The 57,671-nt window shown below is 44.7% G+C and carries 48 protein-coding genes (1 of these 48 running past the window's edge); 33 read left to right on the top strand and 15 right to left on the bottom strand.

The window, feature by feature from the left end; translation table 11 throughout:
- Positions 1 to 298 carry the 3' portion of a hypothetical protein gene (locus tag A4R26_RS04335; RefSeq protein WP_081161023.1) on the top strand. 575 nt of this gene lie to the left of the window's left edge, so 298 of the gene's 873 nt are visible here — the last part of the coding sequence; the start codon falls outside the window, past its left edge; it ends in the stop codon at positions 296 to 298.
- Positions 299 to 363: 65 nt separating this feature from the next.
- On the opposite strand, the gene A4R26_RS04330 is transcribed toward A4R26_RS04335, so the two are convergent.
- A complete protein-coding gene (locus A4R26_RS04330) occupies positions 364 to 2,205 on the bottom strand; it encodes an outer membrane protein assembly factor BamB family protein (protein WP_081161020.1) in 1,842 nt (613 codons plus the stop codon).
- Between the two features lie 431 nt (positions 2,206 to 2,636).
- Here A4R26_RS04330 and A4R26_RS04320 point away from each other — a divergent pair, with 431 nt between their 5' ends.
- The 14 genes from A4R26_RS04320 (at position 2,637) to A4R26_RS04255 (ending at position 16,796) form a co-directional block, all read left to right on the top strand.
- Entirely contained in the window at positions 2,637 to 3,245 is a 609-nt protein-coding gene (locus tag A4R26_RS04320; RefSeq protein WP_081161012.1) for a hypothetical protein, read from the top strand.
- 33 nt (positions 3,246 to 3,278) lie between these two features.
- Positions 3,279 to 4,874: a flotillin family protein gene (locus A4R26_RS04315; RefSeq protein WP_081161008.1), complete on the top strand. Its 1,596-nt coding sequence runs from the start codon at positions 3,279 to 3,281 to the stop codon at positions 4,872 to 4,874.
- 75 nt (positions 4,875 to 4,949) lie between these two features.
- Positions 4,950 to 5,813 (top strand): UbiA family prenyltransferase, encoded by an 864-nt coding sequence (locus A4R26_RS04310; RefSeq protein WP_081161304.1) that lies wholly within the window; start codon positions 4,950 to 4,952, stop codon positions 5,811 to 5,813.
- Positions 5,806 to 6,906 carry a type III polyketide synthase gene (locus A4R26_RS04305; protein ID WP_081161004.1) on the top strand — a complete coding sequence of 367 codons (1,101 nt, stop codon included), beginning with the start codon at positions 5,806 to 5,808 and terminating at the stop codon, positions 6,904 to 6,906. The genes A4R26_RS04310 and A4R26_RS04305 overlap by 8 nt, the downstream gene beginning before the upstream one ends.
- Positions 6,907 to 7,022: 116 nt before the next feature.
- Entirely contained in the window at positions 7,023 to 7,796 is a 774-nt protein-coding gene (locus A4R26_RS04300) for a methyltransferase domain-containing protein (protein WP_081161293.1), read from the top strand.
- A 55-nt stretch (positions 7,797 to 7,851) separates the two neighbouring features.
- Positions 7,852 to 9,015, top strand: coding sequence for an NAD(P)/FAD-dependent oxidoreductase (locus A4R26_RS04295; protein WP_242674819.1), 1,164 nt, complete (start codon positions 7,852 to 7,854; stop codon positions 9,013 to 9,015).
- Entirely contained in the window at positions 8,999 to 10,516 is a 1,518-nt protein-coding gene (locus A4R26_RS04290; RefSeq protein ID WP_081161001.1) for a hypothetical protein, read from the top strand. The genes A4R26_RS04295 and A4R26_RS04290 overlap by 17 nt, the downstream gene beginning before the upstream one ends.
- A 195-nt stretch (positions 10,517 to 10,711) precedes the next feature.
- On the top strand, positions 10,712 to 11,218 hold the full coding sequence (locus A4R26_RS04285) for a GbsR/MarR family transcriptional regulator (protein WP_081161285.1): 507 nt from the start codon (positions 10,712 to 10,714) through the stop codon (positions 11,216 to 11,218).
- Between the two features lie 234 nt (positions 11,219 to 11,452).
- On the top strand, positions 11,453 to 12,295 hold the full coding sequence (locus tag A4R26_RS04280) for a thiol-disulfide oxidoreductase DCC family protein (RefSeq protein WP_081160997.1): 843 nt from the start codon (positions 11,453 to 11,455) through the stop codon (positions 12,293 to 12,295).
- 33 nt (positions 12,296 to 12,328) lie between these two features.
- Positions 12,329 to 13,453 (top strand): epimerase, encoded by a 1,125-nt coding sequence (locus A4R26_RS04275; protein WP_081160992.1) that lies wholly within the window; start codon positions 12,329 to 12,331, stop codon positions 13,451 to 13,453.
- Positions 13,454 to 13,521: 68 nt separating this feature from the next.
- Entirely contained in the window at positions 13,522 to 13,935 is a 414-nt protein-coding gene (locus tag A4R26_RS04270) for a CoA-binding protein (protein ID WP_242674818.1), read from the top strand.
- Positions 13,936 to 14,124: 189 nt separating this feature from the next.
- The gene (locus tag A4R26_RS04265; RefSeq protein ID WP_081160989.1) at positions 14,125 to 14,583 is read left to right on the top strand and encodes a hypothetical protein; all 459 of its coding nucleotides are present in this window, start codon (positions 14,125 to 14,127) and stop codon (positions 14,581 to 14,583) included.
- 81 nt (positions 14,584 to 14,664) lie between these two features.
- Positions 14,665 to 16,260 carry a T9SS type A sorting domain-containing protein gene (locus A4R26_RS04260; RefSeq protein WP_081160986.1) on the top strand — a complete coding sequence of 532 codons (1,596 nt, stop codon included), beginning with the start codon at positions 14,665 to 14,667 and terminating at the stop codon, positions 16,258 to 16,260.
- 62 nt (positions 16,261 to 16,322) lie between these two features.
- Positions 16,323 to 16,796 carry a ribonuclease H-like YkuK family protein gene (locus A4R26_RS04255; protein WP_081161277.1) on the top strand — a complete coding sequence of 158 codons (474 nt, stop codon included), beginning with the start codon at positions 16,323 to 16,325 and terminating at the stop codon, positions 16,794 to 16,796.
- Positions 16,797 to 16,985: 189 nt separating this feature from the next.
- Here A4R26_RS04255 and yihA read toward each other — a convergent pair whose 3' ends face one another.
- On the bottom strand, positions 16,986 to 17,636 hold the full coding sequence (gene yihA / locus A4R26_RS04250) for a ribosome biogenesis GTP-binding protein YihA/YsxC (protein ID WP_081160982.1): 651 nt from the start codon (positions 17,634 to 17,636) through the stop codon (positions 16,986 to 16,988).
- A 215-nt stretch (positions 17,637 to 17,851) separates the two neighbouring features.
- Between yihA and ubiE the strand changes: the two genes are divergently transcribed.
- From ubiE to A4R26_RS34760, 4 genes are all read left to right on the top strand, one after another.
- Complete coding sequence (gene ubiE, locus A4R26_RS04245) at positions 17,852 to 18,604, top strand: bifunctional demethylmenaquinone methyltransferase/2-methoxy-6-polyprenyl-1,4-benzoquinol methylase UbiE (protein ID WP_081160979.1); 753 nt, start codon at positions 17,852 to 17,854, stop codon at positions 18,602 to 18,604.
- Positions 18,568 to 19,317 (top strand): type IX secretion/gliding motility protein PorT/SprT, encoded by a 750-nt coding sequence (porT, locus tag A4R26_RS04240; RefSeq protein ID WP_081160975.1) that lies wholly within the window; start codon positions 18,568 to 18,570, stop codon positions 19,315 to 19,317. Before ubiE ends, porT begins: the two co-directional genes overlap by 37 nt.
- A gap of 111 nt (positions 19,318 to 19,428) precedes the next feature.
- Complete coding sequence (locus A4R26_RS04235) at positions 19,429 to 20,658, top strand: c-type cytochrome (protein ID WP_081160972.1); 1,230 nt, start codon at positions 19,429 to 19,431, stop codon at positions 20,656 to 20,658.
- 134 nt (positions 20,659 to 20,792) lie between these two features.
- Positions 20,793 to 20,963, top strand: a complete 171-nt coding sequence (locus A4R26_RS34760; RefSeq protein ID WP_165760142.1) for a hypothetical protein — start codon at positions 20,793 to 20,795, stop codon at positions 20,961 to 20,963.
- Between the two features lie 93 nt (positions 20,964 to 21,056).
- Here A4R26_RS34760 and A4R26_RS04230 read toward each other — a convergent pair whose 3' ends face one another.
- Complete coding sequence (locus A4R26_RS04230; RefSeq protein ID WP_081160968.1) at positions 21,057 to 24,173, bottom strand: T9SS type A sorting domain-containing protein; 3,117 nt, start codon at positions 24,171 to 24,173, stop codon at positions 21,057 to 21,059.
- A gap of 348 nt (positions 24,174 to 24,521) precedes the next feature.
- On the opposite strand from A4R26_RS04230, the gene A4R26_RS04225 reads away from it, so the two are divergent.
- Together A4R26_RS04225 and A4R26_RS04220 are read left to right on the top strand one after the other, a co-directional pair.
- A complete protein-coding gene (locus tag A4R26_RS04225) occupies positions 24,522 to 26,324 on the top strand; it encodes a sensor histidine kinase (RefSeq protein ID WP_133054537.1) in 1,803 nt (600 codons plus the stop codon).
- A gap of 5 nt (positions 26,325 to 26,329) precedes the next feature.
- Positions 26,330 to 27,118 carry a LytTR family transcriptional regulator DNA-binding domain-containing protein gene (locus A4R26_RS04220; RefSeq protein WP_081160960.1) on the top strand — a complete coding sequence of 263 codons (789 nt, stop codon included), beginning with the start codon at positions 26,330 to 26,332 and terminating at the stop codon, positions 27,116 to 27,118.
- 324 nt (positions 27,119 to 27,442) lie between these two features.
- On the opposite strand, the gene A4R26_RS04215 is transcribed toward A4R26_RS04220, so the two are convergent.
- On the bottom strand, positions 27,443 to 29,143 hold the full coding sequence (locus A4R26_RS04215) for a hypothetical protein (protein WP_081160956.1): 1,701 nt from the start codon (positions 29,141 to 29,143) through the stop codon (positions 27,443 to 27,445).
- Between the two features lie 33 nt (positions 29,144 to 29,176).
- On the opposite strand from A4R26_RS04215, the gene A4R26_RS04210 reads away from it, so the two are divergent.
- Entirely contained in the window at positions 29,177 to 30,565 is a 1,389-nt protein-coding gene (locus tag A4R26_RS04210; RefSeq protein ID WP_081161272.1) for a dihydroorotase, read from the top strand.
- Between the two features lie 26 nt (positions 30,566 to 30,591).
- Positions 30,592 to 31,905, top strand: coding sequence for a MutS-related protein (locus tag A4R26_RS04205; protein WP_081160951.1), 1,314 nt, complete (start codon positions 30,592 to 30,594; stop codon positions 31,903 to 31,905).
- 89 nt (positions 31,906 to 31,994) lie between these two features.
- On the opposite strand, the gene A4R26_RS04200 is transcribed toward A4R26_RS04205, so the two are convergent.
- Entirely contained in the window at positions 31,995 to 32,936 is a 942-nt protein-coding gene (locus A4R26_RS04200) for a glycosyltransferase family 2 protein (protein ID WP_081160948.1), read from the bottom strand.
- A 210-nt stretch (positions 32,937 to 33,146) separates the two neighbouring features.
- Here A4R26_RS04200 and A4R26_RS04195 point away from each other — a divergent pair, with 210 nt between their 5' ends.
- Positions 33,147 to 34,730: a M1 family metallopeptidase gene (locus A4R26_RS04195; RefSeq protein ID WP_081160943.1), complete on the top strand. Its 1,584-nt coding sequence runs from the start codon at positions 33,147 to 33,149 to the stop codon at positions 34,728 to 34,730.
- 128 nt (positions 34,731 to 34,858) lie between these two features.
- Positions 34,859 to 35,989: a YifB family Mg chelatase-like AAA ATPase gene (locus tag A4R26_RS04190; protein WP_242674817.1), complete on the top strand. Its 1,131-nt coding sequence runs from the start codon at positions 34,859 to 34,861 to the stop codon at positions 35,987 to 35,989.
- Here the strand turns inward: A4R26_RS04190 and A4R26_RS04185 are convergent.
- Entirely contained in the window at positions 35,907 to 37,409 is a 1,503-nt protein-coding gene (locus A4R26_RS04185) for a recombinase family protein (RefSeq protein WP_081160939.1), read from the bottom strand. The genes A4R26_RS04190 and A4R26_RS04185 overlap by 83 nt on opposite strands.
- A gap of 397 nt (positions 37,410 to 37,806) precedes the next feature.
- On the opposite strand from A4R26_RS04185, the gene A4R26_RS04180 reads away from it, so the two are divergent.
- From A4R26_RS04180 to A4R26_RS04165, 3 genes are all read left to right on the top strand, one after another.
- Entirely contained in the window at positions 37,807 to 38,055 is a 249-nt protein-coding gene (locus A4R26_RS04180; RefSeq protein WP_081160935.1) for a hypothetical protein, read from the top strand.
- Between the two features lie 2 nt (positions 38,056 to 38,057).
- Complete coding sequence (locus tag A4R26_RS04175; protein WP_081160930.1) at positions 38,058 to 38,429, top strand: hypothetical protein; 372 nt, start codon at positions 38,058 to 38,060, stop codon at positions 38,427 to 38,429.
- Between the two features lie 424 nt (positions 38,430 to 38,853).
- Positions 38,854 to 39,552, top strand: a complete 699-nt coding sequence (locus tag A4R26_RS04165; protein WP_133054536.1) for a hypothetical protein — start codon at positions 38,854 to 38,856, stop codon at positions 39,550 to 39,552.
- A gap of 496 nt (positions 39,553 to 40,048) precedes the next feature.
- Here A4R26_RS04165 and A4R26_RS04160 read toward each other — a convergent pair whose 3' ends face one another.
- The 5 genes from A4R26_RS04160 to A4R26_RS04130 form a co-directional block, all read right to left on the bottom strand.
- Positions 40,049 to 43,165 (bottom strand): type IV secretory system conjugative DNA transfer family protein, encoded by a 3,117-nt coding sequence (locus tag A4R26_RS04160; RefSeq protein WP_081160916.1) that lies wholly within the window; start codon positions 43,163 to 43,165, stop codon positions 40,049 to 40,051.
- 4 nt (positions 43,166 to 43,169) lie between these two features.
- Positions 43,170 to 43,787, bottom strand: a complete 618-nt coding sequence (locus A4R26_RS04155; RefSeq protein ID WP_081160911.1) for a hypothetical protein — start codon at positions 43,785 to 43,787, stop codon at positions 43,170 to 43,172.
- Between the two features lie 354 nt (positions 43,788 to 44,141).
- Positions 44,142 to 44,708: a hypothetical protein gene (locus tag A4R26_RS04150; protein WP_133054535.1), complete on the bottom strand. Its 567-nt coding sequence runs from the start codon at positions 44,706 to 44,708 to the stop codon at positions 44,142 to 44,144.
- Positions 44,709 to 44,766: 58 nt separating this feature from the next.
- A complete protein-coding gene (locus A4R26_RS04145; RefSeq protein WP_081160902.1) occupies positions 44,767 to 45,420 on the bottom strand; it encodes a hypothetical protein in 654 nt (217 codons plus the stop codon).
- A gap of 1,599 nt (positions 45,421 to 47,019) precedes the next feature.
- Positions 47,020 to 47,484 (bottom strand): DUF3560 domain-containing protein, encoded by a 465-nt coding sequence (locus tag A4R26_RS04130; protein ID WP_081160889.1) that lies wholly within the window; start codon positions 47,482 to 47,484, stop codon positions 47,020 to 47,022.
- 697 nt (positions 47,485 to 48,181) lie between these two features.
- Between A4R26_RS04130 and A4R26_RS04125 the strand changes: the two genes are divergently transcribed.
- The 4 genes from A4R26_RS04125 (at position 48,182) to A4R26_RS04110 (ending at position 54,578) form a co-directional block, all read left to right on the top strand.
- Positions 48,182 to 48,454, top strand: coding sequence for a response regulator (locus tag A4R26_RS04125; RefSeq protein WP_242674816.1), 273 nt, complete (start codon positions 48,182 to 48,184; stop codon positions 48,452 to 48,454).
- Positions 48,455 to 49,457: 1,003 nt separating this feature from the next.
- Positions 49,458 to 50,015, top strand: a complete 558-nt coding sequence (locus A4R26_RS04120; RefSeq protein ID WP_081160885.1) for an RNA polymerase sigma factor — start codon at positions 49,458 to 49,460, stop codon at positions 50,013 to 50,015.
- Positions 50,016 to 50,085: 70 nt separating this feature from the next.
- Positions 50,086 to 51,327 (top strand): FecR family protein, encoded by a 1,242-nt coding sequence (locus A4R26_RS04115; protein WP_081160883.1) that lies wholly within the window; start codon positions 50,086 to 50,088, stop codon positions 51,325 to 51,327.
- Entirely contained in the window at positions 51,324 to 54,578 is a 3,255-nt protein-coding gene (locus tag A4R26_RS04110) for a SusC/RagA family TonB-linked outer membrane protein (RefSeq protein WP_081160877.1), read from the top strand. The genes A4R26_RS04115 and A4R26_RS04110 overlap by 4 nt, the downstream gene beginning before the upstream one ends.
- A gap of 19 nt (positions 54,579 to 54,597) precedes the next feature.
- Here the strand turns inward: A4R26_RS04110 and A4R26_RS04105 are convergent, their stop codons facing one another.
- Both A4R26_RS04105 and A4R26_RS04100 read right to left on the bottom strand, forming a co-directional pair.
- Entirely contained in the window at positions 54,598 to 54,921 is a 324-nt protein-coding gene (locus A4R26_RS04105) for a hypothetical protein (RefSeq protein WP_081160874.1), read from the bottom strand.
- A gap of 387 nt (positions 54,922 to 55,308) precedes the next feature.
- Positions 55,309 to 55,779, bottom strand: a complete 471-nt coding sequence (locus A4R26_RS04100) for a hypothetical protein (protein ID WP_081160872.1) — start codon at positions 55,777 to 55,779, stop codon at positions 55,309 to 55,311.
- A gap of 250 nt (positions 55,780 to 56,029) precedes the next feature.
- On the opposite strand from A4R26_RS04100, the gene A4R26_RS04095 reads away from it, so the two are divergent.
- A complete protein-coding gene (locus A4R26_RS04095; protein ID WP_081161268.1) occupies positions 56,030 to 56,668 on the top strand; it encodes a recombinase family protein in 639 nt (212 codons plus the stop codon).
- Here A4R26_RS04095 and A4R26_RS04090 read toward each other — a convergent pair.
- Both A4R26_RS04090 and A4R26_RS34755 read right to left on the bottom strand, forming a co-directional pair.
- Positions 56,665 to 57,351: a queuosine precursor transporter gene (locus A4R26_RS04090; protein ID WP_081160869.1), complete on the bottom strand. Its 687-nt coding sequence runs from the start codon at positions 57,349 to 57,351 to the stop codon at positions 56,665 to 56,667. The genes A4R26_RS04095 and A4R26_RS04090 overlap by 4 nt on opposite strands.
- On the bottom strand, positions 57,341 to 57,671 hold a 331-nt coding region (locus A4R26_RS34755; protein WP_165760141.1), incomplete at its 5' end, for a hypothetical protein. The genes A4R26_RS34755 and A4R26_RS04090, both read right to left, overlap by 11 nt.

The raw sequence follows: 57,671 nt of genomic DNA, 5'->3' as shown, positions 1-57,671 counted from the left end.
GAAAGAATCAATCTATTACTACGCCGGTTATTTTGCCAATGTGAAAGGCAATAAGATACCGGTATTCAATCCTGAAAAAATGCTCTGCCCTATTAAATTCTATAAGGGCGGTATAGGCAGAAAACGCTTTAAGGAGAACGATAACTGGACGGCAGTCTTCTTCGATAATAAAGATGCTAAAAAAGCACATGATATGCTTGGCCATGCGTTTGACAATATCAAAGGCTATCCCGATAAAGGAGGCGACTATGTAGCAGAATATATAATTGCGATGAAGATGGTGGCCGATGAGCTGTAAATAAATGTGCCACACCCTGGCGGTGTGGCACATTTGCCAATTGCTTATTGTCTATTGCCCATTGTTTACTTCACTTCCAGCAACGCCACCTTGCCATCCATGGTTGACGCCACCACATGTTTTTTATCCAGCACCCGAACGGTGTTCACCATGGAATTATCGAGCTTATATTCCCAATTGATCTTTTGCGTAGCCGGATCGATGGCATACACCACGCCATTGCGCGTTCCGAAAAATACCTGTCCGCTCTTTTCTATCAGCATGGAAGGCACATGTTCATAACCAAAACCGGCATGCATAACCCAAGCCGGGCGCTGTGCCGAACGGCTGGCAGCATACGCCACAACGGTGTCCTGCATTGTTTTTCCATATACATATTTCCCATCTTCCGAAATGCCTATCGATTCGCGCACCCGCGTTTCACTGTTCTGCCATAAAGTAGCGCCGGTTAGTGCATCGATGGCATACAGGGTGCGGTTAGGGCAAACCACATACACCACGCCGTCATGCGCAACCGGAATACAGGAAGCGGGCGAGAAATTGATGACCGAAAAACCGGGATTCCATTGCCAGGCCAGTTGCCCGTTGTTTCTGTTTACCGCATACAAATGTTTATCCCATGCGCCGAAGATCACCATATTGCCATAGATCAGCGGGGTGCTTACCACGGGTCCCTCCAAACCGGCGAACTTCCAGTAAGCATTCCCGTTCTTCAGGTTCAATGCCATAAAATTATGATCGCTTCCGCCGATGAAAACGGTATCGCCCACAATTGCGGGCGAACCCAGTACCGAGGCATCTGTTTTTGCTTTCCATGCCGGTTTTCCGGTCAATACATTAAGGCAATATACATGGCCATCGCCCGAGCCAAACACCACTTTACCGGCCTTTACAGCGGGGGAAGAAAAGACAGCGCCGCTGGTTTTATAGGTCCATTTCTTTTTTCCATCGAGCTGCGATACGGCGGTAACCAGGCCATTCTGATTGCCAAAGATCACCAGGTTATTTACAACCGCCGGGGTGGAGATCACATTGGCATCGGAAGAGAATACCCATTTCGGTTTTACCTGCGGGTATTGCTTATTGATATCATAAGAAGGGCGCTTAACTTTTTTAGGAAAATCGCGCTTATTCAACTCAATTTTTGCCCAGGAAGGAAGCGGTTCACCGCCCGGCCGGCGTTCGGTATAAACGATGGAATCGTTATATACATCAACGAGATTGTAACCGCCGAGCGGGGCTTTTGCCCGCAGGTTCGAACGGCCCATTATTCCGGGAATAGTTTCAAAGTTGAGCGCCTTATTGGCATGGCCATGGCCACAGATGATCAGTTTTGTATTGTACTTCACTAACCGGTCGGTGATCTCGTACCAGTTATCGACACCATCATCGATGGGATAATGATTACAAAATATTACAGGCTGGTCGCGCGGCGTTTTAGCCAGTAAACTATCGAGCCATACGATGGCGCTGCGCGGGATATGGCCATCGCTCATGCGCACATATGGCCCTGAAGCGCAACCGATAAAGCGGATGCCATTATAGTCGAATGAAAACTTATCGTAACCAAATGTACTGGTATAATGATCGCCGCCGCTTTCGCTCCATCCGGTATCGTGGTTACCGGGAATGATATAGTATTTTACTTTCAGGCTGTCGAGGATCTCTTTGGCCTTTGCCAGTTGGGCGTCGGTGCCCAGTTCGGTAATATCGCCGGTAATGATCACAAAGGCCACGTCGTTCAGCGTATTTATATCGTGCACCGTGCGGCGCAGGTCTTCCTCGGCCGAACCATTGGGCGAACCTATATGCGTATCACTGATATGTATAAACCGGAAAGACTTAATCTGAGCATGTAGCACGCTCGTTGCCAGCAGCAACATTGAAATGAGAAAAATCCGTTTCATGGCCGCCAAATTAATATATCTTTAAAAAGGAATTACCAGCAGAAAACAGCAGGAACATTAAATTACAGTTGCTTATTTTAATACCTGTAGATAAAAGCCCGCTAAATAATTATAAACCCCATGAAAATTTAGCCCCGCTCCTGTAATGTTTGCTTTCACTTTCCTACCAATTATAAAAGAACGCTTAATGCTTAACGCCGAATGCTTAACGCCAGCCTCCGAAATACATTCTGCCCGAATAATTTCGAAAAGCCCGGCATTCGGAATGAAGCGTTTTGCGTTACAACGCTCAGGCTTAACGCCTTCTTCCGGAATATGGTGTACCCAAATAATTTCGAAAAACCCGAAATACGGATTTGCCTTCTGCGTTTAGCATTCAGCGTTTTTTACATATCATTTAAAAAGTTTACACAAAAACCCAAAGAACCCTTATGCTACTAAGCATTACAACCTGGTGGGAGCATCTTGCTTCCTTTGAAAAGATCCTGTGGGGCATTGCAATTATCTTTTCCACCATTTACCTGGTTCAAAGCACGCTATCGCTCTCAGGCGGCGATGTTGACCATGCGGACGGCGATGCAGATGCCGCCATCGATCATGACGATGGAATGGACTACCAGTTCTTCACCATCAAGAACATGATCGCCTTTTTCACCATGTTCGGCTGGGCGGGCCTTGCCGCCCATTATGGCGGATTGGGTAATATGGCCACTGTACTGGTGGCCTTTGTAGCCGGTACTGCCATAGTGGTAATGACGGTGCTGGTATTGAATTATATGAGCCGCCTGCGGCACAGTGGCACTATGCAGTTGACCAATGCCATCAATTTAACAGGCACCACCTACCTCTTTATTCCCGCCAAACGCGGCGGCACCGGTAAAGTGCATATAAAAGTGCAGGGCAGCCTGCGCGAGTTACCGGCCATGACCGATGATGAGGAGGAAATTGCTACGGGGAAACTCATCAGGGTAAAAAAAATAATCAACGACAGTATTTTACTGGTAACGCTTGCCGAGAACAATTTCTCATACAAAATATAAACACCAATTTCAAACCCTTAAATTAATGACGCTATGGATATGATCCTGATTGTGGTCGCCGGGGCCGTGTTGTTCTTTTTCATTCTCATTCTCTCCATGTTCCGCAGGTACAAGCGGTGCCCCAGCGACCGCGTACTGGTGGTATATGGTAAAGTAGGCCGTTCAAAAGATGGCACAGATGGTAACCTGAGCGCCAAATGTATACATGGGGGCGCCGCCTTCATCTGGCCTGTTATCCAGGACTACTCCTTCCTGGATCTTACGCCTATTTCCATCGAGGTGAACCTTACCAATGCATTGAGTAAACAAAACATCCGCGTTGACGTGCCTTCGCGTTTTACCGTTGGTATTTCAACAGAGCAGGGTGTTATGCAAAATGCGGCTGAACGTTTGCTCGGTTTGCAACAGGCGCAGATCCACGATCTGGCCAAAGATATCATCCTGGGCCAAATGCGCCTGGTGGTTGCCATGATGGACATTGAAGAGATCAACAGCAACCGCGATAAATTCCTTGCCAATATCGCTTCTAACGTTGAGGCCGAGTTGAACAAGATCGGTTTGAAAATGATCAACGTGAACGTAACCGATATCAAAGATGAAAGCGGTTATATTGAAGCGCTGGGTAAAGAGGCTTCGGCAAAAGCCATTAACGAAGCAAAGAAAAGCGTGGCCGAGCAGGATAGAATGGGTGAAATTGGTAAAGCCATTGCCGAAAGAGAACGCGATGTAAGCATGAAGCAAACCCAGAAAGAGCGCGACGTACAGATTGCCGAAACACAACGCGACCGCGACTCCATGATCGCCGTAGCGGAAAAAGATAAAGAGATCCTGATCGCTGCAGCCAAAAGAGATGAGCAGATCGGTAAAGTGGAAGCCGACAGGGATACCCGTATTAAATCAGCCGCAGCGAACTCAGTGGCGGTACAGGGGGAAAACCTTGCCAGGATCCAGATCGCCGATTCGGAAGCTTCCAGAAGGGAAAAAGAAGCGGAGGCCCTGAAACGCGCTACTTCTGCCGAAAAAGTTCAGGCGGCCATGGCATTGGAAGAAGCCTACCTTGCCGAGCAAAAAGCGGAGGCCGCCCGTGCCGACAGGGAAAGAGCTTCGCAGAATGCCAACATTGTGGTAACGGCAGAAATTCAAAAGCAAAAAGCCATCATCGAAGCGCAGGCCGAAGCAGAAAAGATCCGCGAAAAAGCAAAAGGTGAGGCCGACGCTATCTTCGCCAAACTGGAAGCGGAAGCGAGAGGTATGTACGAGATCCTTACCAAACAGGCCGAAGGTTTAGACAGGATCGTGAAGGCAGCCGGCAACAACCCGAAAGACGCCGTACTGTTACTCATAAGCGATAAACTGCCCGAACTGGTAAGAATGCAGACAGACGCCATCAAGAATATCAAGATCGACAAGGTAACGGTTTGGGAAAACGGGCAGAACGACTCTGGCAAAAGCTCTACCGCCGGTTTCATTTCGGGAATGTACAAAGCGGTACCACCGTTAAAAGACATCTTCGATATGGCCGGTATGGAACTCCCCTCTTACCTGGGGCATAACAAGAAGGCCGAAGAGCCCAAAACCACCGGCAACAGCGGCACCTTCGTTGTTGAAAGTGGTAGTGATAAAGAATAAAACTTAACCGTGACACGGTTACATAAAATCCTCTATCTTTAAGTGTGCCACACCCCAAAGGTGTGGCACACTTTTATGCTTTCACCATCTACCACACAATTACTCCGGTTCCATTTTTCTTTTTTCCTGTTGCCAGTATACCTGTTTGCACTCAGCCAGGTACCAGCCATCAATACCACACATGCCGTGTTGATATTTTTCATTCTGCATTTGCTGGTATATCCTTCAAGTAACGGGTACAATTCGTATATGGACCGCGATGAAACGCCCATTGGCGGCGTAGCTGCTCCCCTGCAACCCACAAAGCAGTTGTTTTACATAAGCATAATAATGGACGCAGCGGCAATCGCCTTAAGCCTGTTCGTCAGTTACTGGTTTACATTTTGCATAGCAGCTTATATAGCCGCATCGAGGGCATACAGCTACCGGGGCATAAGATTGAAGAAATACCCGGTGATCGGTTATCTCACCGTAATAATTTATCAGGGGGCAGTAACATATTTTATGGTATATCACGGAAGCAGCATAAACAAAACACTGGCGGTACCGCCCGCGGGCATGCTGGCCGCCAGCCTGCTTATAGGCGGTTTTTACCCGCTTACACAGGTATATCAGCACGAAGCCGACAAAAAAGACGGCGTAACCACCATCAGCGCCTTATTAGGCTACAGGGGCACTTTTATTTTTACAGCCATCATTTATACACTGGCCATGAGTATACTGGCCTGGTGGTTCTTTACAAATGGTGAACAAAAAAAGTTCCTCGCTTTAGCAACTATGATGCTTCCGATCCTCGTATATTTTTTCAGGTGGGCAGGGCTGGTGTGGAAAGATGTGCGAACTGCCAACTTCACCTATACGATGCGCATGAATTTACTGGCATCCATCTGTACGAATCTGGCTTTTCTTACCTTATTAATCTGGAGGGTATTTGAGTAAAATTATCGCCATCGGAACAGCGGTACCTTCATTCAGGCACCGGCAACAGGACATTCTGCAGTTCATGCAATTGATCTATTCGTATAGTGAAGCCGACAGGCGCCGGCTGCGTTTCCTGTACCACCAAAGCGCTATCGATACCCGTTATTCCGTTATACCCGATTACAGCCGCCCCACTCCCGAATGGAAATTCTATCCCCACACCGAAAACCTGGAACCATTTCCCTCACTCGAACAACGCATGACCTGGTACAACAAATATGCGCCCCAGGTATCGGTGAATGCCATCCGTGATTGCCTCGATGGAAAATTATCAGAAACGGCCATCACACACCTGATCACTGTAAGTTGCACAGGCATGAGCGCACCGGGCCTCGATCTGCAGTTGATGGAACTGCTCGATCTGCCCCGGCATACCGCCCGCACCTCCATCAACTTCATGGGTTGTTATGCCGGCATTCATGCCCTGAAAGCAGCCGACGCCATTTGCCAAACCGACAAACAGGCCAAAGTACTGATCGTTTGCACTGAACTGTGCACGTTACATTTTCAACGCGAGCCCTCGATCGACAACATTGCCTCCAGCCTGTTGTTTGCCGATGGCAGCGCCGCCGCCGTAATAACAGGTAACGACCATCCCGCAAACGGTCTTCACCTCGATGCATTTTATTCAGAAGTGATCCCTAAGGGAAAAAAAGATATGGCCTGGGAACTTTCCAGCTCGGGGTTCCTGATGACCCTGAGCAGTTACATTCCCGACCTGCTGGAAGAAGACTTCAGCCAGTTCACCGGCAGGGCGCTGGCAAAGGCCGGGTTAAGCCGGCAGGACATTACCCACTGGTGCATTCATCCCGGCGGAAAAAAAATACTCGAAGCCATTCATAAAACGTTATCATTGCACAATGGCGAGCTGCAGGCTTCGTGGGACGTACTGCAGCAATACGGTAACATGTCGTCGCCCACTATCCTCTTCGTACTGAAAAAGATGATGCCCTCGCTCCTTCACAACCACAACAGGAAAGAACATATTTTCGGCGCCGCATTTGGTCCGGGCCTCACCATGGAAACTTTTACCGCATCGGCGAATTCCTAATGTTTTGTTATTATGGATGGTAAGGACGTAATATTTTGACCCTGCAGCAACGAAATAATAGCAGGGATACCTGCAGCCCGTTTCGCGGGTCAATCAGAAAATCATATATTACAATCGTGAATTTTCGTCACCGATCATACCAATCCGAATTGCTCGACCGCCCTGACATTCCATTTGAAGACATTCGCCGGAATATGCAGGAACTGAACTTCATAAACACCTGGCTGGGCGGACACGCCATCACCGTCACCGGCGTGAAAGCGTTGGTGGAAAGGCTGCAATCAGCGCCGGCGGCCGACGTTCTGGCGAAGGTGGCATCGACTGCTGAAGCTTCAGCGAAAGCGGTTACCATTTGTGAAATAGGTTGCGGCGGTGGCGATAACCTGGCGGCCATTCAAAAATGGTGCAAAAAGAAAAATATACCGGTTGCATTTATCGGCATCGATATCAACCGGCATTGTATTGATGTAGCATCGAAACGCGCACTGGCCAATACCCAACTGATCCATAGCGATTATAAAGACGCCCGGCTTGAAAAACAACCGGATATCATTTTCTCCTCGCTGTTTTGCCATCACTTCTCTGACCGGGAAATGGTAAAGCAGTTGCAATGGATGAAATCCAATGCCCGGGTTGGGTTCTTTATAAACGATCTGCACCGCCATAAAGTGGCCTATTATTCAATAAAGGTGCTTACGAAATTGTTTTCGAACAGCTACCTTGTAAAACACGACGCACCCTTATCCGTTGCTCGCGGATTTACCAAAGAAGAATGGTTACAGTTCTTCAACTTTGCAGGCATCAGCAATTTTTCAATAGAATGGAAATGGGCCTTTCGCTGGCTCGTTGTATACAGAAATGCAGATCCCGTAAATATGAAACCGGAATAGCTCATCGCCTTTGGCGTTTTCAGGGGAAACAGACATATTTTTTAACCCGGGCGTTATGAGCGCATTGAATAATTCTATTGTGAACCTTCAACCCAAATATGATATCGCCATTGCAGGTGGTGGCCTGGCCGGTTTGGCACTCGCCATTCAAAGTGCCCGTGCAGGCTATAAAACGGTATTGTTCGAAAGGGAAAAGTATCCCTTTCACAAAGTATGCGGCGAGTATATCAGCCTTGAAAGCTGGAATTTTTTGCAGGACCTCGGCCTCCCCCTCAGCGATATGCAACTGCCGATTATCAACCGCCTGCTTATTACCACCCCCAACGGCAATTATATAGAATCGCCCCTGCCCCTGGGCGGCTTCGGCATCAGCCGTTATACCATCGATCATTTACTCGCCAATATAGCGCGCCAGGAAGGAGTTACCCTGCTCGAAGACACCAAAGTGATGAATGTCGTTTACCGCAGCAATAGTTTTTTTGTATTCACTTCCAAAGGCGAAACAGAAGCAGGCGTGGTAGCCGGCGCCTATGGCAAACGCGGTAACCTCGATGTAAAATGGAAACGGCAGTTCACCAAAGTAAAACCCAATAAACTCAACCATTATATTGCCGTAAAGTACCACATTCGCACCCATCACCCGGCCGATCTTATCGCCCTCCACAATTTTGAAAATGGTTATTGTGGAATTTCCCAAATTGAGGAAAACAAATATTGCCTCTGCTATCTCACAACAGCAGCGAACCTGCGCAAATGCAGGAATGATATTAGCAGTATGGAAAGGGATATTCTTATGAAAAATCCATTCCTGGAAAAGATATTTTCCAACGCTGAGATGCTGTTCGATGAACCATTGACCATTTCGAGGATCTCATTCAACAAGAAAACACAAATTGAAAACCATGTGCTGATGATTGGCGATACCGCCGGGCTTATTGCTCCGTTGTGCGGTAACGGCATGAGCATGGCGCTGCATAGCAGTAAGCTGGCGTTTGAAGAGATCAATTCGTTCCTGCAGGGACGGATCAACCGCTTTGAAATGGAAATTCAATATACCCAGCAATGGGAAAAATATTTTGGCCGGCGCCTGCAGGCCGGGCGATTGTTACAAAGCTTTTTCGGAAGCTCCATCCTGTCAAACGTACTCATAAAACTGGTAAAACCATTTCCAAAGTTTGTAGCGTTTCTAATACAACAAACGCATGGAAAACCTTTTTAAAAAAGGAAACCGGTCTTTATTTGCTTTATTGCTTTTACTGATCAGCCTGCACGGTTATACGCAGAATTATTATGCCATCCAGGGCAGTAATTACGCAGGAGGCCTCGGTATTGGCAATAACCCCGCCTCTATTGTGAACACGCCCTGGAAATGGGATATCACCATTTTGGGCGCACAGGCAAAGAATGCAACAAACGGTGTAACCATTCATAATTATTCGCTTTTAAGTAACCCCGCCAATTCGCAGTACAGCGTCAAAGAAGGCGATTACCGGCGCTTCGCTTATGCCGACTATAATATCAACCTGCTGAATACCCGCTTTGCCATCAACCGGCAGCAGGCGTTCGGGGTTGGGGTAAACCTGCGCGGCTATGGCCAGCTAAGTTCAGGCCCCATCAACTTTATCGACACGCTAAAAACAACCGGCGACTTCTTCGACCTCGGCAATTACAACCGGAAATTATACGGCGATCTCGCTCATAGCAGCTGGATAGAAGTGTTTGCCACCTGGGCACAAACCATCTGGGACCGCTCCGACTCACGCCTTAATGCCGGCATTACGGCAAAAATTTCCCGCGGCATCTCGGGCGCCTATACCCAATTGCTCAACGGTACCGTGGCCCAAACGGCCCATGGCACTGACCTTGACTACACCATGCAGGATGCATTTGCCGAATATGCCTATTCTTCAAACTACGATAACTGGAAAGATGAAAAAACCACCGGCACCAACCTGCGTGATTTTATAAACGATTCGCGCGGTGGCTTTTCTTTCGATATGGGTGTCGAGTATATCATAAAAACCGGACAGATCTCTTCCGTTTTTGACGATGACGATTATTACGATTATAACTGGAAGATCGGCTTATCGCTGCTTGATATCGGTTTCAATCAGTTCAAATTCGGGCAGCAAAGCCGGGTACTGAGCGGCTTTCAGAATAATGTTACCGATACGGTGCTCGATATACAATTCAACGATATCGGTAATCTGCAGGAATTCAATAATGAGCTCACGGGTATCGTTCGTAACATACAACAACCCAGCGGGTTGTTCCGGGTAATCAACCCGGCAAGGGCGGTATTGAACGTTGACCATTTCATAACCGGCGCCTGGTATGTGAACGGCAATGTATCGGTAAACCTTTCTTCACTGAGCAGCAACCAGTGGCGGCTTACCGAGTTGAACATGCTAACGGTAACGCCGCGATGGGAAACCCGGCGTTTTGGATTTTATTTGCCGGTGCACTTCAACACCAGGGAACAATTTTGGGTGGGCGGCGCTTTTAAAGCAGGCCCGCTGCTGTTAGGCATTCATAACTGGGCCAACGTATTTTCGAAAAATAAAATGCAGAACGGCGGCGCTTATCTCGCGCTGGTAATAAAACCGGGCAAAGGCAAATCGACTTCAGCACGAACCGATAAACGGCTCAACTGCCCAACGGTTGGCACTAAGTTTACAAAGAACCGCCTCGGTGAAAAATTGAGTTGTCCGCCCCGGTGATCATTTCAGCTTCCCAAACAGTTTTATGCAATTGAGCCCCCTGAACATTACAGTCCCCGAAACGGCGCCCTGCTATTCAGGACGGCAGAAATGTAAAATCGTATGTCTATCGTTAACCGCCCTTCGGGAAAACCCCTTTCAATTATTTTTGAAAATTCAAAATCAGAACTTATCTTTGAGTTCGTAGGAAAAAATATGAAACTCGAAGAAGCGCAACAACAGTTTATCGCCTCCTGGGGGGCATTTGGTTCGCATTGGGGCATTAACCGCACCATGGCGCAAATTCATGCCTTGTTGATGATCAGTGCCGACCCGTTAAGCCAGGATGACGTTATGGAAAAGCTGGCCATTAGCCGGGGCAATGTGAACATGAACATCCGTGACCTGATCGACTGGGGACTGGTAAACCGGGTTATTATTCCCGGCGAGCGCAAAGAGTTCTTTTCAGCAGAAAAAGACATCTGGAAGGTGGCTACCCAAATTGTAAAGGAGCGCAAAAAACGAGAGCTCGATCCAATGCTGCGGCTTTTCGATACGCTGGAAGAAGTGGAAGGCGATAAAAAAGATAAACACATAAAACAATTCACCGAAACCGTTGGCAATATCAGGCGTTTTGGCCTTCAGGCCGACAAAATGCTGGAAATGATGGTCAAGGCCGATGAGAACTGGTTTCTCGGGAATTTGATGAAGATGTTTAGATAGATACAGTTTATAGTTTATTGTTTTTAGTTTATGGTTGCTGGCGCGCTTTGAGTAGCATGAACTCAATTTACGCTTCGCACGTTAGCGAGCGTTGGAACGATTATAAATATAGGCTGTTGCCAGGTAATAGCGAGGCCAGCAATGTAAACAACCACAAACAACAAACCATAAACTAGTTATAACCGGAAACCCCGGTTTTTATTTAGCCTTACACTTTCACTAATTTCTGAAAATATGGAAAACAACGACAAAGTACTGGTGTATGATGACGCCTGTCCGCTTTGCGTGGCCTACACCAGCGCCTTCGTAAAAACAGGCCTGCTTACTGCCGAAGGCCGCAAGCCCTTTTCCGATGCATCGCCCGAACTTTTGCATTGCATCAACTGGCAACGCAGCAAAAATGAGATCCCTTTGTTCGATCCGGTTTCAAAAAAAGTCTGGTACGGCATCGATGCATTGCTTGAAATTCTCGGGCAAAAATGTTCGCTTATAAAAACCATCGGCCGTTATAAACCGGTAAACTGGTTCCTGCGTAAACTGTACAGTTTTATCTCCTATAACCGCAAGGTGATCGTTGCGGCCAGAACATCGCCGCAAAAGATCGACTGCTCGCCTTCGTTCAACCTCTTCTACCGGGTATTGTTCATGCTTGTTTTTCTGGCAGCCAATACGTTGATGATCTATCCGGTGCATAAGCACCTGTTATCGCGCATGCCCGGCTATTCGCTCTCTGTTGAACAATTGTTGCTGTTACATATTGGTATGGTGGCCGTCAATTGCATGGTGGCTTCGTTCATGCCAAAACAAACGGCCATCGAATACCTTGGCCAGGTTAACATGCTTACGTTGGTTACCAATTTATTGCTGATACCCCTGCTTATCACCGATGCATACATGAACCTGCACAACTGGGTAAACTATCTGTACCTCGGTTTGCTCACCCTGGTGATCTTCACAGAATATTTCAGGCGAATGGATTATGCAAATATCCTCAACACCTACAAACCGGTGGTCACCATCAACCTCGCCTGTATTATTGGTTTATTCATTTGCCTCTTTGTGCCTTTCAATCAATAATGCAATCGGCCAATTTTAAAACCTGAACTTGTTATGAAACATAAAAAAATTGTCATTGCCGGCGGATCTGGTTTTATTGCGCAGGCGATGGCCCGGTATTTCGGCAAAGACAATCATGTCGTTCTGCTTACCCGTAAAGCGGCAAGCGATCAAAATAACAATTATGCGCATGAGCTTATAAAAGCGGCCGATGGCTATAACATCACTTACTGGCGGTGGGATGCCCAACATGTAGAAAGACACTGGTCGAGGGAAATTGAGGGCGCCGATATGGTAATAAACATGGCCGGCAAATCGGTAAACTGCCGTTATACCGAAAAGAATAAAAAGGAGCTTATCAGCAGCCGTATACAATCGACCCAAACGCTTGGCGAGGCCATCAGGCAAACTACGGTTCCACCAAAATTATGGATCAACGCTTCTTCAGCCACTATTTACCGCCATACAACCGATAAACCCCATGATGAATTTACCGGCCTCATCAGCGATGCGCGGGTTGACAACATCCCCTATACTTTTATCGACCGCCTGCGCTTCCGGTACAACAAATGGAGAACCGGTTTACGTGAAGGAAGGCACAGCATGCGGCTTAAAGAACTGGACTATGATTTCGGTGTACAGCTAAGCAAACACTGTGAAAATTCCATTTTTGAACAGCGCACTCCTTTCACCCGGAAAATAGCCCTGCGTATTGCCATCGCATTAGGACAGGGCGGTATTCTGGAACCTTATTACAACCTTTTAAAAAGTGGTTTTGGGGGTCATCAGGGTAATGGGCGCCAGATGTACAGCTGGCTGCATATAGAAGATCTTTGCCGCATTGTTGAATGGTGTTATGAACACAACGACATGGAAGGCGTATACAACTGCAGCACACCCAATGCGGTAACGAATGCAGATTTCATGAAAACGCTGCGCCACATAACCGGCCATAAATACGGCCTGCCTGCGCCCGCCTGGTTACTGGAAGCAGGGGCGGCATTCATTGGTACCGAAACCGAACTTCTATTAAAAAGCCGGTGGGTTTACCCGGCCAGGTTATTACAATCAGGTTTTGTTTTCAGGTATAACGCACTGGAGCAAGCGCTTCGTGAGATCATTCGGCATACACCCGTAAAAAAATATAATTTCTTTCAGAAGAAGCTGGCGGCCTGTTGATAAAATGCCGGTGAATGGTTTGCAGAACGCATAACGCCTGTTTTTGTTTACAGCGAAATGTTATAGTTTTGAAATACAACCATTTGAGTGAGCAGGTTGTTATAAAGCATATGGAAAAAGGCAATAAAAAAACACTGGTTTTGGGGGCATCGGAAAATCCCTCACGCTATAGCTTCCTGGCTATTAATAGCTTACGCAGGCATCAGCATTCCGTGGAAGCCATTGGCCGCAAGAACGGTAAAGTATTGGATGTTGACATTACCACGGAGAAAAAACCCCTCGAAACTGTGGATACGGTAACCCTTTATTTGAATCCATTTCATCAGAAAGAATACTACGAGTATATACTATCGCTTCGTCCCAAACGCATTATATTTAATCCGGGTACGGAAAACCCTGAGTTGTATGGCCTTGCAAAAAACAATGGCATTCAACCGTTGGAAGCCTGCACATTAGTGATGTTAAGCACGGGGCAGTACTAGTAATGTTTAGTAAATACACTTAGTAACATCCTTATTTTACACTCATAAACATTGATTATTACCCACCGGTAAAATAACCGAATATCATTTGCGTTCTATCTTCGTATTGAATCGTAAGAACAACAGATTTAGTATTCCCTAAGACCCATACTAACGTAATCCAGATCCGAACACTAAAACCCGTACATTATGAAAAACCTACATGCTGCAGGGCTCTTAGTGGTATGCATTTTTGCATTCCAGTCAATATCCGCCCAACAACAACCCGTAATCCAAAAGCCTTATTTGCATAAGGCAACAAATCTCGCACAGTTACCATCCAAACTGGAATGCAATATTCCGGCAATACAAAAGCTTTCTTCTTTCCGAATATCTGATAAAGTAGCGCTGACCCTCGGCAATTTTGAATTTGCAGGAGAGTTGGTTGACAAGGTACAACCCGAAAAAGGTGTGCAAAGCATGAACATCCGTTCAACCAGTATACCCGGCGCCCTGTGCACCGTATCGGTAATTACCCAGGACGATAATACACAAAAACTGGTAGGCCGGATCATCAACCCGCAATCTGATGAAGTGCTGGTACTAACGGAAGAAAACAACCGATACTTCTGGATAAAGAAGAATAAAGCGCATTTCCTCGTTCCCTGATCAACCTGAAGCCTGTGATCGCATAACCTCTGAATCCGTTTGAACACTATTTAACTTAACCTCCAAATCATCCTTTGATCCATGAAAACCATTTTTTCCGTACTGTTTGCATTGACCATTGCAGCAGGGGCAAAAGCTCAGGTGCCTTTGTTAAACAGTTATCCATCGGCCAGAGCCACCATTTTTCTGGACTTTGACGGACAATATGTAACAGGTTCCTCCTGGAACTGGAGCGGGCCAATAACCGCCCAACCTTCCGGCTTTTCAGCCGACGGCGTTACCGAAATTTTCAACCGCGTATCAGAAGACTACCGCATTTTCAATTTAAACATCACTACCGACTCAACCGTATATGCTGCGGCTCCTAAATTCCAGCGCATACGGGTGATCATCACCCCCACGTACCAGTGGTATGGCGGCGGCGTAGGTGGTGTGGCTTTCGTTGGCTCCTTTACCTGGGGCGACAATACACCGTGCTGGGTGTTCAGCGGCCTGCTGGCAAACAACCCCAAGTATGTTGCTGAGGCAGTTTCGCACGAAGCCGGCCACACACTGGGTTTACAACACCAGAGTTCCTATAATACATCCTGCGGAAAAACAGAATACAACCCGGGCAATGGCACCGGTGAAACCAGTTGGGCACCTATTATGGGAGTTGGTTATTACAGGAACCTCACCACCTGGCATTATGGTACCAATACCTATGGCTGCAGTTACTACCAGGACGACCTGGCTATCATTGCCGGTTCGCCCAATAATTTTGGCTACCGTACCGACGACATCGGTAACAGCCATACAACTGCTACTTCGGTTGGTTTCACCTCAACCGGCTTCAGCACAACCGGTTTAATTAATACCGGCACCGATAAAGATGTTTTCAAATTCACCCTTTCAGCAGAAACCTATGTTCACCTGAACGCCGTTCCTGAAAACGTAGGCACCAAAAGCACCAATAACTCAGGCGCCAACCTCGATATCAAATTAAGCCTGCTTAACCATAAAGGCGATACCATTGGACAATACAACCCCATTGGCGCGGTAAATGCCGGTATCGACAGCAATTTGACCAGTGGCACTTATTATGTGGTAGTGGAAGGAACAGCAAACGATCACCTGGTTAAAAACGAAAGCCTTGGATATTATTCCATCGAAGCTTCTCCATTGACCGTATTACCAATACACCGTTTGGCATTGTCGGGCAGGGCAAGTGAAGGCACGCACAACCTGAACTGGTCGTATGAAGCGGATGAAACCGTTAAACATATAGAGATCCAAAACGCAAAAGATGGAGAACATTTTGAAACACTGGCACAGGTAAGTGCCGGTACAAGATCATTCTCATGGAAACCGCTGGCTAGTGCACCGTTCTATCGCGTGCGGGTGATAACAGCAAACGACGACAGGTCATATTACTCAAACATCATTACCATACGTGATCAATCCGACGATAAAGCTGCTATAAGAATAATGAACACCATGGTAGTGAACTCAATTGTAGTCAATGCCGATAAAGAAGCCAGCTACCAGGTGCTCGATGGAACCGGCCGCCTGATACAACGCGGCAAACTGGTTTCGGGAACAAATAACATCGATATAACAAATGCACAAAAAGGCCTGGTACTCCTTCGTATTCAGGGCGAAACAGGCGTCAATACCTGGAAGTTAATAAAACAATAATAACCATATGATTTGGTGAAAAACGGGTTTTTCGGTAAATTCGAAAAACCCGTTTCACTATGATGTTATGGAGAAAATTTAATGGCGACCCGATCGACCTGCCGATTATCGATGCCGTTGAACTTGCTATCAAACGCGAAACTGAAAAGGGATATCACCTTAAAGTTTGCATTGGTACCGACAGTCAGGTAAAGGGTATCGAAACAGAATTTGCTACTGTAATTGTTTTCCTGCGAGAAGGTCATGGTGGATTTATGTTCATTCACAATGAGAAAACAAGGAAACAATACAGTATCAAAGAAAGGATGCTGGTAGAGGTGGCCAAAAGCATCGAGATCGCTTATGATCTCTGTCACCTGTTCACTACGTATGATGTTGACATGGAAGTGCATGCGGATATCAACACCAATCCGCATTTCAAAAGCAATGATGCGTTGAAAGAAGCCATGGGCTACATACTGGGAATGGGCTTTGCCTTCAAAGCCAAACCCGAAGCCTTCGCCAGCAGCAGCTGTGCCAACAAGGTAGTAAACTAGCAACCCTCACGCTGAAAACGGAGGGTTTTTTAATTTTTGGTTGTGTTGTTTTCACGACCGGAGGAGTTGTCGCCTTCAACATCACCTGCCGTTATTTCCTGACAATTGATTTTATCTTCTCTACAGGAGATCGCTGAAGTACAGTTTCGTAATTGCTTTCTCACACAGGTGGAAATCTAAAACAGGTTATCAATCGTTATTACCGGCTTGTGCAGCTTCATTGTTACAGGCTTCAATAAACTGCAGCATTTTGTCGCGCCCCATTTTTTTCTCAGCGCTGGTCACAAAATTCCGGGGCAGGAACTGCCAGGTTTTTCGCATGGCATCGAGGAAATCTTTTACGTTTTTGGCTACTACGCGTTGCGTTTCTTTATCGGCTTTTGTAAATACCAGGCAAAACGGCACTTCCCATTCGCCCAACTGGTTTACAAAATCAAGATCCAGTTGCTGGGGACTATGGCGGCTGTCGATGAGCACAAAAATATTTATGAGGTTTTCGCGCTTGCGCAGGTAATTCTCGATCATTTTCTCCCATTGTTTGCGTTGGTTTTGCGAAACCTTGGCAAAGCCATATCCTGGCAGATCGACCAGGTACCAGGCATCGGGTTTGCCGGCAGCGGTGTTTCCGGCGAAGCTTTTTATGTCAAAATGATTTATCAATTGTGTTTTTCCGGGCGAACCAGAGGTTTTTGCCAGCTTATGGTTATCACACAGCATATTTATAAGGGATGATTTGCCCACATTACTGCGACCGATAAAGGCATATTCGGGCCGGTCGGCCTTTGGGCATTTCGTATAATCGGGGCTGCTGATGAGGTAGGTGGCTGATTGAATGATCATAGTGCAAGATAGAATTAGTTTGTGGTTTATGGTTTGTCGTTTGTTGTTATACTCAACCGTTGAGCATACCTATTAATTTGGGCCTCAAAAAATTAAATATAAAGCAGCAGATCGGATGGCTACAGGTAATTAAACCTGAGAGCATGCAAATTACCGGGAAACTACAAACCACAAACAACAAACCACAAACCAGAAACCGTTAACTTTGCCGCCCCATGGCTAAGTATTCACACGATAAAATAGTGCCTTTCAGCGACTCGGAGCAAACAAAAAAGGAGCAGGTAGCGGCTATGTTCGATAAGATCGCCTTTCGTTACGACCTCCTGAACCGGTTTTTATCGGGCGGAATTGATGTTTCCTGGCGAAAACGCGCCATCAGCGAGCTTAAAGAAATAAAACCCCGCCAGGTGCTGGATGTAGCCACCGGAACAGCCGATGTGGCCATTATGACATGGAAATACCTTCGCCCCGAAAAAATAATTGGCATAGATATTTCGGAAGGAATGCTCAATTTGGGGCGGCAGAAAATAGATAAATTATTGCTATCTAAGGATATAGAATTGTTAAAGGGAGATAGCGAGGCAATAAACTTTCCCGATGCAACGTTTGATGCCATTACCGTTGCCTTTGGCGTTCGCAACTTCGAAAACCTTGAAAAAGGGCTATCAGAGATGTTTCGGGTGCTAAAGCCTGGTGGTAAAGCAGTTATACTTGAATTTTCGAAGCCCCGTAAAATGGGTTTTAAAAGTTTATACAATTTGTATATGAATATCATTGCGCCGCGTGCGGGGCAATGGCTTTCAAAAAACAAAGACGCGTATCAGTATCTAAATCAATCAGTAAAAGCATTTCCCGAAGGCGAAACATTTCTACATATTTTACAACAAGTTGGGTTTACAAATACATCACTAAAACGGCTGAGTTTAGGAATATGTACAATTTATTGCGGCAGAAAAAAAGCCAGTTAATTGGATGGGCAGTAGGGTTAATGCTATTGATCGCCTCACAACAGGTAAACGCTCAATTACGCGACGCGTTAAACCTTCCAGACCACGATGATAAAAAATATTATCTGGGTATCGGTCTTATTTATAATAATGCCCGGTTCCAGGTTAGTCAGCACCCCTCCTTTCTGTCGAACGACAGCGTAATGGTAGTTGAACCGGAAAATGTGGGCGGTTTTGGCCTCGCGGGGATACATACCCTGCGTCTTTCGAACCGGTTTGAAATACGCGCCATTTTCCCACAGTTGTTATTTGCGTATAAAAATCTCACCTATCATATCAAATATCCCGATGCCAGCAAGAACGAACAGGCAATTATGACAAAACGGGTAGAAAGCATATTGCTGGGGCTTCCGGTGCATGTTAAATTCCGCAGCGACCGTATTGGCAACTTCAGGGTATATATGTTTGGGGGTGGTAAGTTCGAGTATGACCTCGCTTCCAACTCAACAGCCCGTAAGGCGGAAGACCTGGTAAAACTTAAAAAATATGATTTTGGGGTAGAAGCAGGTATCGGGTTCAATTTTTACTTCCCGGTATTTATTCTTTCTCCCGAGATCAAGGTCAGTAACGGGCTCTCCGATATACATTCACGCGATAAAAACCTGAAGTTCTCCAGCGCCATCGATAAGCTGAACTCACGCATGATCGTGTTCTCGCTTATATTTGAAGGGTAAAGCAGCAGCTTATAAATCAGCAACGTAGGAAAAAGCGATCAGACAAAATTGTAAGGGTACAGGTATGCCTTTACCGCTTTCAACTATAATGTCTTTACAAACCCTTCATGTATGAAAAAACCCCTGCTTGTTATTTGCCTGCTGGCGACAGTTATTTATGCCTGTAACCATGGCAACAACACCCTAAACAAACTGCTCAACACCGGTAGGTTACCTGCCGAAACCTTTGTTATTGATATTTCAAGAGACACCATTTTAACAACGCAAAAGGGAGCCCAGATCCGTATTCCTAAAAAGGCGATCTCAGCTGATGACAATATTGTAAAGCTGGAAGTAAAAGAAGCCTACAGCATGCGGGATATTGTAAAAGCCGGCTTAACCACCCAAAGTGATGGCCAGCCCCTAAGCAGCGGCGGCATGATGTACATAAATGCTGTAAGCAAAAACAATGCACGTATAACCCAAAAGATCTTTGTAGCCACTCCTACTCCATACCTTGAAAAGAGTATGCAATTGTTCAAAGGAGAAGTGCAGGCCGATAGCACTATTAACTGGACAGCGCCGACGCCATTGCCCCAGAACCCCCAGCTCGCTGCTTTGGTTAAAGGAGAAATTATGTTTCAGAACAATTGCGCCGCCTGCCATGCCATTGATAAACATTTTACCGGCCCTGCATTGGGCGGCGTAATGGCACGAGTGCTTCCTGTGGTAGGCGACAAGGCCCACCTGTACGAATTTATTCGAAACCCTGCTAAAGTAATGCAAACCGAAAGCTATTTCCTTTGTTTGAAGAATCAGTACGGAGGAGTTGTAATGACCGCCTTCCCTAATTTAACCGATGAAGAACTCGATGCCATTCATGGTTATATAGAGAATGAATATAAACGCATAAACCCCAACTATGATATTAATTTGGCTGCCTGTTATGACAGCTGCAGGCTGTATAATGAGGTTGCTGGCAAATGGAAACAAATAAAAGCTAGCCTTGAAAAAGAAACGGTTGATCTGGCGGTAGAAAAAAAAGAAGCTTCCCCTGATACTACAGGCACTCTTCAAAAAGTTTCACCCGATAATCAGGAATCATTGTATTACCAGTTTACCATTGAAGCATTTGGGTGGTACAATATCGACATGATGTTAAGAAACAAAGTTGAAGTAATAGCTGGCGAGCTCACGGTGCATATAAAGTCAACCGATGAAAACAAATTGAACCTGTATTTAGTTATACCTTCATTGAAGGTGTTTGAATCGGGCGGTTCTCTGGAAAATGAAACAGGTTCATATGGCTTTTTACCACTGACGGCAAGATCCCACTGCCGAAGAACACTAAAGCTTACATAATTGCCATAGGAGAACGAAATGATAAGATCATTTTCGGGAAACAGGAATTTATAACCAGCGAAAAACAGGTATTCGATCTTCAACTTACAACTATAAGCAAAGAGGCTTTCGAACAACAAATTGAAGCCTTACCATTGGGCGATCTCTCTATTAAAGCCAATGACACTAAAAATGCAGCATCGCTTAGAAAAAGCATCAGGGAACTGGAAAAGGCTGAACAGCTAAAACCAAAGAATTGTGATTGCGATTGTTTTACGCCGCTGCCGCCGCAGCGCAGTGAATATGTGTACGAGATGGCAAAATAGGCAGTACAGCTCAACCCGATTGACATACCATTAAAATATTAAAGCGAGGCTGAATGAACAGCCTCGCTTTTTTAACCTTCAATTCCTGATCCTTTACTTAGCTTTTTGAATTCTCTGACTCCACACTACTTCACTACCGGCTATCACCTGCAACACGTACACACCTTTTGCCAGCGAAGCGGAAGGGTTCAGCGAGATAGTATTATTCCCTGTTGAAAGAATGCTTTTCACTGTATACATTTCACGGCCGGTCATATCAACCAAACGTACCGATGTTGGTAAACCTTTGTCGGCATATACCTGCACACGCACCACGTTTTCAAACGGATTGGGCGTTACCGACAATACCTCCACATGGCTGGCTGTATTGGTAAGCCGTATTACATTGCTATAACGGGAGGCACCATCGAGGTCAACCGTGCGCAGACGATACCACACAGCGCCGTTCACCGGTTTGCTATCGGCAAAAGCATATTTAATACGCCAGTTACTATTGCCGGTTGCTTTTACAGTCCCTGCCTCAGTAAACTGGCGGCCATCGTCGCTGCGCTCTATCGCAAAATGATCGACATGTTCTTCCATTGCCGTTTCCCAGTTCAGCAGCGACCGACCGTTTTCATATTTACCGGTGAAATAAGTTAAAGTAACCGGTAGTACACTGCTTACCGTAATGGAAGCTGCCGCACTTGACAAACAACCGGGTCCCGATAACGAAACCGCTTTTATCAGTAAGTTATAGGTACCCACTGAATTAAATACATTGGTGGGTAGCGACAAACCGCCGCCTGTTCCCCACTTCGATACCGCATAATTCGTAATACCGGTTGTGGCATCAGTTACCGAATATATAATGCCCGATTGCGTTGTGTTGATATTGTAGGTAACGGTTTGCCCGGTTTGAATAGTTGATGACGTAGGATCGATGACCGGCGTTGTGGGCGTAGCGCAACTCAGTGTTACACTTGAAGCGCAACCGGTTCTTTCCGCAGCACCGGTTGCCTGCGCGGTAACTGTTAATACGCCGCCTGCATATAAAGTATTGCTGTAAGTTGAGTTCAGGCCCGAGATGGTCCAGGTAGCGGCGCTGCTTACGCTGGTTGAGCCAATATTGATATTATCGAGATATAATCGGATAGTACCGGTAAATGCACCAGGCAAAGTACCGGTTACCGAAGTGGCGCCGGCCGTATATGAACCTGTGATGGCAGGGCATACAGTTGTTGCAGCCAATGAAGTTGCAGCTGATGAGGCTGTACTTGCCGCACAGGTGCCATTTTTTTGGGTAGCAGTATAAGTTTTGCCGGCCACCACTGTATGTGTCAGGCTCCAGGTTCCGCCCGATTGTACCGTAGTGGTACCAATGCTAACGCCGTTATCATACACCGTTACTACCGTGCCGGCGGGCTCACCCGATTTTCCGGTAATGGCAGTAGCGCCGGCCGACAGGTTACTATTATTATCGGTTGTAATAACCGGAGGTGCGGTGAAACAGGCAACCGTGCGGGTGGCAGCAGCACTTACACAACCACCGCTTGCCTGGGCTACTACATCAACCACATCACTTACCGATAATACCAGGCTGTTGAAACTGTAGTTGCCCGATCCATCGGCGGTAGCGGTTGTTTTTAATTTTCCATTGAAATATAACCGTACAGTTGCACCACTGCCACTGGCCACACTGCCTGAAACTGTTGTTGAACTGGTATACAAATTTGTTTGCGTTATGGTGGGTGTACTGGCCGCTGTAAGCGTGAGGCAACCAAATACCGGTCCGCTTTCACACTTACTGGTTTCCTGCGCCGTAATAGCGTAGCTACCATCAGTGATATCATTGCTGGCGCTGGTACAGGGGTCTGAACCGCCGCCATTGGCGCCATCATAATTCCAGGTAGTTGAAGTGGGATATGTAATTCTATAGGTAGTAGAATTGTCATCGCCTATCAATGTAAATCCGGTAGTGGCCACTGAATATAACCTTACCGAGGCGTTCGCCGGTCTCGTACCGCTTAATCCTTTGCGGGTAAGACAGCTAATGGCCAGGCCGGTTGTTGCTGTAGTGTTGGCAGGCGAACAACTTACCGCCTGCACGCTGTTCGATTGTAAACACATCGATTCACCGGTTGCCTGCGCCTTTGCATACAATACATCACCGTTGTTTATGGTAACCCCGGTAATGCTCCAGGTATTACCCGATGTAGCCGTGGTGGTACCCACTACTGTACCGGCATTTTTATACAGGGTAATGGTTGCCGTGGCAGGTTTTGACACATCGAGGACCGTCCAGGTACCGGTAACATCAATACCGCTGCCCGCCTGAATACCGCCGTTAAGGACAGGTGCTGCCGTACAGGCCGCTCCTACCCCGCTGCCACCGCCGGCAACGTTTGCCAAAGTAAAAGAAGGCGTGTTATTTATTGCTACTTCCCAGCTTTTCATGGGATCGTTATACGTAGCGTCGTTCACTCCGTATATATCTGATTTAGGCCCGCCAATAGCGGCAGCCGGCGCCATCACCGTTGTGGCGGTCATGCGCAAAGGCGTGGAGGTGGTAATACCCAATACGCTCATGGGCACATAGAAATCGTATAAGTAATCGGGCGTTGATGAAACCGTTGACAGCGCTACCGAGATCTGAGAATTGGTATTGATGCCGTAGCTATTGATAAGCGTTGGGGAACTGGTGCCATCGACATTATATACAGCCACCCGGAAATTCGTTTCCAGCACAATTTCCAGTTCAAAACCCGGGTTACCGTTCACTCCTGTTGTAGCTGCCTGGTAATTAGGATCGGCATTCGCGCCGGTATTTCCCATTTTGCCATCTGTATCGATCAAAACACTGTAACCTTTTGAACCGCTCATGATACTGCCCACCCGCAAACGCAGCAACAGGTTGGTGCCATCATTATAAACATACAACCCACTGCCATCAACCTGTCGAACCAGATCGCTGTACAACTCGGAAGGACCGCGCATCAGATCGGAAGTAGGTTCAATAATTGCCGGCGGAATGATTTTATAGGGGATCTCACTCTCGGTAATGTCGCTGCTTACAAAACCACTGGTAGTGGCTGAGGAAAAACCATCGCCATTCGGATTAAGTGGTGTAACACCAATGCCTGCAGCAGGACGAACAATGATACCTGGCGATTGGGCCATTGCGCCGCCGATACAAAAACAGAAAAGTAAAAAGAGAAGAAAATGCTTCATAAATTAGATGGTTATCGGTTAACTACCAAGCGTATTTTCCTGTAAAATATTCCTTCATTAAACGTCATTAATACAGGATTAAATAGAAATCTGTATACCAGTACATATGACTTCTTAATAAGCTGAAAATCAAAAACCGGTGAAGTGCTTTGGGTAACAGGTGTTTTAAGACCCTGATACCGGTGTTTGCCTTTGTCGATGAGTAGCAGGCCTGTTCACTTTTAAACTATATTTAATACAACAGATTATCATTAATTCACATATACTTGGCGTTTTCTATTACATTTGCGCATAAACCCTTTCTGCCTGACCAATAGCCAAACATATCTAACCGCTGTTAGCCTGCTTTTGTATTGTAGCTTGTCTACTGCCTATGGGCAAAACCGTTCAGTAAAACAGGACAGCCTTCGTAAACAGCTTGCCATAGCGCTACCCGACGATTCAAACAAAGTGAAACTGCTTAACAGCCTTGCATCTACATTTTACCAAACCAGTACCGATTCAATCGACCATTATTCGTCCCGCGCACTGCAGCTTGCAAAAAAGATCTCCTACCGTAAAGGTGAAGCCGACGCTGAAGCGCACCAGGCTGCCTGCTACCGTATAAAGGGCGATTATACCGCCGCGGTAAATAAACTGCAACACGGCATTAAAATTTACGAAGCGTTGCATAACAATGCGGCCGCCGGCGATAATTACCTCGATATTGCCCAGGTATATAAGGATATGGGCGGCGACTCCAAAACCCTGGAGTATATCAACAAAGGCATAGCTTACAGCAAACATGGCTATGACCTGTACAATAGTATTCATGATACGGCGGGTATGGTAGAAAGCCTCAACATGTGCGGCATCCTGTACAGGGACATTGGCAAAACAAATGGCCGAAAACACTATTACGATACCGCTTTTGCCGCTTATACAAAAGCGGTGGAAATGATAGAACGCTCGGGCAAAGGCCGGAGAAGCATCAGTAAACTATACAACAACATCAGCCAGGTATATAACGAGTATTGGAAAGATTATAAAAAAGCGCTGGCGTATTTATACAAAGCCGAGGCGGAGAACAAAGCGAACAACAATATCAGCAGCCTGTCATTCAACTATGGCAATATTTCTTTAGCGTATACAAAACTGAACCAGCATGATATGGCGCTGGTGTATGCGCGCAAAATGCTCGAAACTTCGCGCCGGCTCGATCGGCCTGAGAGAGTGCGCAACGCGTATAACTCCCTGTACTACGTTTTCTCGGCAGCCGGCCGTTTCGATTCAGCCCTGCACTACTATAAACTGGCCGATATGCTCGACGACTCGTTGAACAATGTGGCCAAAACGAACGAGGTCATGGACCTTCAAACGAAATATGAAACGCGCAAGAAAGAGTCGGAGATCAGCCGCCTGCATACCGAAAGCCTTGCGAAGAACAAACAGATCGTGCTGCTGGTATCGGCCTTGGGAATATTTGCCCTGCTGATCGCCTTTATGGGTTGGTTATACCACAGGATCAGAAAACAACGGCAGGAGATCACTGCCCAGTCGAAGAAGCTGGAAGTAATGATGAAGGAACTGCATCACCGCGTAAAGAACAACCTGCAGATCGTTAGCAGCCTGCTCAGCCTGCAAACCTATAAAGTACAGGATGAAGAAGCGGTGCTGGTTTTAAAAGAAAGTCAGCAACGGGTACAGGCCATGAGCTTTATTCACCAGCGCCTGTACAAGACCGATGCGCTCACCGCCGTAAATATGAAAGAATACCTGACCGACCTGGCAGAATCGCTGGTGTCATCATATGGTTATAACCGCGATGATTTTGATCTGCAGATTGCAGTAGATAAAGAAATGCTCGATATAGACAAGGCATTGCCCATCGGGCTTATCATAAATGAACTGGTGACCAATTCCCTGAAGTATGCGTATACAAATACAAACCGTCCTTCCCTCAGCATAACGCTTAAAGAAGAAGAGGCGAAACTGGTTTGCTCCATTAAAGACAATGGCATAGGCATTGACGAACAGCAATGGAAACAAAAGAAGAATTCATTTGGCAAACAACTGATCACCGCATTATGTAAACAGCTCAGGGCACAGCAGTCACTGGCCGTAAACGAAGGCACACAATTCACGATAACGATCCCAAAAATCGCCGCATAACAATTATGCCTGCTGAAAAAATAAACATACTGATAGTAGAGGATGAAAGCATCGTAGCGCTCGATCTTGCCAATGGCCTCGAGCGCGATGGGTATAACATAACCGGCATTGCCGACAATGCCGAAGAAGCCCAACAATTGTTCAATGACAATGAAGTGGATATTGTATTGATGGATGTGAACATCATTGGCGAAAAAGACGGCATCGATACCGCCATAGAGATCCTGAAACATAAAGCCGTACCCATCATTTATCTTACCGCATTTACCGATACCGCCACAATCGATCGCATAAAACATACGCATCCTTCGGCATTTTTATCGAAACCTTATAACCTCACCAACGTACGCATAGCCATTGACCTTGCCGTGAACAACTTTGCCGTATCGCGCGAACAACAAACCACCGGCAAGATCATACCGCTTGACAAAGACAGCAGCCGCAACACGGGCTCGCCTGAACGCGAAATGATCCTTCGAATGAACGATCATATTTTTGTAAAAAGCAATTATGCCTTTGTAAAGTTGAAGCTGTGCGAATTGTTGTATGTTGAGGCGGAAAACAACTACGTGTCCATTATCACAACCGATAAAAAGTTCCTGTTGCGCCTTTCACTGAGCCAGTTGCTCGACAAGATCAATTATAAACCGCTGGTGCGCATCCATCGCTCCTATGCGGTAAACATCAATACCATTCAATCATTTAACGAACAGGAAGTTGAAATAAACCAGCAGCACCTGCCCATTGGAAGAAATTATAAGGAAGAGTTCCTGAAACATTTCGACTTCAGATAGCCTACCCCGCCATACCGCACATTCACATACAAATTCCGGTCATTGACATACAAACGGGACCCACAATGCCGGCTTAAAACGTAGTTTAGCACCCGTTATTAAACAAGGTGGTCAAAAAAGGAAAAGGCAACATAAACGGGGTTTATTAAACCTTTGTAACAGGGTTCTGATTTGTAAACAGGTGTTCTAAAAAAAGGTGGTTCCAATGGTGATACCCTATAAACCCGGTCGGTGTATCACCGATGAAAAAAAGCAGGTGGCAATTTTTTGCCGCCTGCATTTTTTTTGACCCAGAAGAAAAGCGCCTCCCCACCGGGGGAGCCTTTAATAATCATATTCCCTTCTAAACATATTCATTCTTAACCCTGCTGTTATAACAGAGGTGTTCCTGTTGCCCACTTCGGCTATACCCGGTTTAAAGTTCCTTACCAATGCAGAAGCTTCGAGAAACAGGTTCTCCCTTACTTCATATGACACCAGCAACTGGGCATTTATACCGGTTGACCCCGGGCCGCTTGGTAACGAAAAGCCATAATCGCCGGAGCGGGTTGTATTTACCTTGAACACGTTTGACCCGTAATTGGTGCCGGCTGTATCGACCCCCTGTTTCCATACGATAAGCCGTGCCGAGGTTGTCCATTTCGGATGCGGCTGATATCTTACTATACCAATGGCCTCTACAAAATTGGCGCCCAGCGGATGTGCCATTGGCTGGTTGTAATGCGTGTAATTGGCAAGACTGTCATAATGCGAATAGGTAAACGGCCGCACCAGATTCACTTCTCCCTGCAGATCGAGGTTCCTTATACTGAATGCATCGATGTATTTACCGCCAGCCTGTATACCGAACTTATTGGCCCACCAGCCTTTGCCCGATCTCATTTCACTCACCTTCAATTCATCGAGCAACAGTTGCCCATAAAACTGAAAACGCTTAGCCACGTTTGCTTTAAGATCGATACCCACAAAAGCGTTATCGGCGCTGCCATTTTGCTGTTCGGCCAAACGCAGGAAAATAACAGGGTTCAGATAACTGAATTCAAAATGATTCCTGCGGTCGAACACAACGGCTTCAAAAATGCCAATGTTCAGCCATTTGGTAACATCCATGCTTAAATGATGCATGGAGGTATATTTTTTATCGAGCAGTTTATCACCTGCATTTATCTGAATGGTTTGCGGCGTTAACTCGGTGAACAGGTTCATGTAGTTGAACTTCCAGATGCGGGTATTGATCTTCAGGAACAAATAACTGTTGCTGAAATCGCTCAGGAACAAACTGCGGTAGCCGTTACCAATGAAATTCTTATCGTACCCAAATTGAAAATCGAAATATCTGGCGGCAGTGAAGTTGATTGAACCACGGGCATCGATATAGTCGGTAGCTGTTCTTTTGAAGGGTTTATAAAATCCATAACCGGGCACGGCATTATATTGAATAATTCTATCCTGTACAAAAAGCGGGGCACGTTCCTGGTTATCGGTTATATAAGCAGAAAATCCGACCTTTTTGGCAATGAGACCGCGAACCGTCAATCCTTTGGTATTTAAAAAAAGCCGGTCATCTGAATGTTCGTCGCTTTCAAAAGAAAGCTGTTGCTGAAGCACGGGGTTAACAGTGAAGAAAAAGTCCTTTGTATTTACTTCCAGCAAATTGGCCTTTGTTTTATAAAAAGTGTTCCAGATACTTTTTTTGCTGTAAAAATCGCTGGTATCGGTACCGGTCACCCACTCTGAATTATTCATCAGTAAACTTCGCAAATTGTATTCATCGACCCTCGACAGTAAATTGCCACCGGTTTTTTGTATTGAATCAGCAGTTTCTGCAATACGTACCGCTATTTTCCGGCTGAACGGTTTTACAGTGGTCAGGTTGAGATCATCATTCTTTTGCAGTAAAATTTCGAGCCGGTTCAGCAGGGCCTGATGTTTGCTGCCCTGCGGTAAATACGTTGATTGCGCCAGTAACCCGTACGGAATTAATAAAAACAATAAGGGGACAACGGTTTTTATAATATATTGCATGGCCAGTATTTAAAAATATTATTTTTTCAAGATATGCAAAATTACCTGATAAAAAATATAATGGTCGTGAATGAAGGCGGTACGGCCGTGAAGGATGTATTGATAAAGAACGGCCGCATTGAAAAGATAGATCGTAGCATTCAACCAGATATATTAGTTACTGAAATTAATGGCGAAGGCCTGCATTTATTACCCGGCGCCATCGACGACCAGGTTCACTTCCGCGAGCCCGGCCTCACCCACAAAGCTACCATTTATACTGAATCAAAAGCAGCAGTAGCCGGCGGCGTTACTTCGTTTATGGAAATGCCCAACACCATGCCCCCGGTATTTACTCACGAACTACTCGAAGATAAGTACACCATTGCATCAAACAGCGCACTGGCCAATTATTCGTTTTACATGGGTACAAGCAATGAGAATGCCGGAGAGGCCCTGAAAACGAACAAGCGTAAAAACGAAATTGCCGGCATCAAGATCTTCATGGGCTCATCGACCGGCGGCTTACTGGTCGACAATTACCTTACGCTCGATAAGATATTCCAGGAAAGTGAAGTGCTTATTGCAACCCATTGCGAAGACGAGAAGATCATTAAGACCAATTTTGAAAGAATAAAAAAAGAAAAAGGCGTACTGGAACCATCAGACCATCCATTGATCCGCGATGAGCATGGTTGTTTTGAAAGTTCCCTGGCAGCCATACAATTTGCCCAGAAGTATAATACCCGACTGCACATCCTGCACATAAGCACGGAAAAAGAGCTGGCCCTTTTCTCGAACATGAAACCGCTGGGCCAGAAAAATATTACCGCCGAGGTATGCGTACACCACCTGCATTTTACCAGCAATGATTACAGCCGCCTGGGCAACCTGGTAAAGTGCAACCCAGCCATTAAAGCGCCTCATAACCGCGAAGCATTGTGGCAGGCCCTGCTCGATGACAGACTGGATGTGATCGCCACAGACCATGCGCCCCATACGCTCGAAGAAAAAGGCGTTGCAAGGAATGCAGCCGGTTTGCTTACACTGCCGGCCAATACCGAAGGCTCATATGAAAGAGCACATGCCGGACTGCCGCTTGTTCAACACAGCCTGCTGTTGATGCTGCATTATGTAAAAGAAGGACGCATCACCATTGAAAAAGTGGTAGAAAAAATGAGCCATGCAGTGGCCACCTGCTACCAGATAGCCGACCGGGGCTATATAAGGGAAGGTTATAAGGCCGACCTGGTGATCGTTGATATGAACGCAACTACCACAGCCACAAAAGAAAACATATTGTATAAATGCGGCTGGAGCCCGTTGGAGCAGTTCACCTTCCCGGCGGCGATTACCCACACTTTTGTGAACGGAAACCTGGTTTATGGAAACGGGCATTGGAATGAATCTAATAAGGGAGAGCGATTATTATTTAATCGGTAACTTACGAAACCAATAGCGCAATATCCATGGAACTGGACAATACCACGTATAACGATCTGTCTGTATTTCAGCATGAGGAAGAATTTTCAATTTTTCACCGGCTTTGTTTTACCCGCACTTCGCAGGGGCGCGACTGGCTGTTAAAATATTTCAGCAATCCCTTCAGCGACCTGAAACCTATACAGGATACCCAGCAGGTTCTGAAGTCGATAATAGCCAATATTGACCAATGGCCAAATGAGATCAGCAATGGTACATTGATGGTGATAGAAAAGTTCTATGACAGTAATGTTGATGCCATTCCCAACGCCAATGTTGTTCATGCCCTGACTTATAAATTGTTCAATGGAGGCGATTTCTCGCTGGTACGGTATTCCATTTCGCATTTTTCCGATTTTATGAAAGGAATGAACCGGCTGGTGCAGTTGCTCGATAAGGAGGATGCGCCCCTGATGATACGCACCTTCCTTCGCCGCGCCGCCGACCTGATGAACAAACCCATCCTTATACAGTTGAGAGAACGGGAACGGGGCAAAGAATTCAGTTGGAAAGAAACGTTACATTACGGCGGTTACATCAGGGATCAGTTCAGACATGCAGCATTCGAACTTATAACCATATACAGCCGGATAGATGCATGGTATTCCATGGCAGTAGCCGTACAAAAAATGGGACTTTGTTTTCCAGAGTTCATTAACCAGGAAGAACCGGTTATCGATGCTCAACAACTATATCATATTCTGCTGCACACCCCCACCCCCTACGATGTGCGGTTAAACCAGGATAATAATTTCCTCTTTCTTACCGGCGCCAATATGGCCGGCAAAAGTACTTTCATTAAAGCGGTAGGCAGCACCGTGTTCCTTGCCCATTTGGGCATGGGCGTACCGGCCCGGTCTATGCGCCTTACCCTGTTCGACGGGCTGTTGAGCAACATCAACGTGGTAGATAATATCATAAAAGGTGAAAGCTATTTCTTCAATGAGGTACAACGCATAAAGAATACCATCATAAAGATCAATGATGGCCGCAAATGGCTGGTGCTTATTGATGAACTCTTCAAAGGCACTAACGTGCAGGATGCTATGAAATGCTCTTCCACCGTAATTAAAGGACTGATAAAGATAAAAAGCTCCCTGTTCATACTTTCAACCCACCTGTACGAAATAGGCGAAGAGCTGAAACAATATCCCAATATTACATTCCGCTTTTTTGAAACCACGGTTAAAGACGATCAACTCGAATTCAGTTACCAGCTGTGCGAAGGCATCAGTAATGACCGGTTAGGCTACCTTATATTAAAAAGAGAAAAAGTGGTTGATCTGCTGGAGAAATTATAACATCAATGAATTAATCGCGATGCATCAGGAACGGAACCAGCTATAGGTGGAAAGCTATCGTGGTGAAGGCCATCGTCAACTACAATCCATTACCGGTCATCTTTCTTTTTGTCCAACACCATAAAAAGTGTAGACAACTGTTCTCCCAATGCTATCTGATGTTTTACCGTTTTGTCAAGGATCAATCCGCAGACAAACAACAGAATGGCAATGATCTCAAGGGCAGCTGCTAAAATAGCACTCGGAACCCGATATACATATCCGGTATTTATAAATTCAAGTATGGGAAGAATACCAACTGCAATACCAATAACAGCGCATATTAAACCGCATACTCCAAAAAACATAAGCGGCTTATAATCCTTGAACAATGAAAAAACGATCTTAAGCACTTTGAATCCATTGGAGTAGGTGTTCAATTTTGAAACACTTCCCGAAGGCCTGTCGCGGTATTCAATAGGAACTTCCTTTATTTTATAATTGTTATGCAAGGCATAAATAGTCATTTCGGTTTCAATTTCACTCCCCCTGCTCAGCACCGGGAAGGTTTTTACATAATACCGGTTAAACACCCGGTAACCCGACATGATATCTGCCAGCTTTGAACCGAAAAGAAAATTGATCAGTTTTTTTACCAGGCTATTCCCAAAGCCATGCATTGCACGGCTATTTTCCTTTGAATAAGTTCCATTCGACATCCTATCACCGATCACCATATCCGCTTCGTTGTCAAGCACAGGCTTCAGGAGGTCATGAACGCAGGTTAAAGGACAGGTATCATCTCCATCTATCAAAACATATATATCGGCGTCAATATCTTTAAACATCGACCGAACCATATTGCCCTTTCCCTGGCGCGGTTCATTTACAACAATGGCGCCACTGGCAGCAGCTTTTTTGGCCGTATCGTCTTTTGAGTTGTTATCATACACATAAACGGCAGCCTCAGGGAGCTGCGCCTTTACATCCTTCACCACTTTTTCTATGGTAACAGCCTCATTATAGCACGGAATTAAAACTGCAATTTTCATTGTTAATTATTAATCGATCACCCTTCGGGTCAAAGCATAATTGACCCGCAAATTAAGCATTAGTGTAAGATAAAAGAGCATATTGGCTTCCCGGCCCATAAATTACGTGAATTAATGCATTTTTATCGTTCCGGCGGTTCAGTTGTAACCATATAATTTTGTGGCGCAACGGGGTAAATGTGTAATTTTCATTTCCAGAAATATCTGATCATGAAATGGACTTTACTACTGAGCCTGCATTCCTTTTTCGGCCTCCATCTGTTCGCTCAAAAACCCGGCGCCCCCATAGATGTTCAACATTATGAATTTTCGATAGCACTTACCGATACAAGCGATGTAATAAAAGGGAACGCAGCCATCGAGGTGTTATGTATGAAAGATGCGCAGGCCATCACCTTCGATCTTATTTCAAAAAATAATAACCACAAAGGCATGGCGGTTATACAGGTTTCGGAAAATGGAAAACCGCTCACCTTTACGCACATCGATAACCTGCTCACCATTGCGGCCGCAGTTAAAAGTGGCGACAGAAAAAAATTTGAGATCACATACGAAGGCATCCCCGGCAATGGGCTCATCATTACCAAAAACAAATATGGCCATCGCGTTTTCTTTGCCGATAACTGGCCGAACCGCGCCCGCCACTGGCTGCCCTGTATAGATCACCCTGCCGATAAAGCGCCCCTTGATTTTATTGTAACCGCCCCGGCCCATTACCAGGTAATTTCAAATGGTATTAAAACGGCCGATTCCCTGCTGGCGGGCCGGCAAAGGGTTACTCACTATACTGAAACCACTCCCCTCTCAACCAAAATAATGGTTATAGGTGTTGCCGACTTTGCCATACAGGAAGCAGGCACGGTTAATGACATACCCGTATCGAGCTGGGTATATCCTGAAGAAAAGGACAAAGGATTTTATGATTACGCACTGGCCGTGGAGATACTGCCTTACTTCATAAAAAATGTTGGTCCGTACGCTTTTAAAAAGCTGGCCAATGTTGAATCAACCACCATGTTTGGCGGTATGGAAAACGCCAGCGCTATCTTCTATTCCGATGAATCGTCAATAACCGGTACCCGCAAAAGCGAATCGTTGCTGGTGCATGAAATTGCGCATCAATGGTTTGGCAATATGGCCACAGAGGCCGACTGGAGCCATCTGTGGTTAAGTGAAGGATTTGCCACTTATATGACCATTCTGTATTTCGAAAACAAATATGGTTACGATACAGCCCGGCACATGTTATCGAAGAACCGCCAGCAGGTTATCGATTTCGCAGCAAAAAAATTGCGCCCGGTAGTTGATTCCGCTGTCACCAACTATATGGAGCTGCTGAACGCCAATTCTTATCAAAAAGGCGGCTGGGTACTGCACATGTTACGCCGTCAGTTGGGCGACACTACATTCTGGCAGGGCATTCGAACCTATTACAACCGCTTTGCCGGCAAAAATGCAGTAACGGACGATCTGTGTACAGTAATGGAAGAAGTTTCCGGTAAAAATCTGAAACCGTTCTTTCAGCAATGGCTGTTCACCGCAGGCCATCCAAAACTGGAAATAAGCTGGCGATACATTGCCGCTAAAAAGAAGGTAGCAATCACTGTTATACAACAGCAGTCGCCGGTATTTATATTCCCGCTTGAACTGCAGGTTGACAACAAAAAACATCTTACAGCAATAACCGGGCGTGAAACCCAAATTTCAATTCCCGTTTCAAATAAGCCCGTAACACTTATTGCCGATCCGCAGGTAAATCTGTTGTATGAAGGCAGTGTGAAGGAGAAGAAGTAAGTACAGCCATCAGCACCAATATACACATTACAATCCTCAAAAGGGTCACTGCCGGCCCGCCACTCAGATAAAGATTTTTCATTATCTTTCCATTCCGTGTATGCGCGGGATAACCATAAACTTTATTCATGCTTGTCAAAACGTATGGAAGCGCCGTATATGGTGTGGAAGCCATAACCATTACGGTTGAGGTAAATGTAATGCCGGGCAATATTCACTACTACATCGTAGGCCTGCCCGATAACGCCGTGAAAGAAAGTCTGCAACGGGTTGAAAGCGCCATAAAGACAATAGGTTACCAGATGCCGCGCACCAAGCTGGTTATCAATTTAGCGCCGGCCGATATAAAGAAAAGCGGTTCCTCCTTCGACCTCGCCATTGCCATTGGCATTCTTGCAGCCAATAATCAACTGAACGAACCCGGGAAATTAAAGGATTACATGATCATGGGCGAACTCAACCTCGATGGAACGGTTCATCCCATAAAAGGTGCGTTGCCTATTGCCATTACCGCCCGTAAAGAAGGCTTCAAAGGCCTCATCGTTCCCAAACAAAACTGTCGTGAAGCAGGCATGGTGAACGCCCTGCCGGTATATGGTATCGGGCATCTTACCGAGCTTATCAGTTTTATGAACGATGAACAAAGCATACAGCCGGTGGTAGTGAATACGCGGGATGAATTTTACCAGGCCCAGGAAGAATTTGAGTTCGATTTCAGTGAAGTGAAAGGTCAGGAAAATATAAAACGGGCATTGGAGATCGCTGCGGCCGGTGGTCACAATGCGATCCTGATCGGTCCGCCGGGCGCGGGTAAAACCATGCTGGCAAAACGGTTGCCCACCATTCTTCCTCCTTTATCATTAAAAGAAGCGCTTGAAACGACCAAGATACATTCAGTAGCCGGAAAGTTGCCGGCACATGCCACATTAATTGCACGAAGACCGTTCCGCTCGCCGCATCATACCATCAGCGACGTAGCGTTGGTTGGCGGCGGCGGTATACCGCAGCCCGGTGAAATTTCGCTGGCGCATAATGGGGTGCTGTTCCTCGATGAATTGCCGGAATTTAAACGAAGTGTGCTGGAAGTGATGCGCCAACCGATGGAAGAGCGCAGAGTAAGCATCAGCCGGGCTAAAGTGGCGATTGATTTCCCGGCCAGCTTTATGTTGATCTCGTCTATGAACCCCTGTAGTCGCGTCGCCTTGTTCCGGCATTTTCTGAAAGGTGGGGTGCGGGGAGGTGCGAAAAGCAGACCGTAACTTCATCTTTCTCAACCACAATGGATTCGGTGATCGTTTCGACGATAGTCCGCCGCTGCTCGAACTGAAGGGTCGGCCACTGCTCATGGAGCTTTTTGGCTTCCTGCATGACGAGATCCGATGACATCCGCTGAACGTTAATCGAGGCGATGGCCGCTTCCAGCTCGGCAATGGTAGTGTCCAGGCCGGCAACCTGCTCTTCGATGGGCTTGTAGCGCACCAAAAACCGGTCTGAAGTTATTTCCCGCTTCAGCCGCATGTCTTCCAAGTCTTCCATCTGCCGTTTCAGCTTTTTGGATTCTGCCAGCGAATTCGCAAGCAATGCCTGCTTTTCGGCCATGAGCCGTTCGGACTGGGCAAGGTACTTTGCCACATCGCCGTCGGTCAACAGGTACTCTTCAAGCATCTGGTGGAACGCATTGTCGACGACATCCATCGGAACCCGATTTTTGCACTGACGGCAGCTGTAGACGGGGTGATTGTGGTATATGTACATTTTCCGGCCGCAATGACAGGTTACGAAACCGGCAAGGAGGAAGATTGTTTTCCTGCCCAGCGGCTTGCGGTTCTGCGCCTGGGCGTTCAGGTAGTTGTTGCACTTGTCCCAAATGTCTTCCGAAACTATGGCGGGACAATCGACGAATACCCACTCGTCCTGCGGTTTCAGCTCCCAGTGCTTCTTGTTGCCTGTGCTTTTGGTGTAGTTCGCGCGGCGCATTCCCTTCGCCATCGGGTCGCGGAGCAATCGGTCTACCGAATTGTCGGTCCACTTCGACCCGTTGCGGGTTAGCAAGCCGCGCTTGTTCAGCTCCTTCGCGGTGGTCTTTTTGCGCTTGCATTGCAGGAAAATCTCGAACATGAGGCGGCGAACAGCCGCTTCTTCCTCATGGATGACCAGCCGCTTCGCATTCTTCTCCCCTTCCCATCGGTATCCATATTGCGCGGTACCGCCCAGGGTTTTGCCCATTTTTGCCCGAACCGGAACAGAGGCCGCAACGCGGCTCGCTATTTCTTCCCGCTCCCATTGCGCCATCGCGGCAATGATTGTGTAGAACAGGCGGCCGGCAGGGGTGCTTGTGTCAATAGATTCTTGGAGGGATATGAGGTCTGCGTTGTGTTCCTGAAAGTATTCCGAAAACGCAAGCAGCTCTTTGGTGCTGCGGGCAAGGCGGGCGAGCTTCGAAAAAACGAGGCCGGTAATGAACCCTTCCTTAATGTCTTTCTGCATCCGCTTCGCTTCCGGATGCTCCATGACTGATTTGCCCGATACCGCTTCGAGGTGGTACACGGTGGCGACCGTCCAGCCCTTTGCTTCGCAATACCATCGTGCGCGCTGCTCGTGGTGCTGCGGCGATTCGCCTTGCGCCTGGTCTTCGGTACTTACCCGAATCCAGATGCCAACTGATTTTTTGCTTTCCACGCTTTCTGTTTTTAAGTTTTAAAAGAAGCCGATAGCCTTTGACGCTACCGGTGAATATTTACTTCATTGAGACACAAGGACGGGTCGGAAAATAAGAGAGAAGAAATTGCCACTTTAGGATAGGTATCGCCATTGAATCAGCATGTTCTTCGCGAAGTATTGCAGGCGCCAGAAATGTACAAAAAAAGAATAAGGGAAAAACACCCATTCCTATTGAACAGCATAAAAAGCCTTATCAAACAAGGCTTTTTCACGCCCTTTAAGGCGCTTATTTATCCTCTAATTTCTTGCTATTAAAAGTCAATCGTGGTATAATAAAGCGCAGCGGAAATACTATATCCCCTGCGCCGGTTCGCTACTCATTATCATAACGGGCGGGCTGGGAGTTATTTGAAATATGCAAATTGTAAAAGACAAGGCGCATTTGTTTGATTTGCTGAAGGATGGGGTAAGCGAGTTCTCTATTGCACTCAAATTCTGCGGTAGAAGTTCAAAACATATTGAGCTTATGCCTGACAATAGGCTTTACATCAATAATTATATTGACGGAAGCGAGTTTACTATAAAGCAAAATCAGCTATTTGATGAATCTATTACCAACATTGGCAAAGCCCTTACTCAAGGTGCTTTGTATTACGAGTTATAGGTATGAATGAACTAAAACTTTTCACTAAAGATGAGTTTTTCTCAATGCTCGACAAAGCCATTGCTGCTTATAAAGACCATTACAGTGTCGATTTCCCGAACGAATATAAAGACGACTGGGAAGCTTTACAAAACTTACTCTTGGTCGCCGATAATAAACTTGAAGAAACCAAAGGACACTTAACATTGTATGTTGAAGCATGGCATGACGAAGGGCTACTCCTTGCTTATTACAGCGAAAGAGCAAAGCATTTAATTGTTGTTGAAAGTGATTTTTCTATCGCTTGGAATAATTATGACGAGCTCAAAGATGAGTTATGGAGCCAGCAAGAATATGCGCAATCATTAGAAAAAAGACTTAGTGGAAGAGTATAGCTATGAGTGATAATAATGACCATTTTATTTTACCAAGCATAAAAGCCGTCGTAGATTACCTGTATGAGGCAGAAGAAAAAGATTGGCTTGCGAACGGTAGTCCGCACATGCATATCTTCCTAGACATACGGGCAACCCGTTGGTGGCTGAATTCAAAGAAAATAGTAGGAGATGCGATATCGAACATTAACATTGATAATGTTTGCATTATGTGCGGAAAGCTCATGCCAAAGGATTGGGACGGCTATTGTTATGAATGCGAGTATCAGAACGAATTATGAATAACGATACAAATTATTCTTCATTTATGGTGGTTGCATAAATTCCTAGATGAACACTTTGGAAAAAATGATACTGGCGAGGTCGTACAAGATAATGAGATAGGGTTTGCGTTTTAGATATGGGAGTTACAATATCTCACAAATTGGGACTTAAAAAAATACATGTCCCTAACGCGCTTAATAATGCAGAAAATGCTGCAAAAGCTATCAAAGAAAATCAGGCAAAATTATTAGATATACCTATCGAAATAAGGAGACAAAGCGATTGCTCATTATTTATAGATATAGGAGAATGCGAAACTCTTTCTTTTAAATTCAAAAGCGTAAAAGAAATAAAGAATGAAGAGAGAGAAAGTGAATACAGCTATACATGGGCAACGCTTTCTAACGATGGCAAAACAGAATTAGATGAGGGATATAAAATAGATACATTTCCTCAAAATGAAATATATTACTGTTCTTCATTCTGCAAAACACAGTTCGCGAATAATGTTGTGCAGCACAAATGGGTTGCAGATATTATAAAAGTAGTTGCGTCACATTGCCTCATTGCTGAAGTGTACGATGAAGGCGATTATTACCACGCAGGCAATCTCGAAGATGCAAGTGCGGCCATTGCTGAAAATGGAAAATTGATTGATTCTATTTCTGGTTTACTTTGCGGTTATCAGCTCATCAAAGGAGGTCAAACAAAAATTAAGCCCCTTAAAAAAAGAAAAAAGTCTTATGAAATATTCAAGGAAAAAAGTCTAAGCCACAACAAATGCAAAATGCCTGGATGCAACAGAACAGCCACACAAGAAAGTGGTTACTGTCATTCTTGTGATAAATCCGAAGATTAAGACAAAATGCAAAATTGAACCGTAAAAATTAGTTTTATTGCCTACTATTACGTAAGTCGATTTTCATACAGACAAAACGTGAAAAGAGTTTTAACCAGGCACACCTTTACATAATAAATACAGCGATTTTTTATAAATAATATCCGATTGCCTTCCACGTTTTTTTAAATCAATATCATACCCGAACAATATTTTTTTACTTTCTCCTACGGTCAGATTCTACATCCTGGAATTAAAAAATGAGACATCCCTATTCTAATCCCGAAATCGAAAGGCATTTATATTTTTTTTGAAAGCCGTGAAAGTTTTAAAAAGCATATACCTTCCATACCGGTGAATTAATACCGGCTGCGTACAAAACACGCCATTCGTAGGCGATCATGGAATGCTCCCATTGGTTATATGGTATGTTTGGCCCGCAGGCATTACCGCACTGCGCACCTTCTATCCATAGGCAATCATATTGTTTATGTCAGTAATCAATATATTGTGCTTCTTATTTTTTCTTTTTCCGCAATGAATCGATTATCACCTTCGCCACTTCTTCACGTTTCTGCTGCGTTTCCTTTTCAGTTGTAGTGCGATACTTTGCTTTTACCTTATACCCGCCGACCCGTCTTTCTTTCAATTCCGTTTTAGGCATATGTTCGTCCAAGTATGCAAACAAGGCATCAGGTTCAAAAACGAATACATTTGTTCTTTTCTCCGGCGGCAGCACACCATTGATAGCAGAACGGATTTTCTCAATGTTCCGTTTATGCTGGGTGCAAACAATGATAGTGCCATAGCCGGCATCCAGGCATTTCATCACATTGTGCAATTCCCAGTTGGCCTTCGTAGTGACGGATATTTCGACTGCAATCGTTTTGCCATCTCGTTCAAGTAGGACATCAACGAATCCTTTTCCGTCAGGGGTTAGTGCTTCAATTGTTGCTTTATACCCTCGGTCATCTTCCGCCATTCTCTTAATACGATTTTGAAGCGATGTATGCAGGCGGACTTCTGCCGTTTGCAAGAACTCTTGGGCTTCCGGCGTGTCGGTAACTTCTTTTGGATCTGTGGTTGTGCGTATTGGCGCCGGTTCTGGCAGTGCCCGTATAGTTATTGGTGTCTTCGCCTGTCGTTCTTCCTTTGCTTGTTCCTGCGATGCCTCCTTTTCCGGTACCACTTCTTCAAAAGGGATATAATCTTCTTCCTTTGGTTCGGCAGACTGCTCTTTTCTTTTCTGCTTTGGTTCTTCCGATGCTTTAGTACGCATGCTTTCTGCAAGCATTTCCTCCACTTCCCCTTTCGGCGTTCCGTATGCCTTTCTCGAGCACTCAATGATCTGTTCCTGCACCTCGCCTGGAACATCCGATTTTTCGAGCGGCACCGTGTTCAATGAAAAATCGAAATCCGGCTTTTCGATGCGGGCAATCGCTTCGCCGGTCCCGAGGTTCTGCAAGTCTTTCGTGTCGAAGAATGAAAAGCCGTCTTCCAGCTTCCGGGCATCGGTTTCGCCCAAGCGAAAGCAGATGCGGGTGCCGGCGTTTGCCAATATTGCGCTTGCAAGCTCGGAATCGGATACCTGCGCCATAGACTGGTGCGCCAATATCAGGCCCAGGTGATATTTCCTGGTACCTGAAAGAATGGATGACATTGAGGGTGTGATGAAATGCTGAAACTCGTCAACGTATAAAAAGAAGTCTCGGCGGGTTTCCTGGGCCTGCGCTTGTCGGGCCATCGCTGCCTGTTGGATTTTGGCGGTGATGAATGTCCCTAAGAGATATGAGTTCTCCGAGCCGATCAGCCCCTGCGAGAGCTTCACCAGGATGATTTTTCCTTCATCCATCATGCTGCTGAAATCGATGCCCTTATGTTGGCAGACCATGTTCCGAATGAGCTTTGGCCGCAAAAAGCTATCAAGGCGGGTTAGTATTGAACCGATGGAACTTGTTTTGAGCAGCGGGTATTCATGCTTCCAATAGTATAAAACGCTGGGGTCGGCCACGGTGCGCAGAATTGAATCCCGGTATCCCTTCTCCACCAGGAAGCGGCGCAAGTCTGCCAGCGTCCCGCCCTGGCTGCTTTCCAAAAATGCCAGTACCGCGTTTGCAAACACGCTGTTCATCTGGTCTCCCCAGCTGGTTGAAAGCCGCTTAAAGGCGGCAACCAAATCGGATGCGAGAATATCTTTCTCGATGTCGCTGTGCGCGGTCAGTATGTTGAAACCAACCGGATGCTCGGCATCTGCCGGGTCAATGATCAAGACGTCTTTTTTTCTGCGCTCCGGTATGTATGGCAGGATCTTTTCAACAAGATCGCCATGCGGGTCTAAGACGCACAAGCCGGTGTTATTGCGTATGTCCTGCACGATCATATTGAGCAGCAAGGTGCTCTTTCCGGTCCCGGTAGCGCCAATAAGGTGCATGTGCCGCAAACGGGGAGCTATCGGAATAGAAACGGTAGCCTCCTTGCCTTGGTGCTTGTTCTTGCCGAGCAATAATCCCACACCGGTGGCAATGCCTGGCACCGCTTTGGTCTTCCGGGTATCGCGTACCAGTTTTTGAGAAGGAATGCTAACGGACGGATAGTGAACGAAATTTGCCAGCTCCTTGCTGTTTACAATCATGCCTAGCCGGCGCGTTCTCCGATACAGCAGATCGCCCAAATGGTCTGCATACTCATACTCGTCATTAGACAAGAGCATTAGGCTATTGTTGGCGCTCTTTGACTGTCGCACCAGCGCGTCCCCCACCGCCCAGGCAAGCTTGCCTGCGCTCTCCGCATCCTTAGCGCTTGCCATGACGCGAATGATCGAAGCAAACAGCGGGGCAGAAATTTTTTGCTTCGCTCCGGCAACCATTTCCGGCGCGTCCTCGAAAAACGGCTTGCCATTGCCGGCATGCACTGAACGCACGATACTTTCAGCCCAAGGGTTTCGGCATCCTTGGAATACAACCTGCACCGCCGCGCGCTTCCCTTCCGGCATTTGTTCAAGAATCCCGAACAAGCTGCCATGCGGATCGAAGTCCAGGCTGTTTGGCATGGCAAGCGGCAGCATGAACTCCTGGCGCAGCCCGAGCTCATACGCCTGCACTGATTCTACGAAAATGCCGAACAGGGAATCTTCATATTCAATCAGGCTGCAGCCGGGGAAATAAATTTGCATCTGGCCTTGCAGATATGCCGCATCATCATTGGCACAGACGAATTGCACTTGTATCGCGCCTGCCGTTGCAATCAGCTCGAATGATATCGGATAGCTGCAGGCAGCGAGCATTATAATGAACTGCTCCGTTTCGAACTGCGGCACCTTCTGGCCTTTCGGAAATGAGAGCGAAAAGAAACGCAATGGATACTCTTCCTCAAACGGAAATGCCTGGATGGTGTCTTCCTCCGCCGGGTCCTCTTCCTTCGGCGGAGCAAACATTTTTTTCAGCTCTCCGAATATGCCACCTACCAGCCCGGGCCGCTTGCCATCATCAATGATTGCATTGCTGGCTTCGCTGAAAATAAAAGGCACAAACGCCGGCTCGGGATCTACCGGCACTGGAAACACATGCCATCCGCGCCCGCGTTCATCCCACGCCCGGAACTGGTCAGTGAGGTATTGTGAGCGTGTATAGAGCATTCCGCTATTGTCTTTCTGCTTCTACTGGAATGCGTTCAAGTTCCTTATGCCCCCTGGTGCCATTTTCTGCGGCAACCAAGTCGACTGCATCCTTGAGCAGCTCATCGACGAACTGCTTGAACATGTTCTCTGAATCCACTTGATAGTATGTCTTGCCGAACATCGCGAGTTCAAGGAGCGGGCCGATCTTGGGAATGGCGCGAACCAACTTGCGAGAGATAGTAGAGGTGTCTACCTGCCAGTATGAAATGAAGAACGCATGACCGAAGGGCGCGGCGCAAATATCATATACATGCTCTTTGCGGGACACGCGAAGATACACCCGGCTTGAGGACAGCATGCCGCCTTCCGGGTGGGTAACCCGTCGCACTTTAACGTCAGGCAGCTTCATGTCACGAATATAGTTTTCGAGGAAGCCGTAGAATTCTTCGGCTGAGAGATGCAGCAGATCAAAACCCTTCAACCAGTTGTCGGTTTCGAGCGCATTGCGGCGAATCTTGCCGACCAGATATCCGACGAATAGAAGCAGCATGAACACCATAAAGTATTGCAGCAATGTCAACTGGGGCGATGAATAGGCGCTTTGAAGAAAATAGAAATTCAAGAATACATGTGCAAGCATTTTGTTTTGGTTTTTACGGTTAGTGATGTGGGTTAAATCAGGACAGGTGAGAAAGCTGTAGAAAAGGTATGAAAAAAATACGTGCCGCAATCTTGCAAAACACTGATTCCCGTTATGCAATTAAACATCCGAAACAACCATATGCACGTGTGCATATGGTTGTTTCGGATGTGCCAACGGCGATGTGTAGCACATACATGCGCTAAAGCTCATCGCCGGCGGCAGGCGTGTACTGAAGGTAATTTATGAAAATCCTTTTAGTGATTATTCAAAGCATAAGAAAGCTAGGCTTGGTAAACACTTAGCTTGATGGTGCTTAATGAGTTTACTCAATAAAAGTGCTTAATGCTTTCTTTAATTCTTATTGGCACTTTCTTTTTTCGTAGAATCATCCTGATCGTAAAAACCTCCGATCTCTAACCCCTTTTTGAAGGATGCTTTTTCGCCGGAAAAAAGAAACTTGAGCAAGCGCCAGAAGAACGAGGGGCGTTTCTTCGGTTTCTCTTTAAAGGTTTGCTTAAACGTCCATGTTTTGTAGGGTTGGTTCTCGTTGCCGGTATTGTTGATAATACGCATTACTTTCTCTTCTGGTGAAGGAGTCGAATCACCGTCAGATTCTTTTTCTAAAAGGCTGTTGTTTTCTCTTTTTTCTCCTTCGTTCTCTATTCCATGTCCTGGAGTAGTTTCCTGAGATTCGATACCGAGCTCCTGACGCAGCTGGCCAATGCGTTCCTGCGTTTGAGCCGCTTCTGCCTGGCGGGCAATTACAGCAGTTTCATCTTTCATTTCAGAGGCAATGAGCGCCTGCTGTTCTTCGGGGGTAAGTGCCCGCTCGGTATTCGATGCTTCAAGGGCATTTTCTTCTTGCCCTTCCAGGGCAGGCGCCTCGGCAGGCATGGTTTCAAATCTTGGTTCTGGCATATAGCTAATTATAGCATTCAACGAAACCTTTGAATTATCGCCAGTGCCAAACCGGCGGTTATGCGGGTATCCGCCTTTTGTATTGCTCTATCAACTGAAATCCCTTTTTCGTTTTGCCGATAGGAATGAGGTAGCAGGGGCCATGTTCCGAATCGATTTTTGTAAGCGTTTCCAGCTGCTTTTGCATTTCCTGGATTTCAAACATGAACAGTTGGTTTTCATTCACCTTCTCTCCTTGGCGCTCATACACGGCAATAATAACCGGCACGTTAGTTATTTTCGTAGTCATGTTTCCGTGTTTCGGAAAATCCTCCACATTAAAGTGGAAATATCGTTCCCCCTGCTCCCGCTTAAATGCCTTGCATTTCACGTCCACTTCGATGCCTCCCGCGTTGCGGATAATGAAATCGCCGCGCTTGATGGCGCACTTGGCAATTTTATAAGCCTTCTTATAGCTTTCCTTATCCTGGTTGATCTCTTGCACCACCAGTCCGCGATCTTCGGCCTGCCGCTTAAATACATACTGGGCTTTCAATCCCGCCCGGAGCTGCGGATCGGTAAACTGCTTGTACCGTTCGCACTGGCCGGCGATCTCCGGCCGCCAGTGTTCTTCCCCTTCATAGATGATCGAATCCTTTGTAAGCTCTGACACGTCAGCCAATGCCTCGTATGTTTTTACATACCGGTGCACCATCTGGTTTCCTTCTTTCATTATGATGACATGAAATCCCATAGCAATTAGCTTCATTTGGTTTATAACTGAATATGCTTGCTACTTAGATCAGGCTTTATGAATAGAAGTAGAGAGGTGTCAATTGTATGAAGTGAATTTGAGCTTTGTGGCGTGCTCTATTCACTATATACGCTTTCAATCAGATTGTACTTTAAAATTAAAAAAAATTCAGCGCATCAGCAAAAGGATAATCTTCACTAAACCATATGTAAAACCGAGTATTACCAGCAACTCGAAGAATTTTAAAACCCTTTTTACTATCTCAATAGTGTGTGGGTTCGGGTCCTTTATGTGTATGTAGAACCATAAAAATTTTATAAGGACTTCGCTTTGTTGATTGTGGTTCGTACAATCAGAAGATACATGTTCTGTTACCTTACCAGGTTTCTGTTTTGAACTGGACATAATTGGTGCAATTTTTTATTATCCCATTCAATGCCTGGCGGGCCAGGACAAATCTATTTAGCTTTTTTATTGCACCCTTCAAACCATGGAATAAGTTTTATGCCCATCTAACTAGATGAAATAAACGTTTATTATTATTTTATTAATAGCCCCCTTCATTGAATAATTTAAAAACTTATTCCACTTTAGCCGGCGATTTGTTGAAAAATCAGTATAGCCTCGGAAATGTACTGGCGAAGGTGGCTATAACCTATTGCTGGGCTTTGCACTGCTGGCCTGCCGCGCCCCTCGCGCCCGCCCCGCCCACTGCAGGGTGCAGGAGCGCGTAGCGCGGGCACACTGCAAACCGCTGTTACGGCCATTAAAATGAGCCGGAGCAAAGCGGAGGCTATGCAAATTAATAAAGGTGGGCGGGGCAGCGCAGGGGCGCATAAGCGTCGCCCCCGCAATGGAAAACTCACGATATGCCTTAGCCTCTATAGAGTTTTTCATTGCCAGGGCGACGCGCTAAAAATTGGAAGCGGAGTGGCCTGCCAAGGCTGCTTGTTTTGCGACCGGAAATGTAGCGCAATGGAACCGTAGGTGCAATGAAGCGGAATGAGGGAGGAAAATAAGCAGCTTTGAGGCAGGACACGGGAGCTTCCCGAGGCGGATCTTCGAACTATACAAAAAGCGTGACACGCAGGACCGAGTGGTAAAATTTTCCATGTAGCCCGCGGAATGGAAAATTTTCCACTCGGCAAAGCATGTCCTGAATGCCATGCAATGGCGTTTAGGTCTTGCTTTGTGCTGGCGCGCCTTTTTGTGTTCGATGATCCGCCGAGACCTTATTGACCTGCGTTTGGCTTTGTTCTACCGATAAATGGTATGTACTAGTGCTGGGCTTTGTACTGAAGAGTGCGTGTGTGGGTGTTGTGCGACGGAAAGCTGAAGCAAGCACAGGCGTACAAGTGTGCGACGCAACGGAAGATAAATAGATTTGTTGGTGCCGACATCAACTGCATTAGAATGAGTACCGATCATTATTGTATTTCCGTGATTTTTCAATTCACGATACTTGTTTTTTAGGACGTCCGCCTTTCTTTCCATTTTCACGAGAAGCATTTACTTTTCTTTTTGATCGTGATTTTCCCCCGAGTCTCCCCAGTGCTACAGCTGATGCATTTTTATGGTTCATATTTTAATATATGATTTATCTCTTGTTGTTTTTAATCCGTTTGTAAATTTTATCGTATAGGTTTTTTTATTGACTTTTTGTACGATACCAGACCCATAAACCCAATCAATAATAGCACTTCCGACTGTGATTTTGGTATCTGCAATGGCTCTCTGCACTATACGTTTTACTTCGGCGTCTCCTTTATTTCTGTTTGCAAAATTCAGTAAATTTTCAGCCTTTTCTCTGAACCGCTTTGCTTTCGCATAAAGTATATTTATTTTATTGTGCATAGCTTCTCGACGCTCATATACTTTTTCATGGGATCTTTGAGAATAATGCCCTAACAAAATAGGTTGCGTCCAATCAAAATCTCCATATACCTTTTGAAAGCTATCATAAATTTCCTTTGACTTTTTTTCTGCTATTGCCGCCCAGTTTACATATTGGGCAGCTTTTATTCGCGCTCTATCTTTAGTCATATTATGCAAGCTTTATTTTTCGAAGCGCTACCCTTCTTCCAACCATTATTTCAATATGACCATTTTTATATAAAAACCCTATGTGTTCCTTTTTGCTCTTTTCATTTGAAACTACAACCATTGTAGTTCCATTTTTCCAAGTCTCTGATTTGTGAATTATTTTGTAGTGTGACATATGCTTTCGGGAATCGAGTTTCTTTTGTGTTTCTCTTCCCGATATACATATAATAACCTAACCGCTTGGGTTATGCAAGTTTTTGTTAGCAGTAAACGAAATATACTAAGTCGCCTTTTTGTAAGACTTCCACCCAAACTGGCCTTTAGTTTTTCCATCAAAACTACCCTAGTCGCGCAGTGCACCACTTTCTGCGGCTTGCCTTTTGCCAAGAGCAAAGATTATCGGGATATCTATTCAGAAAAGCTTTCAAAGTGATCGAAGTAAAAGCAAAAGGGAAAGCTGAGGTTGAAAAAATTTGCATATCTGATAATTCTTTGTAATTTGTTAGCTAGGATAAGGTTTAATGGTTAATGGTATTTGATTAGTGTAGCCTCTTTTCCCCTCCGGGTAAGAGGCTTTTTTGTGACCGAGCAAGAAAGACGGCATTGGAAACCATAGTTTTGTATTTTACAGTGCAATTCTTCCTTGCTTCTAGTTCACTGGATGTTTTCATTTCTGATTGCTTAATTAAAAATACTGATGTTCCCGAGCCGCATTGTGCTTATTGATGACGATCAGGATGACGGATATATATTCGACCTCGCCCTGAAACATCTTCCTTGGGAGATTCAATTCCAGCATATCCAGGACAGTGATCGCGCGCTCGCCATCCTTTCCGAAAAGGAATTTACCCCGCCAGACATGCTGTTCCTCGATTGGAACATGCCGAAATTTGATGGAAAGCAATGCCTGCTCCGCATTCGGGCAATCCCTGGGTATGATTTGCTGCCCATTGTCATCTGCAGCACGTGAAATCATCCCCAACTAAAAGAAGAGGCTCGCCAGCTCGGCGCTTACTGCTTCATGGCCAAGCCGTCAACCATTAAAGAACTGACTGAAAAGCTTGAGCTGCTGTTTACATCCAGCAGAATGCAATCAAAACCTTGATGTTTTATATGGATGTATTTGTCGATTGCATTCACCTAGAAGTCTGGATAGCTTACTGATTAATCGGCCCGCTATTCAACTTTTGGTAGTAATCAATCTTTCAAAGTGGCCCTTGCAGAAACCACGAAATTGCAAATCAAAGCATAGGAAAAATGTACCAGATACGCAATAAGACTCTGCTTAAAGAGTCTACTAATGTCAATAAATAATTTATCTTTGAAAGGTAAGCGACCTCGTTGAAAAAAAAAAAGCCAGCTTGAAAGCTGGCCTAAGCTTGCTTCACGAGCAACCATTGGACAGAATAGAGGCTAGTGTTACAAGTTGAATCGCAATTTTAAGAATAAGGGTAAGATCCTCAGTTCCCAGTTTACGATTCTTTTTCATTTTGCGGAGCTTACTCCTTTTTTTAATGGACTTCATCATTGAAATTTTCCCGGGAAGAGTCCAGTATGTCCATTATGCGAATTGCCCCAAACGGGGCAATTTTAATGAGGCGCCAATTTAGCAAAAAAAGGAACGAAACTAACGAGTGTTAACATCTAAAAACTTCAAGAAAACTTGCACTTTTTTTACAGTTTTTCTTGAACTCTTTTTTTTAATAAATTAAGGATGATTTTCCCCCAAATCCTTATCCAGAAAGGCTTTCATGATTTTTCTGAAGATTGATAAATGTTTCTTCTTTACTTATCTGCACGTGTCTAGTCCTGTTAGTAAAAATATAGTTGAAATTCTCTTTAGTCTAAAATATAAAATCTACTGTTTTAATATCATATCAGCTAATTAGTTCCAACTGCATTGTTTCGTCATTAGTAGCCCCGTACCCCTTAAAAACTCTGGTGCCCAAGGAACCTTAAAAACAGTGGTTTCAGTGCACTCGCTTTATGAACCAGTTATGGCTTTGATTTTTATGAAACAAAAGAAATTAAAAGAGCTTTTTGAGAGCTACTTTGAGCCTCTTTGTAATTACATAGTTAACAAAGTTGGCGACATAGATAAGGCAAGAGATATAGTCACTGACGCATTCAGGTATTTATATCACGAAGCGAAAGGCATAGAGAATATGCCTATGGAAAAACTAGTAGAATTAGTACTTACGAAAACTCTGGAAGGATGTATTGTTCATTTTCAGGAAAAGGATGACAAATATGAATCCTCCGATAAGACACCAAATAATATCCAAAATTTCGAGCGGAGCGTTGAAGAGATAATGATTGAAAAAGAGTTGCATGACCTAATGAATAAAGTCAATCCCAACTTTACGGAAAAGGAAAAGGTCGCCTTCAATCTTTTTTTTTCAGGTGTCGAAACAAAAATAGCGGCAGAAATAATGGGGATAAGTAGGTCTACATATCGAACTCATAAAAGCATTGCAATAAAAAAAATACGCAACGCCTTGTTTAAATCAGGATGGGGCTTCTCAGCTTGACAGTTCTTTTAAATGGCTGCATTCCATACCATTAATCATTAAACTTTATTCTTATCTAAATTTCATCAAAGTGGAAGCTAATAAAATTGCACTATTAATTTTTAGATACCAAAAAAACAACTTGCAGGACCATGAGCAAGAAGAATTGCAAGAATGGCTAGAGCAATCACAAGAGAACAGAGATTTTTTTAATCGCGTAACGGCCAATGGATATCAGGAAACGATTGCCAAAATTGACAAGGCAGCTGTTTGGCAAAAAATTGTCGCCCCCTCTCGCGAAAAGCAAAGCCGGAAAATTAAGTTCACATATCAAGAGGTTATTGCAGCAGCAATCATCCTTTTACTCCTGTCAGTTGCTTTATATGCTTACATAATTAAAAACAGCTTTGATCATAAATACACTTTAAAAACAAAAGATTCGCAAGACCGCCCTAAAGAAGCAGGAAAACAAATTTCCGTTTCCAGTAATTTGCTTGCAATTCCTTTTGTTCGATTATGGAATGGAGCAATCATCGACTTAAATACATTATCAAGTATCCAGCCTTTACGTATTGGGCATTTGCAAATCACATATGCAAACCGACACATTAAATTCGATACTATTCCGGGATTTGGCAAATTTGACGCCTTCACATTTCCCTTCTTTTTCTTTATGGAAAACTCAATTACAAGCCCCCCGAATTATAAAATTCATGTAACACTGCCAGATGGCACCGAAATAACACTCAACGAAAAATCAACATTACAATTTTCTTCCCCATATGTAACCAATGCTCGAAGGGTTGAATTGTCTGGGGAAGCATATTTCAAAGTGAAGCCACAATACCTTATTGATGTTTCTAAAGTTCCATTTTTTGTCAAAGCCAATTCAATGGAAATAAAAGTAACTGGAACAGAATTTAATGTGACCGCTGATAAGAACAACGGCACCGTTAGGACAACGCTAATTGAAGGGCAGATTGAAGCTATAAAGGATACAGTTGTACGCAAATTAGTTCCTGGCCAAGAGATCACTTTAAACGACCGGGGTGAACTAACAAGTCCCAAACAAATAAATGTAAAAAAGGCCGTTGCTTGGAAGATGTCAATAAAATATAAAAATGCATCAGTTCAAGAAGTGCTGAAAGAGATAGAAAGGTTGTATGGCGTAACAATAATCTGTAATGAAACATTCGATAATGAGCTGACCATTACGATTCCTCCTCAAAAGACTGCCCGAGAAGCTCTAGAATTTATTAGAAAATTAAAGGTGGCCAACTACACGATTGACGGAAAAATTGCAATTGTTAAAAAATATTCACCATTGCCATGAATATTGCTCTAATGTTAACTCTGACTCTATTCGTACTTTCATTTAAGTCACCCAACCAAACTATCCATGACAGAGTCACCATAAACGTAACGAATGCTGATTTCGAGCAAGTACTTGAGGAAATTAAAAGACAAACTGGCTATAGCTTCAATTATGATAGGGCAATTCTACAAATTGTTGGAAAAGTTACTTTACATGAAAAAAACGTAAAGGTAAAAACGGTTTTAGAAAAATGCTTTAGAAATAAACCATTAACGTGTGAATTTGATCCTACAGTAATTACGATTACGAAAATAGAATCTAGAAATAATAGTAAAAGGAAGCCTCAGGTAAAAATACCATTCAAAGCTGTAAACGAAGATGGAGAAACTTTGCAAGAGTATGAAGTTAAGGTGTGGAATAATTCTAAGATTGTTTATTCCCAAGTTAGAGGAAATGATTTATATCTCCCAGATTCAAATGCCAGGATTATTGTGTCTGCCCCCGGTTATCACACAGTTGACACCATTGTAAACATAGTGCCGCAAATACCGTTATTGACTTTGTCATTGAAGCCTGATCACCGGGCCCTGGATGTGATTATAAAATTAGGATATGGAAAAACTACCAGAAGACTGAATACAAGCAATGTTACCAAAATAAGCGCTAAAGAATTTCAGACCCCAATCTGGAATGGCTTTCCTTCCTTACTATCAGGTCGTGTGCCGGGATTATTAGTTACACAAACCAATGGATTACCCTCTTCTTTTATAAAAACTCAAGTACAAGGACAGAGCTCCATCGGAACCAAGCGCGGAAGACTCCCTCTTAATGATCCTTTATATGTTATCGATGGAGTTCCTTTTGCCGCTAACAATAATAGCTTACAGGTTCTCAGTTCTGGCTCAGCCTTAGGATCTTATGGCAGAAGTCCTTTGGTGAATGTGGATGTAAATGACATTGAAAGTGTAGAAGTTCTCAAAGATGCTGACGGAACCGCAATCTATGGAAGTCGCGGTGCAAAGGGAGTAGTTTTAATAACAAGCAAACAGGGGAAGCCTGGCAGTTTATCTATTTCCGCGGATATACAAACCGGCATAGGCACGCTCACAAGACGCCCTAAAATGTTAAACACGGAACAGTATATTCAAATGAGACAAGAAGCATTGCGGAATGATAATCAAAGCTTATCTAGCACAGACAAAGACTTGTTGCTGTTAGATGCAAGTCAGTATATAGATTTCAATAAAGTTCTATTGGGAAGTTCAGCCAAAAGCCAATACGCCGGCATTTCCATTTCCAGTGGGTCGAAAAATATACACTATTATTTAAGTGGAAACTACCATCAGCAAACAACGGTATTTCCAGGAAATCTGGGAGAAGATCGGGGCAATTTGCATTTCCGGATTACTTATAAATCACCAAACCGCAGACTGACAACAACTTGGTCGGGCAGCTATTGTAATGATGCGACCAGTTTAATTTTAACTGACCTAACTACCACCTTGATATTACCTCCCCATTCACCACAGTTATTCGACGGCACCGGCAAACTGAACTGGGGCCACCCAAGCTTTCCCTATAGTAATCCTCTTGCTCTGCTATACCAACCCTATTGTGCTCGGACAGAAAATTCACTCGCCAGTTTATTTCTAAACTATCGAATCTCAAGTAACCTTACTATCAAAGCCACTATCGGGTATAACAAGATTGGCTCTTCAGAAACAAGCATTATCCCGATTAAATCATTAAACCCCTACAACGCGGGCGATACAGGTACTGCTTTCTTCGGCGAATCTGCTTATAAAAGCTTTATCGCGGAACCTCAGCTTGAATATTATCAGTATCTAGGGAAAGGAAAATTAACTGTACTCATTGGTTCGTCCTTTCAGAAAATAATAAACAACAATAGCCGGTATACTGCATCAGGTTACACGAATGACGACGACTATCGCAACCCAACAGCAGCAGCCAATATTAACTATGCACCTCCCCTTCAAAATAAATATAGCTATAGAGCGATGTTTGGGCGCGTGAGCTATATATGGTCAGATAAATATATTGCAAACTTCACAAGTAGAATAGAAGCATCAGACCGGCAAGAATGGACAACCCGAATCGGGCAGTTTGGAGCCATTGGCATTGGATGGATATTTACAAACGAGCCTTTTTTGATAGAAAAAAGCCAATACTTAAGCTTTGGAAAGATTCGCGCAAGCGTAGGTACTACTGGTGGCGATCCAATTGGAGACTATCAATATTTTGATGGCCTTAGTAGGAATAGTTCCAACACAAGCAATAATGACCACTCCAAACTCGAATGGGAAAAGACCTGGAAATTGAACTGTGGTCTAGAACTAGGACTATTTCAGGATCGAATGTATTTTTCCGTTGATTACTTTCGAAATAGAAGCAGTAACCAGCTTATTACTATGCCTAGCCGAAATGGCTCAAACAGTTCCATTGTAACTAACTGGCCGGCCATAGTTCAAAATTCAGGCTTTGAATTTGTGTTGCAATTTAAAAGTGATGACAAGAAAAAATTTGGTTGGTCAACCAATGTCGCCCTAACGATTCCACGTAATAAACTGATATCATTTCCTGAGCTTCAAGATTCGCCCTATAAACTTCTTTTCAAAGAAGGAGAATCTTTAACGATGCAGCAGGGGTATCATTCGTTAGGGGTTAATCCTAACAATGGGATTTTTAGCTTTGAGGATAAAAATGGAGATCAAAAGCTTAATTTTTCTGACGATTATTCTATGTCCGGCAACCTTGATCCCAAAGCATATGGAGGGCTAAGCTTAAATTTATCGTATAAAAACTGGCATTTGGGTTCTTTATTAGAAGGAAGAATACAACAAGGTTACAGCTACATTTATAAGATTTATAAAATAGCTCCTCCAGGAACTGCGATGGCAAACCAACCCACACAAGTATTAAATCGGTGGCAAAAACCTGGCGACAAGTCTGTGTTTCAACTGTACACTACAGGCAGTAACAGTTTGGCGTATGATGCATACCAAAACATGCAACAATCTGATGCGCGATTTGCCGACGCTTCTTTTATAAGAGTAAAAAACATTACCCTTTCATTCGATTTCCCTCCCAAATGGTTGTTGAAGCCACATTTAAAGAGCGCCAGTTTATATTTTCAGGCAACTAATTCTGCTGTTATTACAAAGTACAAACTTATGGATCCTGAAACTCAGGAATTAAACTCATTACCACCATTGAAAACATATGTGCTTGGCGTGCATCTCAGTTTGTAGGACTTCTTGCATATACGAATTATGGGTGCGAATACAGCCATTTACTTACGTAATATGGATTAATTGGCGCCGGCGGATTTCCGCTGACATTTGCAGGCGTATACCCTTTTTCACGAACCGTGTACGGAGCATACGGAAATTCATCCAGGCCGGTCAAGTCGATCTCGTCATCGACCAAATTCTGCCGCAAATAAGTTCCATTAGCGCTGAACCAAAAGTAGTTTGTCCAATCTGTCCTCTTCTTCTTACTAATTGATTGATCTGTGAATGCTGGCATAACGCAGAACATAACGACAACAGTTACCCAAAAAATTAACACTGACAAAGATTTCGTTTGTTTCATACGCTGTGTCTTGCTTTGTTGCTCAAAAGCAAGAAAACTCTAAGTTTTACAATACGTTGCTGAGTTTAACAACATACGGAGAGCTTACCTTAGTTTTTTATAGGCTCGGATCTAAAGACATACATAGGTAAGCTGAGTTCTTTGGAGGGACTGATCTTTTAGTTTGTTGGGCTGGATACTTATATATAAAACAACTCATTGGCTGATATGACAAAAAATAACTATAATAAATTTGAGCAACGAATAGATTTTGCCATAAGCTTCCAAGGAAATGATTGGAGCTATCTTATATATTGATAAATATCTGCCTACTTAGGTTTATGATACATCGTCTTAAAATTAACAATGCTTACCATATCTACATAATTCTTCATTTCTACAGTTCTTTCAGTGTCGGAGAGTAAGTGTATGCACTCTGGTAACGGTACCGGTATTGTCTTTATCATACCAGCGCAAAACCATTTCCTGCGCGTTGAGTTCTATAATGTCGCATAAGCTACCCAAGCCAGTGATGAATACTTGATCTGGCGAAATTGATAACTTTGTTTCCCCGCTTTGTAAAAACCACGTTAGCTTCAGAGATTGGTAGTCTGCCGGGGCGCACTTTAATGTGCCATTGTTTGCTTCAAGAGTGCCGTCTTTGCTGAATACATAGTAGTTGTCTCTCTCGCATGCTTTATACGTGCTGTACATATCTGTAATAAGTTGACCGTTCAGATATCGTCCTGGGAGAATTGAATCGGCTACTATTTTCCAGGGCTTAGCGGTGAGCAGCTCTGCTTTTGAGAGAGTGCTGCCGCTTTTCGAACATGCATACAACAGCACGAGACAAATGGCGGGGAGTATTATTTTTCTCATATAGTAAGCATAAAAAACAGATGTATAAAGAAGTTTTGAAAGAACAGTATAAATATAGGAAGGAAAAATATTTGTAGATGTGTAAACGAACGTATACCCACCAACGATTTTTGGATGTTTTGTTAAGGATTCAAATTGGAAACCCCAATATTCTCAAGGCTTGACTTAGATCAAAAACTTGACTTTTTGTCAATAATGTGGAAAAGTATTTGTTCGTATGCCCATCAACAATATAAACGAGCAATTACACATGAGATATGCCTGTCCCTATTACCGCAAGTCCACCGGCAAGCAGGAGCTGAGCCTGGAAGTGCAACAGGATGCGGTACACAGCTTTGTGAGTGCTAAGAAATGGCACGTACTCAAAGAGTTTACGGAAGTTGAAAGCGGCAAAAAGCACACGAACCGGCCGCAATTATTAGAGGCCCTAGCCTTTTGCCGAAAGCAAAATGCAGTGCTTGTGATTGCCAAACTGGACCGGCTTGCCCGGAATGTTGCCTTCATTTCCAGTCTTATGGAAAGCAAGGTGCAGTTTGTCGCTACTGACTACCCGGATGCTTCCAAAACCATGCTGCACATGCTGGCGGTGTTTGCAGAGTTTGAACGGGATCAAATAAGTATACGCACTAAAGAGGGGCTCCAAGCTACAAAACGTCGGGGGACTGTCTTGGGCAAACATGGAAAGGTGCTGGCAGAGCAGAATAAACGAGATGCAGACAAGTTTGCAAAAGCCCTGCAGCCTACATTTGAAGAGCTACGTGATATGCGGATTACAAGTGTTCGGAAAATAGCTGATGAATTAAACAGGCGGAAAGTACCGACGTTTCATAATAGAGGCAAGTGGCATGGTAGAAGTGTATGGAATATGATGCGGCGATTACTGGACTAAAAGGGTGGCTTGAAAGTAAAGGGATTGAAGTTTGTATGTTTATCATAAAAATCAACTCCTTCAGCCGTTTTAAGTTTAGCGACAACAAAGTATGTAATTGGTGTAAATACAATTTCAACAAATACTTTTATTACCCAGCCAGACATTATTGAAGTTAAAAGAACATTTAGAGGCAATACACCATACAAGCCAATTATATAGAACACGGATGTATTTACTAATTGGCCTGCAATAGTTGAGGAGATTGTTCGTGTCCAAAGGAACTTACCTCTAGTAACAATTTTTAACTTAGCCAATATAAAATTATTAGTTATATCACCAGCAAAAACAGCCAACCAGCCGCCAATTAAAATTCTCGGCACTTGCCCTAAAACACGGGTATAAGCATCATTAGCATCAAATATTTTCGATGGATTTAATGCAACAACTAGCATATAAATTATACCTGCGAGAATCGAACTAATCATTACAGTCCATAAAACATTCCTCGCATTTGCATAACCATATACTTCTGTAAGAATATCAGAAAAAATATATGTTATAGGAAAAAAAAGTACCGTTACAGAAACAGGAAATGTAAAAAAGTCAATCAGTTTACCGGCAGAAACATCAGAAACAAGTTGAAATGTAATATACAAACAAGTAATAAACCCTAAATACTTATATCGTTTTTCAATTTGCATATAAATTTTTTAACAGTAAATCAATATTCTCATCGCTGTTTGGTTTGAAATCTTCTCCATTTGGGCTTATTAATTGCATAAACAAAGTCGCAACTGTATGGGCAATTTCTGGCTTTAATAGCTCATATTTACTTGCTATACCTTCTCCAATTTCCAACCCTCTATAAGCGATTGTTTTCTCTTTAGAATCATCAATAATTCGATAAAAAATATAGGGATATGTATACCACTTTTTATGTAAATTTTTAATCTCTAAAATTTCACTTAATTGAGTGGAATTATTATTCATTTTACGCTTTATAGCTAGTTTAGCAAGTGTT

The organism is Niastella populi (assembly GCF_002078015.1).
Taxonomy (GTDB): Bacteria; Bacteroidota; Bacteroidia; order Chitinophagales; family Chitinophagaceae; genus Niastella; species Niastella populi.
Note: the sequence above shows the minus strand (reverse complement) of the source record. Positions and strands in the feature narration are given on the sequence as shown.

Bases quoted from the DNA above. Each gene is read 5' to 3' on its own strand.
- A4R26_RS04310 (WP_081161304.1), top strand. From the start codon at position 4,950: ATGCTTTCACCATCTACCACACAATTACTCCGGTTCCATTTTTCTTTT.
- A4R26_RS04110 (WP_081160877.1), top strand. From the start codon at position 51,324: ATGAATATTGCTCTAATGTTAACTCTGACTCTATTCGTACTTTCATTT.
- A4R26_RS04195 (WP_081160943.1), top strand. From the start codon at position 33,147: ATGAAATGGACTTTACTACTGAGCCTGCATTCCTTTTTCGGCCTCCAT.
- A4R26_RS04290 (WP_081161001.1), top strand. From the start codon at position 8,999: ATGGAAAACCTTTTTAAAAAAGGAAACCGGTCTTTATTTGCTTTATTG.
- A4R26_RS04280 (WP_081160997.1), top strand. From the start codon at position 11,453: ATGGAAAACAACGACAAAGTACTGGTGTATGATGACGCCTGTCCGCTT.
- A4R26_RS04315 (WP_081161008.1), top strand. From the start codon at position 3,279: ATGGATATGATCCTGATTGTGGTCGCCGGGGCCGTGTTGTTCTTTTTC.
- A4R26_RS04235 (WP_081160972.1), top strand. From the start codon at position 19,429: ATGAAAAAACCCCTGCTTGTTATTTGCCTGCTGGCGACAGTTATTTAT.
- A4R26_RS04230 (WP_081160968.1), bottom strand. From the start codon at position 24,173: ATGAAGCATTTTCTTCTCTTTTTACTTTTCTGTTTTTGTATCGGCGGC.
- A4R26_RS04145 (WP_081160902.1), bottom strand. From the start codon at position 45,420: ATGAAAGAAGGAAACCAGATGGTGCACCGGTATGTAAAAACATACGAG.
- A4R26_RS04265 (WP_081160989.1), top strand. From the start codon at position 14,125: ATGAAAAACCTACATGCTGCAGGGCTCTTAGTGGTATGCATTTTTGCA.
- A4R26_RS04105 (WP_081160874.1), bottom strand. From the start codon at position 54,921: ATGAAACAAACGAAATCTTTGTCAGTGTTAATTTTTTGGGTAACTGTT.
- A4R26_RS04150 (WP_133054535.1), bottom strand. From the start codon at position 44,708: ATGCCAGAACCAAGATTTGAAACCATGCCTGCCGAGGCGCCTGCCCTG.
- A4R26_RS04130 (WP_081160889.1), bottom strand. From the start codon at position 47,484: ATGACTAAAGATAGAGCGCGAATAAAAGCTGCCCAATATGTAAACTGG.
- yihA (WP_081160982.1), bottom strand. From the start codon at position 17,636: ATGATCATTCAATCAGCCACCTACCTCATCAGCAGCCCCGATTATACG.
- A4R26_RS04255 (WP_081161277.1), top strand. From the start codon at position 16,323: ATGTTATGGAGAAAATTTAATGGCGACCCGATCGACCTGCCGATTATC.
- A4R26_RS04180 (WP_081160935.1), top strand. From the start codon at position 37,807: ATGCAAATTGTAAAAGACAAGGCGCATTTGTTTGATTTGCTGAAGGAT.
- A4R26_RS04285 (WP_081161285.1), top strand. From the start codon at position 10,712: ATGAAACTCGAAGAAGCGCAACAACAGTTTATCGCCTCCTGGGGGGCA.
- A4R26_RS04095 (WP_081161268.1), top strand. From the start codon at position 56,030: ATGAGATATGCCTGTCCCTATTACCGCAAGTCCACCGGCAAGCAGGAG.
- A4R26_RS04220 (WP_081160960.1), top strand. From the start codon at position 26,330: ATGCCTGCTGAAAAAATAAACATACTGATAGTAGAGGATGAAAGCATC.
- A4R26_RS04330 (WP_081161020.1), bottom strand. From the start codon at position 2,205: ATGAAACGGATTTTTCTCATTTCAATGTTGCTGCTGGCAACGAGCGTG.
- A4R26_RS04210 (WP_081161272.1), top strand. From the start codon at position 29,177: ATGCAAAATTACCTGATAAAAAATATAATGGTCGTGAATGAAGGCGGT.
- A4R26_RS04175 (WP_081160930.1), top strand. From the start codon at position 38,058: ATGAATGAACTAAAACTTTTCACTAAAGATGAGTTTTTCTCAATGCTC.
- A4R26_RS04190 (WP_242674817.1), top strand. From the start codon at position 34,859: ATGCTTGTCAAAACGTATGGAAGCGCCGTATATGGTGTGGAAGCCATA.
- A4R26_RS04090 (WP_081160869.1), bottom strand. From the start codon at position 57,351: ATGCAAATTGAAAAACGATATAAGTATTTAGGGTTTATTACTTGTTTG.
- A4R26_RS04100 (WP_081160872.1), bottom strand. From the start codon at position 55,779: ATGAGAAAAATAATACTCCCCGCCATTTGTCTCGTGCTGTTGTATGCA.
- A4R26_RS04205 (WP_081160951.1), top strand. From the start codon at position 30,592: ATGGAACTGGACAATACCACGTATAACGATCTGTCTGTATTTCAGCAT.
- A4R26_RS04320 (WP_081161012.1), top strand. From the start codon at position 2,637: ATGCTACTAAGCATTACAACCTGGTGGGAGCATCTTGCTTCCTTTGAA.
- ubiE (WP_081160979.1), top strand. From the start codon at position 17,852: ATGGCTAAGTATTCACACGATAAAATAGTGCCTTTCAGCGACTCGGAG.
- A4R26_RS04260 (WP_081160986.1), top strand. From the start codon at position 14,665: ATGAAAACCATTTTTTCCGTACTGTTTGCATTGACCATTGCAGCAGGG.
- A4R26_RS04160 (WP_081160916.1), bottom strand. From the start codon at position 43,165: ATGCTCTATACACGCTCACAATACCTCACTGACCAGTTCCGGGCGTGG.
- A4R26_RS04125 (WP_242674816.1), top strand. From the start codon at position 48,182: ATGTTCCCGAGCCGCATTGTGCTTATTGATGACGATCAGGATGACGGA.
- A4R26_RS04155 (WP_081160911.1), bottom strand. From the start codon at position 43,787: ATGCTTGCACATGTATTCTTGAATTTCTATTTTCTTCAAAGCGCCTAT.
- A4R26_RS04215 (WP_081160956.1), bottom strand. From the start codon at position 29,143: ATGCAATATATTATAAAAACCGTTGTCCCCTTATTGTTTTTATTAATT.
- porT (WP_081160975.1), top strand. From the start codon at position 18,568: ATGTACAATTTATTGCGGCAGAAAAAAAGCCAGTTAATTGGATGGGCA.
- A4R26_RS04200 (WP_081160948.1), bottom strand. From the start codon at position 32,936: ATGAAAATTGCAGTTTTAATTCCGTGCTATAATGAGGCTGTTACCATA.
- A4R26_RS04295 (WP_242674819.1), top strand. From the start codon at position 7,852: ATGAGCGCATTGAATAATTCTATTGTGAACCTTCAACCCAAATATGAT.
- A4R26_RS04275 (WP_081160992.1), top strand. From the start codon at position 12,329: ATGAAACATAAAAAAATTGTCATTGCCGGCGGATCTGGTTTTATTGCG.